Annotated in this window: 44 protein-coding genes and 1 pseudogene (1 of these 45 cut by a window edge); 25 read left to right on the top strand and 20 right to left on the bottom strand. The window is 47.8% G+C overall.

Annotated elements, in window-relative coordinates; genetic code table 11:
• Positions 1 to 277: 277 nt before the first annotated feature.
• The 4 genes from LZU85_RS21170 to LZU85_RS00530 all read left to right on the top strand — a co-directional run bounded on the left by LZU85_RS21170 (position 278) and on the right by LZU85_RS00530 (position 4930).
• A complete protein-coding gene (locus LZU85_RS21170) occupies positions 278 to 1006 on the top strand; it encodes a methyl-accepting chemotaxis protein (protein ID WP_255199139.1) in 729 nt (242 codons plus the stop codon).
• A 38-nt stretch (positions 1007 to 1044) separates the two neighbouring features.
• Complete coding sequence (locus LZU85_RS00520) at positions 1045 to 1344, top strand: STAS domain-containing protein (RefSeq protein WP_176297829.1); 300 nt, start codon at positions 1045 to 1047, stop codon at positions 1342 to 1344.
• 14 nt (positions 1345 to 1358) lie between these two features.
• On the top strand, positions 1359 to 3035 hold the full coding sequence (locus tag LZU85_RS00525; RefSeq protein ID WP_237286082.1) for an ATP-binding SpoIIE family protein phosphatase: 1677 nt from the start codon (positions 1359 to 1361) through the stop codon (positions 3033 to 3035).
• Positions 3036 to 3256: 221 nt separating this feature from the next.
• On the top strand, positions 3257 to 4930 hold the full coding sequence (locus tag LZU85_RS00530; RefSeq protein ID WP_237286083.1) for a DUF342 domain-containing protein: 1674 nt from the start codon (positions 3257 to 3259) through the stop codon (positions 4928 to 4930).
• Between the two features lie 148 nt (positions 4931 to 5078).
• Here LZU85_RS00530 and LZU85_RS00535 read toward each other — a convergent pair whose 3' ends face one another.
• Both LZU85_RS00535 and LZU85_RS00540 read right to left on the bottom strand, forming a co-directional pair.
• Entirely contained in the window at positions 5079 to 9125 is a 4047-nt protein-coding gene (locus LZU85_RS00535) for an NACHT domain-containing protein (RefSeq protein ID WP_237286084.1), read from the bottom strand.
• Between the two features lie 426 nt (positions 9126 to 9551).
• Entirely contained in the window at positions 9552 to 10697 is a 1146-nt protein-coding gene (locus LZU85_RS00540) for a hypothetical protein (RefSeq protein ID WP_237286085.1), read from the bottom strand.
• Between the two features lie 116 nt (positions 10698 to 10813).
• Here LZU85_RS00540 and LZU85_RS00545 point away from each other — a divergent pair, with 116 nt between their 5' ends.
• Positions 10814 to 11566, top strand: a complete 753-nt coding sequence (locus LZU85_RS00545; protein WP_237286086.1) for a hypothetical protein — start codon at positions 10814 to 10816, stop codon at positions 11564 to 11566.
• 540 nt (positions 11567 to 12106) lie between these two features.
• On the opposite strand, the gene LZU85_RS00550 is transcribed toward LZU85_RS00545, so the two are convergent.
• Both LZU85_RS00550 and LZU85_RS00555 read right to left on the bottom strand, forming a co-directional pair.
• On the bottom strand, positions 12107 to 12586 hold the full coding sequence (locus LZU85_RS00550; protein WP_237286087.1) for a YehS family protein: 480 nt from the start codon (positions 12584 to 12586) through the stop codon (positions 12107 to 12109).
• Positions 12587 to 12762: 176 nt separating this feature from the next.
• A pseudogene (locus tag LZU85_RS00555) lies at positions 12763 to 13227 on the bottom strand (M9 family metallopeptidase N-terminal domain-containing protein); the annotation flags it as partial.
• A gap of 278 nt (positions 13228 to 13505) precedes the next feature.
• Here LZU85_RS00555 and LZU85_RS00560 point away from each other — a divergent pair.
• Positions 13506 to 14120, top strand: a complete 615-nt coding sequence (locus LZU85_RS00560; protein WP_015728472.1) for a histidine phosphatase family protein — start codon at positions 13506 to 13508, stop codon at positions 14118 to 14120.
• A gap of 99 nt (positions 14121 to 14219) precedes the next feature.
• On the opposite strand, the gene LZU85_RS00565 is transcribed toward LZU85_RS00560, so the two are convergent.
• From LZU85_RS00565 to murQ, 3 genes are all read right to left on the bottom strand, one after another.
• Complete coding sequence (locus tag LZU85_RS00565) at positions 14220 to 15278, bottom strand: porin (protein WP_237286088.1); 1059 nt, start codon at positions 15276 to 15278, stop codon at positions 14220 to 14222.
• A 165-nt stretch (positions 15279 to 15443) separates the two neighbouring features.
• The gene (murP, locus tag LZU85_RS00570; protein ID WP_130252491.1) at positions 15444 to 16904 is read right to left on the bottom strand and encodes a PTS N-acetylmuramic acid transporter subunit IIBC; all 1461 of its coding nucleotides are present in this window, start codon (positions 16902 to 16904) and stop codon (positions 15444 to 15446) included.
• Positions 16905 to 16929: 25 nt separating this feature from the next.
• Positions 16930 to 17832 (bottom strand): N-acetylmuramic acid 6-phosphate etherase, encoded by a 903-nt coding sequence (gene murQ, locus LZU85_RS00575; RefSeq protein ID WP_045613375.1) that lies wholly within the window; start codon positions 17830 to 17832, stop codon positions 16930 to 16932.
• 246 nt (positions 17833 to 18078) lie between these two features.
• On the opposite strand from murQ, the gene LZU85_RS00580 reads away from it, so the two are divergent.
• The 6 genes from LZU85_RS00580 to LZU85_RS00605 all read left to right on the top strand — a co-directional run bounded on the left by LZU85_RS00580 (position 18079) and on the right by LZU85_RS00605 (position 23482).
• Positions 18079 to 18927: an SIS domain-containing protein gene (locus LZU85_RS00580; RefSeq protein WP_038963070.1), complete on the top strand. Its 849-nt coding sequence runs from the start codon at positions 18079 to 18081 to the stop codon at positions 18925 to 18927.
• Positions 18928 to 19099: 172 nt separating this feature from the next.
• Positions 19100 to 20314 carry an RsmB/NOP family class I SAM-dependent RNA methyltransferase gene (locus tag LZU85_RS00585; RefSeq protein ID WP_039467002.1) on the top strand — a complete coding sequence of 405 codons (1215 nt, stop codon included), beginning with the start codon at positions 19100 to 19102 and terminating at the stop codon, positions 20312 to 20314.
• Positions 20315 to 20564: 250 nt separating this feature from the next.
• Positions 20565 to 21131, top strand: coding sequence for a sugar O-acetyltransferase (locus tag LZU85_RS00590; RefSeq protein ID WP_058666364.1), 567 nt, complete (start codon positions 20565 to 20567; stop codon positions 21129 to 21131).
• Between the two features lie 166 nt (positions 21132 to 21297).
• A complete protein-coding gene (locus LZU85_RS00595; protein ID WP_011082031.1) occupies positions 21298 to 21588 on the top strand; it encodes a co-chaperone GroES in 291 nt (96 codons plus the stop codon).
• Between the two features lie 34 nt (positions 21589 to 21622).
• Positions 21623 to 23221: a chaperonin GroEL gene (gene groL, locus LZU85_RS00600; protein WP_011082030.1), complete on the top strand. Its 1599-nt coding sequence runs from the start codon at positions 21623 to 21625 to the stop codon at positions 23219 to 23221.
• 48 nt (positions 23222 to 23269) lie between these two features.
• Positions 23270 to 23482 carry a hypothetical protein gene (locus LZU85_RS00605; protein ID WP_237286089.1) on the top strand — a complete coding sequence of 71 codons (213 nt, stop codon included), beginning with the start codon at positions 23270 to 23272 and terminating at the stop codon, positions 23480 to 23482.
• A 61-nt stretch (positions 23483 to 23543) separates the two neighbouring features.
• On the opposite strand, the gene LZU85_RS00610 is transcribed toward LZU85_RS00605, so the two are convergent.
• From LZU85_RS00610 to LZU85_RS00640, 7 genes are all read right to left on the bottom strand, one after another.
• On the bottom strand, positions 23544 to 24104 hold the full coding sequence (locus tag LZU85_RS00610; protein ID WP_237286090.1) for a flavodoxin family protein: 561 nt from the start codon (positions 24102 to 24104) through the stop codon (positions 23544 to 23546).
• A gap of 165 nt (positions 24105 to 24269) precedes the next feature.
• The gene (locus tag LZU85_RS00615) at positions 24270 to 26384 is read right to left on the bottom strand and encodes a type I secretion system permease/ATPase (protein ID WP_237286091.1); all 2115 of its coding nucleotides are present in this window, start codon (positions 26382 to 26384) and stop codon (positions 24270 to 24272) included.
• Positions 26385 to 26396: 12 nt separating this feature from the next.
• Entirely contained in the window at positions 26397 to 28310 is a 1914-nt protein-coding gene (locus LZU85_RS00620; RefSeq protein WP_237286092.1) for a bifunctional diguanylate cyclase/phosphodiesterase, read from the bottom strand.
• Between the two features lie 5 nt (positions 28311 to 28315).
• Positions 28316 to 29005, bottom strand: a complete 690-nt coding sequence (locus LZU85_RS00625) for a transglutaminase-like cysteine peptidase (RefSeq protein WP_419795946.1) — start codon at positions 29003 to 29005, stop codon at positions 28316 to 28318.
• A 31-nt stretch (positions 29006 to 29036) separates the two neighbouring features.
• Positions 29037 to 30428, bottom strand: a complete 1392-nt coding sequence (locus tag LZU85_RS00630) for an HlyD family type I secretion periplasmic adaptor subunit (protein WP_237286094.1) — start codon at positions 30426 to 30428, stop codon at positions 29037 to 29039.
• Positions 30429 to 30529: 101 nt separating this feature from the next.
• On the bottom strand, positions 30530 to 31759 hold the full coding sequence (locus LZU85_RS00635; RefSeq protein ID WP_237286095.1) for a sigma-54-dependent transcriptional regulator: 1230 nt from the start codon (positions 31757 to 31759) through the stop codon (positions 30530 to 30532).
• Positions 31756 to 33570: a sensor histidine kinase gene (locus LZU85_RS00640; RefSeq protein WP_237286096.1), complete on the bottom strand. Its 1815-nt coding sequence runs from the start codon at positions 33568 to 33570 to the stop codon at positions 31756 to 31758. The genes LZU85_RS00635 and LZU85_RS00640 overlap by 4 nt, the downstream gene beginning before the upstream one ends.
• A gap of 211 nt (positions 33571 to 33781) precedes the next feature.
• Here LZU85_RS00640 and pdxH point away from each other — a divergent pair, with 211 nt between their 5' ends.
• The gene (gene pdxH, locus LZU85_RS00645; protein ID WP_237286097.1) at positions 33782 to 34417 is read left to right on the top strand and encodes a pyridoxamine 5'-phosphate oxidase; all 636 of its coding nucleotides are present in this window, start codon (positions 33782 to 33784) and stop codon (positions 34415 to 34417) included.
• A gap of 49 nt (positions 34418 to 34466) precedes the next feature.
• On the opposite strand, the gene LZU85_RS00650 is transcribed toward pdxH, so the two are convergent.
• Positions 34467 to 35207 (bottom strand): PAS domain-containing protein, encoded by a 741-nt coding sequence (locus LZU85_RS00650; protein WP_176297851.1) that lies wholly within the window; start codon positions 35205 to 35207, stop codon positions 34467 to 34469.
• Positions 35208 to 35747: 540 nt separating this feature from the next.
• Between LZU85_RS00650 and LZU85_RS00655 the strand changes: the two genes are divergently transcribed.
• The 5 genes from LZU85_RS00655 (at position 35748) to LZU85_RS00675 (ending at position 42739) form a co-directional block, all read left to right on the top strand.
• Positions 35748 to 36566 carry an AraC family transcriptional regulator gene (locus LZU85_RS00655; RefSeq protein WP_176297922.1) on the top strand — a complete coding sequence of 273 codons (819 nt, stop codon included), beginning with the start codon at positions 35748 to 35750 and terminating at the stop codon, positions 36564 to 36566.
• 183 nt (positions 36567 to 36749) lie between these two features.
• Positions 36750 to 39881: a bifunctional proline dehydrogenase/L-glutamate gamma-semialdehyde dehydrogenase PutA gene (gene putA / locus LZU85_RS00660; protein WP_237286098.1), complete on the top strand. Its 3132-nt coding sequence runs from the start codon at positions 36750 to 36752 to the stop codon at positions 39879 to 39881.
• Positions 39882 to 39892: 11 nt separating this feature from the next.
• On the top strand, positions 39893 to 40600 hold the full coding sequence (locus LZU85_RS00665; protein WP_237286099.1) for a 1-pyrroline-5-carboxylate dehydrogenase: 708 nt from the start codon (positions 39893 to 39895) through the stop codon (positions 40598 to 40600).
• A gap of 69 nt (positions 40601 to 40669) precedes the next feature.
• Positions 40670 to 42163, top strand: a complete 1494-nt coding sequence (putP, locus tag LZU85_RS00670; RefSeq protein ID WP_237286100.1) for a sodium/proline symporter PutP — start codon at positions 40670 to 40672, stop codon at positions 42161 to 42163.
• A 327-nt stretch (positions 42164 to 42490) separates the two neighbouring features.
• On the top strand, positions 42491 to 42739 hold the full coding sequence (locus LZU85_RS00675; protein WP_176297855.1) for a hypothetical protein: 249 nt from the start codon (positions 42491 to 42493) through the stop codon (positions 42737 to 42739).
• A 9-nt stretch (positions 42740 to 42748) separates the two neighbouring features.
• Here LZU85_RS00675 and LZU85_RS00680 read toward each other — a convergent pair whose 3' ends face one another.
• Positions 42749 to 42913, bottom strand: coding sequence for a hypothetical protein (locus LZU85_RS00680; protein ID WP_176297856.1), 165 nt, complete (start codon positions 42911 to 42913; stop codon positions 42749 to 42751).
• 365 nt (positions 42914 to 43278) lie between these two features.
• Between LZU85_RS00680 and LZU85_RS00685 the strand changes: the two genes are divergently transcribed.
• Entirely contained in the window at positions 43279 to 43773 is a 495-nt protein-coding gene (locus LZU85_RS00685; RefSeq protein WP_176297857.1) for an Lrp/AsnC family transcriptional regulator, read from the top strand.
• Between the two features lie 109 nt (positions 43774 to 43882).
• Here the strand turns inward: LZU85_RS00685 and LZU85_RS00690 are convergent, their stop codons facing one another.
• The 3 genes from LZU85_RS00690 to LZU85_RS00700 all read right to left on the bottom strand — a co-directional run bounded on the left by LZU85_RS00690 (position 43883) and on the right by LZU85_RS00700 (position 47708).
• A complete protein-coding gene (locus LZU85_RS00690) occupies positions 43883 to 44587 on the bottom strand; it encodes a DUF445 domain-containing protein (RefSeq protein ID WP_237286101.1) in 705 nt (234 codons plus the stop codon).
• A gap of 164 nt (positions 44588 to 44751) precedes the next feature.
• On the bottom strand, positions 44752 to 46218 hold the full coding sequence (locus LZU85_RS00695) for a sulfatase family protein (protein ID WP_237286102.1): 1467 nt from the start codon (positions 46216 to 46218) through the stop codon (positions 44752 to 44754).
• Positions 46215 to 47708 carry a sulfatase family protein gene (locus LZU85_RS00700; RefSeq protein WP_237286103.1) on the bottom strand — a complete coding sequence of 498 codons (1494 nt, stop codon included), beginning with the start codon at positions 47706 to 47708 and terminating at the stop codon, positions 46215 to 46217. The genes LZU85_RS00695 and LZU85_RS00700 overlap by 4 nt, the downstream gene beginning before the upstream one ends.
• Before the next feature lie 161 nt (positions 47709 to 47869).
• On the opposite strand from LZU85_RS00700, the gene LZU85_RS00705 reads away from it, so the two are divergent.
• Complete coding sequence (locus LZU85_RS00705; RefSeq protein ID WP_237286104.1) at positions 47870 to 49081, top strand: anaerobic sulfatase maturase; 1212 nt, start codon at positions 47870 to 47872, stop codon at positions 49079 to 49081.
• Between the two features lie 22 nt (positions 49082 to 49103).
• Here LZU85_RS00705 and LZU85_RS00710 read toward each other — a convergent pair whose 3' ends face one another.
• Complete coding sequence (locus LZU85_RS00710; RefSeq protein WP_237286105.1) at positions 49104 to 50564, bottom strand: sulfatase family protein; 1461 nt, start codon at positions 50562 to 50564, stop codon at positions 49104 to 49106.
• Between the two features lie 200 nt (positions 50565 to 50764).
• Here LZU85_RS00710 and LZU85_RS00715 point away from each other — a divergent pair, with 200 nt between their 5' ends.
• From LZU85_RS00715 to LZU85_RS00735, 5 genes are all read left to right on the top strand, one after another.
• On the top strand, positions 50765 to 52486 hold the full coding sequence (locus LZU85_RS00715; RefSeq protein WP_237286106.1) for a DUF2264 domain-containing protein: 1722 nt from the start codon (positions 50765 to 50767) through the stop codon (positions 52484 to 52486).
• A gap of 67 nt (positions 52487 to 52553) precedes the next feature.
• Positions 52554 to 54473 (top strand): ABC transporter substrate-binding protein, encoded by a 1920-nt coding sequence (locus LZU85_RS00720; protein WP_237286107.1) that lies wholly within the window; start codon positions 52554 to 52556, stop codon positions 54471 to 54473.
• A gap of 938 nt (positions 54474 to 55411) precedes the next feature.
• Positions 55412 to 56419, top strand: coding sequence for an ABC transporter permease (locus LZU85_RS00725; RefSeq protein WP_237286108.1), 1008 nt, complete (start codon positions 55412 to 55414; stop codon positions 56417 to 56419).
• A gap of 2 nt (positions 56420 to 56421) precedes the next feature.
• Positions 56422 to 57582, top strand: a complete 1161-nt coding sequence (locus LZU85_RS00730; protein ID WP_176297864.1) for an ABC transporter permease — start codon at positions 56422 to 56424, stop codon at positions 57580 to 57582.
• Between the two features lie 2 nt (positions 57583 to 57584).
• Positions 57585 to 57671, top strand: partial view of a dipeptide ABC transporter ATP-binding protein gene (locus LZU85_RS00735; protein ID WP_237286109.1) — the 5' portion only. It continues 1617 nt past the right edge of the window; the window shows 87 of its 1704 coding nt (coding positions 1-87); its start codon is at positions 57585 to 57587; its stop codon lies off the right edge, out of view.

Here is a 57671-nt window from a genome sequence, read left to right on the forward strand (position 1 = left end):
TTCTTCTCATACCGAGGATAGTTCCAGCAAAACCAATGTGGTTGAAAAAAATGCTCAGCAGGGCTGGACGCAAGTGGGGCATTTTTTACAAACCGCACTTCCGCGAGTAGAACAACCACTAGCGAAACAGAAAAGCGTGATTGAAGCCTCAGTCGAAACGTTGAACGACAGTTTTTTTGGTTTACAGCGCAGTTGTGAAGAACAGAGCCAGATCTCGGAAAAATTGGTGGACGATCTGCTCGCTAACCAAAACAGTGAAAATAGCATTGCACAAGTGATGCCGAGAACCGAAAAGATCATCAACCGTTATATCGATATTTTGATTAATGTGTCGGAGAAGAGTATTTCTGCGGTCCACAGCATCCACGACATGTCAGACAAACTGGACGCGGTGTTTAAGCTGCTCAATCAAGTGCGCGGACTCTCTGATCAAACCAACTTGTTAGCACTGAACGCAGCAATAGAAGCGGCGCGTGCGGGCGAGCAAGGACGAGGCTTTGCCGTGGTGGCACAAGAAGTGAGAGATTTATCTGTCAAAGCGGAATCGCTGAACAATCAGATCGAACGCGAAATCAATATTGCCTTGGCGACCGTCAAACAGGCAAACCATACGGTAGGGGAAATGGCTTCGATTGATATGACCGTGGCGATTGAATCCAAAGAAGAAGTGGATGAAATGCTGCGTGGGGTGCAAAAAGTCAACAATATGGTTGAATTGCAAGTGCAGCAAATTCATGAGTTGGGCGCGCAACTGGCGCAGAAAGTGGCTTCTGGGGTTCGTGCGTTGCAATTTGCCGACATTGTGGTTCAGCAGGGCGATTTTGCCACGCAAACGATACTTAATTTGTCGTCACTCCAGCAGTTGATCAAACAGTACGCTGCCAATCAGATCAGCAGTGAAGAACTGATTGCACAGATTGAGTTGTTAGAGCAGCAAGAGCGTGGCCGCGGCGAAGGCGCTGCCAACCAAGTCAGTATTGATGAAGGTGAAGTAGAGTTGTTCTAAAAAGAAAGCATGCAGATATGGGCTAGGGGAAGGCAAATATGTCAGTGATGAAAGAAGTCGATAACGCAAAAAACACGGTCACCTTAGCAATCGAAGGGGCCTTTGGATTTAACTTGGTGCAAGAGTTTAGAAACGCCTACAGCCCACATCTCAATAGTCAGTTTATTATCGACCTACGTAAAGTAGACTACATTGACAGCGCTGGCTTAGGTATGTTGCTCAACATGCAAAAACATCTCAACAGCGCCGATGGCCGAATTAAGATCATCAATACCTTGCCACAAGTGCGCAAAATTTTGTTGATCAGCCGTTTCGATAAAAAATTTCAGATTGAATAGAGAGCGGGTCGGGTATGAAGATTTATATCGTAGATGATTCTCCCAGCAATATCGAAGTGTGTAAGATGATGCTTGGCGATCTCGATGCCCGAATCAGCACCTTTAACAGTGGCCTGAATGTCATCTCAGCACTGCAAGAAGTCAATGAGCTGCCAGATGTGATTGTGCTGGATGTGATGATGCCGGAGTTGGATGGTTTTCAAACCGCGCAAATCATACGTGAAGCCTTTCCAAATCGGCATATTGCCATCATTTTTCTCACCGCTTTGGATGACCAAGAGTCGTTTGGTAAATGCTTGGCGTTCGGTGATGATTTTATCCCTAAGCCCGTTCAGAGAAATGTACTGTTAGCCAAAGTACGGGCACACGTACGTATTGCCAAAATGTACAACGAAATGGCGCAGCAGCGTTTAGAGTTGAGTCATTTTCATGAACAAGTTCGTTACGACTACACCATTGCCGAAAGCATCTTCGCCAATCTTAAACAGGAAATGGATAGCTGCTTGGAAAGTGTCTCCGGCGTGGACTATTTTTCCTCTCCTTCGACCGTGTTTAACGGTGATTTAATCATTGTCGCAAGGCGGCCTCATGGTGGCATTTATGCCATGATTGCTGATGCCACAGGACATGGTTTGCCAGCCGCTATTTCTGCCATACCTGCTACACGCGCATTTAACTCTATGGCCGCGAAAGGCATGGCGCTTGGTGAGATTGTTAGCGAGATCAACAGTGCTTTGGTGAAATTTTTGCCGATGGGGATGATGTTGGCGGCGAGCTTGTTTGAAATCAGTGGTAACGGCCGTAACATTCGCTGGTGGGGTGGCGGCCTACCCGATGCGTTTTTGATTAATCACGATGGTAGTGTTGCCGAGCGGTTGACGTCTACTCACATGCCTCTTGGCGTGTTAGAAGAGCGAGAGTTTGATGCGAGTGTAATCAGCTTTGAGTTGTTAGATGGGCAATCGATCATCACTTACACCGATGGGGTGACCGAGTCGCCCAACGAAGAGGGAGAGCAATTTGGTGAAATGCGCTTACTGCGCGTCATCGAAAACGATCCCTTCGATGCGATTAAGGCACTGCAAAAAGCCGTGGCGGCGTTCTCTTGTCGTCAGCGCCATGATGACTTATCGATATTGACCCTAAGGTGTCCAGTATTGTCAAGTTCACCCGAGTGCGCTCATGGCCCATGTGAAAGCGAACTGTTGTCGCAACTACCCATCACAAGTCGCTTATCCCTCAATAAACCTCAAATCGCTTCTCACCATCTGTTACCCGACTTGCGTGAAGTATTGAAAGGCATGGTCAGTGGTGGCCCGCATCTCGACCTCATCTGCTCAGTGTTGTCTGAGCTTTTGGCGAATGCCATAGACCATGGGTTACTTGAGCTAGATTCGAAGCTCAAAGAAGACGCTGATGGATTCTTTGTCTACTACCAAGCGCGAGAACAGAAACTCGAAGAACTCGCCGAAGACGCTAACCTGATGATCGAGTTTGGCTACCAGCCAGAAAGCGCTTTACTAGCTATAATAATAGAGCATAACGGAGTAGGGTTTGATTACAGTAATCCGGTGCAAAACGTTCAAGAGAGTCAACTGCACGGTCGAGGACGAATTCTGCTCAATGAACTTTGTAAATCAGTTTCTTACAGCAATGGTGGTAAGTGCGTTGTTGCAACCTACCAATTGTAAACGACAAAAGAGGTAACAAGGGCTGAGCTTTTCGCACAAATTTACAGTGTAAAAGTAATGCCAAAAAAGAGTCTAATCGTCACAAATTTGGCGTAAATTACAACGCGTTGCGCTTTAGTGATGTGAGCCTGATTATTCTCTTTTGCCGATGTTCACTCATTCGTTAATTAGTTAGACTGGTTCAAGAATTTGTATTTTAGTTGTAGTAAGCGACCGTCTATATGTGGAAACTTTGCCTTTCATGGAATGAAAAGAAGACTGAAATCACGGCCAAACTGCCTGAGGCAGACTTGGGAAGTGAGCTTGCCAGAAAAGAACTCGATGCTGAACTTGTCGAGATGGAAGCGAAAGAGCTGTTGCTCGATGACGCTGAAGTGGTTCGTTTCCTTAACTGTGCTCGTGAACGTAAGTCGGAAGCGTATGAAGGCATCGTGATCGCTAAGCGCCTCAACGCTCAGCTTGTAGTGGAATTGACGGACAGCGACATGCTTGCCAGCATGAAAGTCACTGGCGCGTATGGTGGACGAGGTTTACGCGGTAACGAAATTATCCATGCACTGGCGCAAGCAAGAGTCACCAAAGGCATCAACAAGTTGGCGCTGAAAAAAGTGCTGGTGGTGAGTAATCAACTCAAAGCTGGCGAAGAGTTTGTTCAGCCAGTGGCACAAGGCAAGCAACCCATCAAAGGTAAAGATGCTCAGTTTGTGCCTCTGGTTGAAGACATCAGCAAACGCGTGTTGAAACCAGAAAAAGGCAAATCTGCCAATGCCAAAATCGATATGCGTAACCTTGGGGCCACCATCACCGTTGATAAAGGCGATGAAGTTATGCGTCGTGAGCCCGCAACCAAAGGCACTCCAGGCTTTACCGTTCAAGGTAAAATTATTCCACCTCAAGCGGGGAAAGATGCGGCACTCAAACCGGGCAAAGGCACGGAAATCGCTTCCTATGATCCGAATCTTCTCATTGCTAGCCAATCGGGCATGCCGCTCATCAAAGATAAAACCATCGAAGTGGACAGTGCACTCTGTTTGAACAACGTTGGCGTGGGCACGGGGCACGTGAAGTTCAAAGGCAATGTGGTGATATCTGGCGATATTGAAGCTGGTATGATGGTTCGTGCCACCGGTTCGATTACCGTCGGTGGGTTTATCGAATCTGCCGACGTACAAGCGCAAGGCGATATTGAAGTCGGTAAGGGCATCATTGGCCATACCGTTAGTGATGGCGAGCCTCGCAGCTGTTCGGTGAAAACCAAAGGCAAAATAGTCGCCAATTATGCCCAGTTTAGTGAGCTGCAAGCAGGTGGGAATATCGAGCTGGCAGTGCACTCTTTCAACAACGATATTCGTTGTGGGCACGATTTGCTGGTGATCGACGCCAATGAAAGAAACGGCACCCTTAGTGGTGGCGTAGCCAAAGTCGGCGGCAAAGTCCGCTGTGTTCAACTGGGTGTGGAAGGAGATACCGCCACCAAAGTGGAAGCCTTTGCCCGTTTTGGTGCGTACAAAGACAAACTCGCTTCGCTTAAGGAGCAGTACAAGCTTGCCCAAGAAGAAACGATGGATGTCATCCGTCGTGAACTCGAGTTTAAGAAAACGCCGAAATCGCAGCGCGAAGAGGGCGTGGAAGAAGCCATCGCGCAAATGAAAGCGGAAAACAACGCTCAACTGGAAGCCGTTAAAGGCCAGCTAGAAACCCTCGATGCCGAGTTCAACGCCTTACTGGAGCTCAACACAGTAGAAGCGACGGAAAAAGTCTTCACCCGCGTGACGGTTCAATTTGGCGACGAACAAGTGATCACCAAGCGCACCCACGGTGGTAGCATCTTTAGCTTCAACCAATACGAAATCAAAGTCTCTTCCGCCCTTGAGCAAGAGGACGTCGCAGTGTAGCGATGTACGAGCGAGTTAGAGATAGATGCTCTAACTCGTTTTTGGACACAAACGTGATAGATTAATTGCTCAATAACTAGTTATATGGATTAGAAAAAGTATCAATAAACTAAAGAGCCAGAGGAAAAACCTACAAGCTACATCAGTTTTACTTAGGTTTAGAAACATCCAGAACAAAGACATCAATTAGCCCTTTTAGTTCTGCGGGCAATTGTTCTTCAATACTGCTTTTTAGTTCCTGAGCACTACTTATCTCATGCCTTTTTCGCCCTGCAACCTCCTCATCTACACCAAACCAAATAACAAGGTAAATACCTTGATGTTCAGCATCAGGGTGGATTGAGTAACGTTCGAATAGCTGAGCAGAGGCAGCCGAATATAACTCACTATGCCATTGTCCCTTTGCCTCTATAACGAGTAACCGCCTTTTACCTTCAATCATCTTAGTTGCAGTTATATCAATCCTATTTTGATTCTTGGTCTGATGTTCGGACGTAACTAAGATACTTTGAGGGTGGAGTACCAAGTTCAGTCGTTCGGCAATGATCTCGACAGAATTAACTTCATTTAAATGTATATCACATCCATTTTTATCTTTCGTATAAAAACGACTTGCCGTATTGAACTCGCCTCCGTAAATATCCTTTTGATAGTTTATCAACTCTTGAATAACACGTTGGCGTAGTCCTTCCACTGTAACAACTGCGTTATTGTCCAGTAAGTCCACGATCTTTTCTGGAGTAGGAGGCTCAAAGTCGTTCAGCGATTTTTTCCTCAGCTGCTCAGCTTTTATGCTTTTCAACTCTCTCTGAATATCACTAAATCTGTCATCTTGAATAAGGCGATCAAGGACCGGAATCGCTTCATCAGGAGTATCACTACCTATTGACCAAATAATTTCAGTGAGGAAACGATATGCAGTCTCTCCCACAGGGCTACCAGTCCCCCAAGAGTTAGGGAGGTGAACCTTCGGCCATTGATTAAAAAAAGAAAATAAAATAGATTCGATCTTAGTAGATGTTAGATTTGGCCAGTAAGAAGAACTATTTCTACTCATTCTACTTGAGCGCCCTTCAAACAAAAGCAGTGAGTTTCTATCACTTTTAAGCCAAGAAAAATATGGTTTCGCAACTTCTACGTCCAGAAAATAGAAAGCTCTAACGAACCAAAACTTGCGTTTTTGTTCGATATTTTCATCATCCGTCTGTACAGGAAATTTTGATAAATAATAAGAACAGCGAGTCAGAATGATGTCATTAAGTAACTTTCCGTCTCCAAACTGTGCTGCGAGATCAAACAGCGTATCAAGCGCGTAAAAACTTAACTCGTCGAAACGTTCAAGCCATTCAATCGGTAGTTTTGCCCGCAAGGGTTTGAATATCTCATCATACTTCAACATATCTACTCTAGGATGAGAACACTGAGAATTTGCCAACTGAGGTTCGACATAGGAACGAAGAAACTGTTCAATAGATTCATTATTAGGAAAAAGTAAGCGATCAACTTCCGCTTTTAGAGCATCGTGCTCGATTTTACTAACCGCATCGTAATGAACATTTAAGTTGGCCTTTAGAGCAAGGAGTACTTCTGGCTTAACACTGCCTAGGTTCCCGAATTCACGCATTATTTCAATGCAAGATGCGAAAAGGATCGTTTCAACATATAACACTTTGGAGGAGCATCGCAACTCAGCTAGCTTGTTCAAGCTAGGAACTTCTGGTTCTATGACCTTATGACAATTCCTAAGAGCGTTTTTCACAATTTCCTCGTCGCCAAATTTCAGAACAACATCTTCTGGCTTATTAAGCACGGTATGCGCGAAATGGAACAAAAATCTCCAATGACGACCACTCTCTACTAGTTCTCGATTTTCTTGGATATATTGAACATTTTCGGCATGGATATCATTTTTTCGTTTTTTATAGCGGCGAGATCTTCGATTACTTTTAGCTACCCATCGTTTATGCTCTTCATTCGTAAACTGCGAATCAGCCCTATTGCATTTGGCCCACTCTCGCATAAACATCGGCTTCTCCAACGCCTGATTTCGCATGTGATTTCGCAAATCATCAGGGCCTCTTTCCTCTGGTTTACGGTATCTATCATGTCTTGCAATAAAGCTTACCCATAGTTCAGGGTTATCTGTATCAAATGCTAGATCAGCTATAAACTTAAAATCTTCATTGAGTAAGCGGAGACCTGAGTGTGATTGAAGACCGAACTTCTGTCGCTTAGTCTCAAATATTTGGTCACGTTCAGTTAGTCCACTGAAAACATGAGTAATAATACCTTGCCGTAATTCATTATTTTTATATAGTGCTTGAACAGAACTACTGTCTTTGGGCCCAATACCTCTATGGAAGTTTAAATTTTCAACCCAGCTCCAAACACGCAATGGGTCATAAGGCGGTAATACCATATCAAAATAATGGTCAAGCATATAACCGATAATCTTACTTATACCGTTTCGACATTCGCATTTATATGATTCTAAACCACAAATACAGGTAAGAACCCTAGTTAATATATCTAACAGATTCTCAATATTTTCTTTGTCTAATTTTTGAATTAGAGGCTTTATAAAGTAACGCCCTTCAATTACTAGCTCCAATCGATATTTATTACTTGGATATAAATTTGCACAAGCCAAAAATAATTTTTCAAGAAACGCTAACTCAAACATATTTAAATCAAGGATCTCCATCCCTTTAGCGACCACCTCAAGTGATGCTGGACTGGCTTCAGATAAAAGCTTCGTTAAGTCTGATTCATACGCATAGGTGGTACAACCCAAAAGACATTTAATTGCATAAATGCGATTATACTTGTCTCCTTGAGAATCCAAGAGGATCTGACGCAACTCATCTATCAATAAGTGAACGATTGGAGATTCAATCAATAGTTCAAGAATTAAATTACGTAGTTGCCCATCGCCTTGGTTGTTAAGCAGTGCTTTGATATCTACGATAATATCTTCTGTGAAAAAGCCCGCAACACTAAACCTACGCCAAAAATCGCTTCTCCTAAAATATGGATCCGTTTCCTCGATTTCCTTCAGTTTAGTCAAAAGTAATTGCTTTGATGACGGGGCTAGCTGAGAGGGGTCTCCGTTTGCAAGAACTGTGTAAGGGTCGAGTTCAATTGCAGCATGCTGGACAGCTTTATTCCCCAAAGCAGCCATCCAGCCCAGTAGCCCACGAAGTTCATCTCTTACGGTAGAATTGGGCGCAATAATTGGTAGGCATTGGTGTAGCGTTAGAGCATCTGCTGGGTCTACTATTCGCTTTGTAAGGTGGGCGGCTGCACAATACTCAGCTACGATTTTGTGGACTGGACGGTGTTGGTCAGTACTATCCCCTAGCTTGAAAAGCCGAGTTGCAAGGACATTGAAAACTGATGGATCATTACCAGCAAGTGATGTAAGTAAAGGATATATGCGGTTTTCTTCGATTTCGCTGACGCTTACTCCTTCTGCTCCAGACAATAGCAGTTTGGCAAATACCTCTGACGAAATATCGACTTTTTGACTTGCGGAAAGTGATAGGCTGGTTCTTGAGGACGTTTGACTTACTTCTCTAGCTAAACGTTCCACTGCAAGTTTGAAGATAGATTGTTTATCTGCAAAGTTTCTTTCGCTTTCAAGATAAGCGTCAGCAAACATTTTCAGGAACTGAGGATTCGGCAGAAGGGCTTCCAGATCAAATCTACATACTTCTGAATAGAATCTAGCGAAGTCTTCTCCCGGTGCATGGTGCTCAAAGATCGCACGTTGCTCAGAATCACCTAACTCGCAAAGCCTAACCACCAATGGTTCAATTCCCAAAAAATTCTTAATTGCATTTGTGGCAGATATATCCCACTCACTAGATCTGCTAGAAATAACGACATGGGTGGGCTTCGCTATCGTTATCTTTGCCAGAAGTTTATGAATGCCACTTTGATCAATTTTGGCCAGTTCATCAAAAGCATCAATAACAAGTGGTGTATTCTCGTGTCTAGCGCCTAATTGTACGAACATGTTTGCGGTAACTGAAGATGTACCCAACTGTTGAGCCAAACTTCCAAGAAGTTCGGTTTTACCACCTCCAGGTTCGGCTAACACGACAACGTAATTTGAAATAGCTAAGAGCTCTACTTCTGAGAAAGTCTTGTTTTCATTTGAGAGTCTACGCTGTAAATATAGCTTCGAACACATAGGCAGCAGTCATTTTCCTGAGGTAAAAGGGTGTAGAATTACTCGAAAAATCTAACAGAGTTTTTAGGTAATGTCTTTAAGCAATATGCGTATAATCAGTCTGTTACAGGTAGTCAACATAAAGCAAGCTTGCTGAGTGTCGAGTTACTTTCCAACAATTTGCTGACACTTTACTCTCCAAAGCTCCCCATTAGGTGTACTGAGTTCTGTCTTATCCATTGAACACACATTAGTTTTTATATGGAAAGCTCAAATAAATAAAGCTCGTGTGAGTATTAGCACTAACAAACTATGGGGCAGAAACGCTTTAGGGTCGTGGCACTAAGTCGCTCTTGTCCCTGATTGAGCTGAAAATCAGAGTGATAACAAGCTCATCCTGAACAATTCAAAACAATACACTCCAGATCTACGATTAGAAGCTGAGTGTCAGCAGGTTAGCTCTCCAGACTGCCTGAATCGTTCGAAACGATCCTTTACCAAGTTACGGTATCCCGGATACTCACTGAAGTAGCGCACAATTTCCTCTGCGTCTCTCCCTGAGTGGCACAGTTCACGCTGTACATAGGTAAATATGTTGATGAACCTTACAAGACTGATTTCATCTACAAGAGAATCAGCTTCAGAAAATGGAACATACAAGATGGCGATATCACTTTTAAACTCATCTGCTGATAATAGCCCCCCTTCCTTAAGGCGCTTAAATCTTGCTTTTATAGCATTGGTATCAGGATCAACCATCCAAAGCTTCAGTTCCTTCTCGTTTAAGAAAGACTCCTGTCGATAACGACAGTAACTTTCATCTGTACACTGAGCAGCCAGAATATCTCTGTATAACTGTGTCCACGTTATACGATCCTTTTGGTACTTATCCTCGGCCCAGTTACTTTTTAAGCGTTTAAGGAACACCTCCATAGAAGGAACAACGAAAGTTTTACCCTGTTTTTCATCTAGTTTTGGCAGATAATTACTCAATGTAGGAGAAGGCTGATGCGATAGCTCCATCATTAAGTCAAACAAAGCAGCCCAGTACATCACAAGTTTGATTACATATTCAGTTACCTGTTCATTTGGCGGCTCTGGGAGTTGCAGACTATCTATACGCAGCCAGTCTCTTACAAATTTTTGAATTACCTCGTGGTTGTTTTTTTCATCGCTACCTTTGAGACACAAATACTCGATCTCGCAATGAGCCAGAAGGAAACTAAAAAACTCATCTAATTCAAACCAACCGTATTTATGATGAGCCTTCCTGAATGATGCGACCGCTACCTTCATCCCGAACCAAGCACCTAAGTGCCTAAGTTCATAACCCTCGACTTCACTCAAACAACTGTCGAGGTCAAATCCTTTTAGACGACATTCTGCCATCAGTTCCCGCATGAGTTTCTCTGAATCTCCGTTACGATAGTCCCTGAACATCTGCTGATCATGAGTAATGTTGGGATCTTTTTTCAGCATTCTCATTAGTTTGACGAATGCGTCGGAATCTGACGTTATATCTTTAGTTGATACCCGAAAGAATCCGAAAAGACCGTTAAATATAATTCCTCGGTCAGAAAGTGTGGTAAACATATTTCAGCGAAATGTCCCTTTTTACATGTCTGTACTGAGTGAGAATACCTCCTGAGCAAGAGAAAAACCTTGTTCCAGTTCTCTCTTAACAAAAACAGGAGCATGAGGAAGGTATAATGATGGACAACATCCTAAAAACTATACAAAGTGGTGCACAAGCACTTTCATTGCTAAGTAAGGTGCGCTGTGTAGAAAGCTATTCGATTTTATCTGGAGAAAAAGCGAAAAGCTTATATTCATGGCCTACAGAATTTGAAAAAGATAATATAGTTTCCAGTGTACTCGAACAAAATGGAAAAACTTTGGGGAACTACTGTAGAGTTAAATCCTATCCAGTCTCTTACACCCAGTATAAAAACTATCTACCTGTTTATGCACCGGAAATTATCAGTATTCGAGTTTCACGCTGTCTACTGGATGTATATAAACTTCTGTTCAAAATAAACACTATCACAAAAATTACGGCTGTTTGGGACAGTGTGAAGTATCCAATGCGAACATACCCTAAATCTATGTCTGACATGGATGGTTTAAAAGAGTTTGCCGGATACCGAGATGCGATGCTTGTTTTCGATTTCGGTAACGAAAAATACAGTACAAAGCTTCCAGCATTTGCATACCGAGCATTATTGGTAGCATCAGAGGTATTTAAAACCTTTTCTATTTCTTATGACGACAGAAGTCATTTCATTGGTAACGTCACAGATAAGGCGGGGAGAAGTAAAAGATACCTCGTACACAACGGTAATAAGGGATACCTGTTTGAAGCAATTAATGAAACCTCTGATTCAGTCGATAAACTGGTTGGCTGTGACAAATGGGTCGAAGTTCTGAAAAAAGACGGCTGGAAGTTTTACAACGATAAGTAATCTGGCACTGCAATGCAGCAGCCTTAATAGTTTGAGGTATTAGCATTCACTCCAAATCGAAATGGCAGTTGCAGTGACCCTTTGCAATAGGCAAGGCAATTAGATTACTAACACTAAATTGCTTCTGCCCCCAAGCTAGGCATCGTGAAACGCCTCTGGACAGAAATGAGTCATCGGTTTTGCTAAATTAGCAATTAACGGATTGTCATGGGTGTTGCAAGTCCACTATTTTGGTGGCCAAACCAGCTCATCCACTATGCTACAAGATGTCTGGAACATCTTGACCAGAATAGTGGCCCCTAACTGTCTTAAGGTTTTAGCTTGGGTTTATCTTGGTAGGGTCATAGGTGGCGGTGTGTGTCTTGATTCTAAAAGCCGACCAGAATTCAGCTTGGTTTGATAGGTATCTACTGAAGAAAGACAAAGAATAGACGTGATTGTGAAGCTTTAATATCGGTCATTTAGAATGATAAAAGCGAGTAGCCAAATAAAATGTTCTCGCTTTTTTAATCAATTACCACGTTCGATTCGAGATAAAAATTACCCAGTAAACTCATCAGAATCGGGACGATTGGTAAACTGCACACCATTTAAGAAGTCGCACAGCAGTTGGTCTTCACACTGTTTGTAGTTTTTATTGTTTGGCTTGCGGAAATACGCACCAATTTCGTATTTACTTAAACTAATACCAACTACTTCTAATACGTCCAACACATCTTCTGCTTTCATGTCTAGCGCAATACGCAGCTTCATGAGAATCATGTTGTTGGTCAACGTGACTTCTGGCTTAGGTTGCTCGCCATCTTTTTTTCCTCGCTTGAGGTTAATAAAGCCATTTAAGAATACCGCTAACTCTTGATCCTTCATCTTAACGCAAGATTTGTCGCTTTCATCTTTTAACCAGTTTTCCACTTTATCGTGAGCCACAGTGACTTCGGCTTGCCCGAAAGCTTTCATTATCTGTGCGTTTTTAAGGTTTAACGCGTGTTGGATACGACGTAAAATTTCGTTGTTAGTCACTAGGGATTCCTAAAATGAGTTCTAAGGGTGAATAAAAAACCATCAATGACATGCGATCTGTGGGGGTCTTTATTCAATAGCGTAGTTGACGGTGACTCTAACAGAGAACACGTTTCTTCGGTAGGTTAAAAAATGGAAATAAGACGGCCTATTCGAACGAGTTAGCTAAGTTGGTAAGCCCCCACTTGCTCTCGCCCTTGATCAAGAGCATGAGGGTTGGCTAAAAACGCGTTGATGGTATGGGCGAACTGCTGGCCCAAGAGAGCGGAAAAGGCCGCCACGTTTCCTGCGTTGTAACGAACGTAGTAGGCTGCGCGAACGTATTCGCCCAAGTTTTCAATGGCGCGCGCTTGCTCGGCTTCGCCTTGATACGCTTGTACCGCTTGGTGTAGTGCCACCTGAATGCGGCTTAAGCTCGCTTCGCTGTAGATGTTGTTCAACGTGTCAGCTGAGGCAGAAAACCAACTACTGTAACAGGCGTAATCTGCGCTGGAGATGGCAGCGGCAAGATCGGGCGACTGCTGCAATTGGGCAACATCGCATTGGGTTTGTGCAAAAGAAGCACCAGAGACCGATGCGAGTAAACAAGCCAGAGCCAAACGGCGACGAGGGAAAGGAAGAAGAGACATAACCACACTCATTGATTAGTAAAATGATTTGAGCGGTGTGTTATATGCCCTGCGCGTTATGAAATGAAACTTGTCTCATAAATTTTATGAGCTCAGTTCAGAAAATAGATTTATTACTCTAATTTATAGATCTGACGGCACGAATTTTACTCGTTGAAAACGTTAATAAAAAATTAAATAAATGGAACGAAGTAACGTATAAACAGAGTCAACTTTGACTCAAAAACACGCTTTTGCAGCGGGAAAAAGTTTGCGGTAACGTGTTTGACCAGTGAATAAGGAGTCAACGTTTGAGACAGTTTTTTATTTTACGACATGGGCAAACCCTGTTTAATGCCGAGCAAAAATTACAAGGGCACTGCAATTCACCATTAACGGAAAAAGGTCAGCGCCAAGCATTGAGTGTGGGTCGAGTATTGCAAGCCCATCTTGAGTCAGGCTCATATCACGTCTATTCCAGTTCGTTGGGCCGAGCGTTGCAAACGGCAGAGATCGTTTGTCAGCAGTTAGGCTTTGCAGTAGAAGAGATCATCGCCGACGACCGATTAAAAGAGTTCTCGTTAGGGGATTGGGAGCAAAAAACCTTGCCCGAGTTGCAAGCGACACGGCCGGATCTTCTCGATGAGGCGGATTGGTATCTGCAAGCACCCAACGGTGAACGTTATGAACAAGTACAACAACGTTTATCACAATGGTTGGAAACGCTGCCAGAAACGGGGCGCTTTGTGGTCGTGAGTCATGGTTTAACGGGTATTGTGCTTCGCGGTATGCTGCTTGATTTGGACTATGAACAAGTATGGCAGCAAGATCTTCCGCAAGATGCGTTTTTTAAGATCGTGAATGGCCAGGTGGAGCGTGTAGACTGCCCACTTGTCGATCTCGCGACGTTAGCGATGCCTGCTTAGTGTATGGCAAGGCTTCGATAACCACCAACCAGAGCCCACGGTTCTGGTTGGTGGTTTTTATGCGGTGATATTACATCAAACTTAAGCTATGTCAGTTGCTTACAGCTCGTAACGTAAGCCGAAGTGGTAGTAGCTTTCATCGGCATGCGCTCCCCCAAAGGAAGTTTCTTGGCCGCTGCTGTAGCCGCGCTCGCCGTTGCGATCCACATAGCTGGTGTAAATGGAGGAACGAGCGGTCAGCTTGTATTGCACTTCTAAGGTGGTATCGTTCAGTTCTAGCTCGTCGCCGCCGCTGTTTTGCAATGAGCGATAACCTGCACGCAGCGCCCATTTGTCGCTCAGGTTATACACCGCCGTCAGCTCCGTCACTTTATCGGTACTGGTTTGTGCGTAGAAGCCTTGCAGTTCATCTTCAGAATAGAGCGCCCCGAGCATCACATCACCCAAGTAATAACGTGTGCCGACACCCCAAAAAGTGTAATCGGTGTCGTTGCCTTCACGTGCGTCACCTTTGTTTTTCTGCATCGCCACCACGGGCGCTAGGCGGCCAAAGTCCCCCATGTCGATGGTGTAACGCAGCGCGGCGTTGTAGCCGTAATCGAGCTCGGAAGTGTTGTTGCCCAGAATGTAAGCGGCAGAAACATCAAGATTGCCGAACTGATTTTGGTATTGCAGTGTACCGTCTTGACGGAAAACCTGAGTGGCGGTTTTGTCCACTTTGTTGGCTTGGCGCGCCATCGAAACGTCGGAAGAAGCAAACACATCGCCAATGTCAGTGAACATGATCAAGCCCGACGAAACACGGCCACCCGTGATACGGCCATACTCTTTGGCATCAATCCCCGCCCACACATAACGCGCAGTCAGAGCCGGTTTGTCGTTCACTTGGTTGGCGTATTCTGCCGCGCCAACTTGATACTGCGCCATGCCGATCACCGACGCATGCTCGTTAATGGTTTGCGAACCGCTCAGGCCAATACGGCCATCAAACTCGCCCTTGCCATCGCCATGTGTATTGTTTTTGTTGGTGATGTTGAAGCCCAAACGAGAATAGAGATCGACCGTTGAGCCATCCTCTGCTTGATAAATTTCTGCCGCCAAAACGGTGTTAGAGATAAATGCCGCAGGAAGTAGCACAGAGAGAAGCGTTTTTTTCATTTTCATAACCTCAATGAGATGGGAAGTTTTCCGTTTTTCAGACACAGCAGCGCCCCTTCCGATGGTTCGAAATCCTAAAAGCGGTGTCTGTAGGGTTGGGTTAAGGAGTGCGCCCTTGAGTGCTCAAAGGCGCGGCCAGTTCATTCCTATAGGGGGAAGAATGAATCAGCTTAAATCGACGTCTTTGCTGCCAAAGAAGTAGGTGGCGAGGAAGCCGACCACGTAGGAGATGATCAGGCCAACCACGAAGACCGCCATGCCAGCGAAGATGCCGCTGTGCGATGTCATCAGTGGGATCGCCACGATACCAGAAGGGCCAAACACGGTATTCAAACCGACAGGTAAGCCAAGGTAGGAAACCAAGCCGATGAAGAAGCCGCCCGCCGCGCCCCCAATACAGGCCGTCACAAACGGTTTGACGCGTGGCAGGGTGACGCCGTAAATCAATGGCTCACCGATGCCGAGAATGCCCGGGATGATCGCCCCTTTCACTTGCGTGCGCAGCACCGCGTCTTTCTTCGCTTTGAAATAAAGTGCCAGTGAAGCCCCCACTTGGCCGCCGCCCGCCATCGCCAAAATGGGGAACAGTGAGTTAAAACCTTGCGCTTCCATCAGCGCAAAATAAACAGGCACAAAGCCTTGGTGGATACCAAACACTACCGAAATCAAAAACAGACCAGCAAGAATCGCCGCGCCCAGCGGGTTGTCGTTGAGGTTTAAGAACAGCCAAGACATGCCTTTGAACAGCTCGCCACCGATAGGCATGATCACCACAAACGTGACCACACCCATGATCAGCAGCGTGACCACTGAGGTAAGAATCATGTCGAGATCATCGGGCATGTATTCACGCACTTTGCGTTCCACTTGCGCACCAATGATCGCCGCCAGCAGAACGCCGATAATGTTGCCTCGCGGGTCAATGGTGTAGCCAAAGAACTCACTCATGCCCGAGTAGATGCCAGAGGTGGCATCTGGGTTGTAGCCCAGCACAAAGAGTGACGCGAGAATGGCGCCGTTCACACCAGAGCCACCAAAGGCTTGCTGCGCGTTATAGCCGATCAAGATGCTAAGGAAGGCAAACAACCCCTTGCCAAACACTTTCATGTAGGCGATCAGATCGAGCATAAACTGGCTTGGGGTTTGCTCCAGCACGAACATTTGCTCAAGCAGCGTAGCAAAACCAAGCAGCAAACCCGCGGCAATGAAACCGGGGATCAGCGGGGTGAAAATGGTGGCAAACTTGCTCAAAAAGCGTTGCACCGCGCTGGTCTGTTTGCTCTTCATTTGCTTTTTCTGCTCAGCGGCAACGCTGGAGAGATCGTTCGCGTCGCTGGCAATAGCCTGTTCTTGCACATCGCCATTAATGACGCTTTCAATCAGCTTGTTCATCAGCTCGGCCGCTTGCTGCGCTTTGCCGGGGCCAAGGATGATCTGAAATTGCTCATCGCTTTCCACCACGCCCATGACGCCGGGGATCCGCTTAATCACAGCCTGATCTGCCACGCCATTGTTGGCCAGCGTTAAGCGAAGTCGGGTCATGCAGTTGCCACATTTGCTGACATTACTGCTGCCGCCCACCGCAGCCAGCAGCTGCGAGATCATTGTTTGGGTTATCTTTGCCATAACGGTCTCCTTGAAACCTTAATGGTTACTTGTCGTTCAGCGCAGCGCGGATAAAACCGTTGTGCTGTTGTAATTTGTTTTTGGCTTGCTCGGCATCTAGGCCAGAAAGAATCATTAAAATCGCGGTCTTGCAGTGGCGATCGCATGCTTTGAGCGCTTCTTCTGCTTCTTCTGCGCACACGCCAGTGGCCTCTACAACGATGTTGGTTTGGCGTTGGATCAGCTTGGCGTTGGTTGCTTCCACATCCACCATCAAATTGCCAAACACTTTGCCACTGCGGATCATCGCGCCGGAGGTCAGCATATTGAGCACCAGTTTTTGCGCCGTGCCTGCTTTCATGCGAGAAGAGCCTGTGACCACTTCTGGGCCCACCACCGGCAAAATGGCGATTTGCGCCGCATCGGCCATTGGGCAAACCGGATTACAGGCGATCGACACCGTTGTTGCACCCATTAAGGTGGCGTATTCCAAACCGCCCAACACATAAGGTGTGCGTCCGCTTGCGGCAATGCCGACCACCACATCGTTGGCTGTCAGGTTGAGTGATTTGAGATCGTTTTGCGCCAGCTCTCGGTTGTCTTCGGCATTTTCCACCGCTTTTAGAATGGCAGTGTGGCCACCGGCAATCAGGCCAACCACGAGCTCTGCCGGAGTGCCGTAAGTTGGTGGGCACTCACTGGCATCAAGAATACCTAAGCGGCCCGAGGTACCTGCGCCCATGTAAATCAAACGGCCACCGTGGGCAAACGCATGTGTGATGGCATCCACCGCTTGGGCGATGTGCGGCAAAACCGCTTCCACCGCCAGTGCGACTTTCTGATCTTCTTGATTGATGACTCTGAGCATCTCGACGGTGGACAGGGTATCAATCTCTGCACTGGCTGGGTTGCGGCTTTCTGTAACCAAACGGCTTAAATCAATTTTCATGGTGGACATTTCTCGATAATAGGTTTTGAACTGAGGGCGATTCTATGGAATAAAATATTCTATTTTGGTGATAAAAATCACACTTAAGGTTATTCTTTAGGCAGATAAACTCTGGAATAATGGGACTAATTCAAAGGTAATAATGACCGTTATTTAAAGAAAAGTCGCTTTTAATTAGTGGTTTGCTGTTTTCGGTTTTTATTTCTCGTTTGGAATAATTTATTTAAACTTTTTTGAGGTTTTACTGTGTCCGTTATCAATAAAATCGTCGCAAGACGAACTCATTTGTCGCAAAGTGGCCGAGTGATTGGCGATTGGATTGTAGAAAATGCAGAAAAAGCGGCGCAATTAACCAGCCAAGAGTTGGCAGAGCAGGCACAAGTGAGCCAATCGAGCATCGTCAAGTTTACTCAGCGACTTGGCTTTAAAGGTTACAGTGCGTTTAAGCTTGCCCTGACGGAAGAAATTGGTCGCAAACAAGCGATGCAGGCTACGCCGTTGCACAGCGATATTCTGGCCGATGATCCGCTGGCGGTGATTGCACAAAAGCTGATTAAAGCCAAAACCGACGCGATGTTTCAAACCACCAATGCGCTTTCGTATGAAGCGTGCCATCAAGCGGTGCAGTGGTTGAGTGAGGCAAGGCGCGTGCAGATCGTCGGCATTGGAGGCTCTGCGCTAACGGCAAAAGACCTCAGTTATAAGCTGCTTAAATTGGGCATCACCACCTTGGCCGAGCAAGACAGCCATGTGCAGATCGCGGTGGCGCGCACTTTGAGCGAACAAGATGTGCAAATTGCCATCTCGTTTTCAGGAGAGCGCAAAGAGATTTTGGTGGCGGCCGAAGCGGCCAAAGAGCAGGGGGCGAAAGTGATTGCGCTCAGCTCCCCGAAAAAAAGCCGACTACGCCAAATTGCCGATATGACCTTCGACACCATTGCCGATGAAACCGAACATCGCAGCTCGGCGATTGCTTCACGCAGCGCACAAAACGTCATCACCGATTTGCTGTTTATCATTCTGGTGCAACTGCGTGATGAGAGCGCAAGGCAGATGATCAGTGACATCTCCTCTGATATTCGACAGATTTTGTAGCTCAGCGCGATTCATTGCGCTCACCCCGAGCAAGTGGTGAATTGCTTAACAATTTTGTGAACCATCGTGTCTTGCGAAATCAGCAAGTTAGCTGCGATGGTGTGCGCCTCGCTTGCTAGACCCGACAATAACTCCTATCATGTCGCGGTTTTTCTCTTCTTTGGATGCTTTTATGCTCAAATCGTCTCTTTCGCCTTCCTCTTCCAATCTGGTTCTTAGCATTCTTGATTTGGTGTTGAACGAAGGTTCGCCTCTGGATAGAGCCTATTCTCGCCACTTCTCTGAGTTGAATTTGATCAGCGCAGAGCAAGCACGTATTACGATGGTGACTGGCGATGTGCTGCGCCGCCTCAACCTATACTGCTTTTTGGCCGATATCGATGCGTCGAACATCAGCCGCGAGAGCATGCGTTTGATTCACATTTGGCATAAATTCCACGGCTTAGCGCTGCCAAAAACCAATTACGCAGAAGCGATTGAAGACGATCTTTTCCAAGCAAAAATGGAAGAAGCCAAAGCGCAACCCGCCCTTTGGGATGGTTGTCCAGAGTGGCTTGATGTGTTGGGTGAGCGTGAGTTAGGCGAACAATGGCCAGCAGAGCGTAGCGCGCTGGCGAAACCGGCTAAGCGTTACTTACGCGTTAACTTACTCAAGTGTGACCGTGATGATCTCGCCAAACGTTTGAACAAAGAAGGTGTGAGCACCGTGCCGGTGGACGGTGTGGAAAGTGCGCTGGAAGTGACGTCAAACTCAGCCCTATTTAAGACGCAATCTTTTGCTGATGGTTGGTTTGAGCAGCAAGATGCTGGCTCACAAAAAGTCGCGGCGGCATTGGAGGTAAAACCGGGCATGCGCGTGATCGATGCGTGTGCGGGCGCAGGGGGCAAAACTTTACACTTGGCCGCGATGATGGCAGGTAAAGGCCGTTTGCTGGCGATGGATGTAGAAGAGTGGAAGCTCAACAACCTTAAAGAGCGTGCGCGCCGTGCTGGTGCACATAACGTTGAAACCCGTTTGATCACCAGCAGCAAGACCATCAAGCGTTTGAAGCTGTCGGCGGATCGCGTGTTGCTCGATGTGCCGTGTTCAGGCCTTGGCGTTCTCAAACGTAACCCAGATGCCAAATGGCGTGACACCGAAGAGCGTTTGCCAGTATTGATGGAGCTGCAAGCCCACATTTTGGCTAGCTATAGCCGTATGGTGAAAGTGGGTGGCATGTTGGTTTACGCGACGTGCTCCATCATGCCATGTGAAAACCGTGGTCAGGTGGATGCCTTCTTAGCGGCGAACCCACATTTCCGTTTGATCGATGATGAGAACATCACCCCAGCCAATTCCGGCTTTGATGGTTTCTACTTAGCGCGTTTAGAGCGCATCGCAGAATAACCTAGCGATTGACCCGTGATAAAAAAGCCAGAATCGATATTCTGGCTTTTTTTATTGGAACGAGCGAAGCGCCTGTGGCGAAGATTGATCAGCTGAATGAATGCTAACAGCCTGCTTACGTCGCCATTGCGCAAAGCGTGACTGGGCACCCGACTCTTCTCTTTAGGGCGAGATTCTCCTCATTTCAGGAGGGGAAATGTGCGATAGTGCGCAGCAGAAAATGCCCGTTGTGAACGTTGGAAGATGCGAAATGAACAGAACTGAAAAGCAAAAAATGTTGGCTGGAGAGCCTTACAATGCGTGGGATGAAGAGCTGTATGGGCTGCGAATTGAGTGTCGTAAAACCTTGCAGCGATTGAACAATGCGATCCCTGATAGCACCGAATGGCGAGAAGCCATCGACCAGTTGATCCCCCAATCGCAAGGTGCCTATCTCGAACCGCCGTTTCGTTGTGACTACGGCGCAAACATCACTTTAGGCAAAAACTTCTACGCCAACTTTAACTGTGTGGTGCTGGATGTTGCTCCTGTGGTGATTGGCGATAATGTGCTGTTTGCCCCCAACGTGCAAATATACACGGCGGGTCATCCGCTGGACGTAAAAAGCCGCGTGGAAGAGGGCATTGAGTTTGGCACACCGATTACCATTGGCAACAATGTGTGGCTCGGTGGCGGCGTGATTGTGTGCCCTGGCGTGACGATTGGTGATAACAGCGTCATCGGCGCAGGCTCGGTGGTCACCAAAGATGTGCCTGCCAATGTGGTTGCGGCGGGCAATCCGTGTCGTGTGATTCGGACGTTGGACGCCACGATTTGATAAACAACTTTTGTTGGTTGATAAAAAATTTTTATCAAAACTCTCCCTTGAACTCTCTCTAACTGACCCTATTTTTTTCTGCGAGAGCGCTGGATAGCCTCTCGCCAGAATTTTATCTATCAACCTGTCTTTTATCTTTTTGAGAATTAAGTAGGAGGCAATCTCAATGAACATTCGTCCTTTAAATGACAAGCTGATTGTTGAACGACAAGAAGTGGAAAACAAATCTGAAGGGGGAATCGTTTTAACCTCTCAATCGGTTAAAAAATCCAATCGCGGCAAAGTGATCGCCGCTGGCCTAGGTAAACGTCTTGAAAATGGTGAACGCGCATCGATGGAAGTAAAAGTCGGTGATGTGGTGATTTTTAATGACGGCTATGGCGTGAAAACAGAAAAAATGGATGGGAAAGAGTACTTGATCCTGTCTGAATCTGATGTGTTAGCCATCGTTGAGTAATGCATTTTAGTTATGGTGAAAAGAGGAGAGTATCATGGCTGCAAAAGATGTTTTATTTGCAAATGACGCACGTCAAAAGATGCTGAAAGGGGTCAACCTACTGGCTGATGCAGTGAAAGTGACACTGGGTCCCAAAGGTCGCAATGTCGTGCTGGATAAGTCATATGGCGCGCCAAGCATCACTAAAGATGGTGTTTCTGTCGCCAAAGCCATTGAATTAAAAGACAAGTTCGAAAACATGGGCGCACAAATGGTGAAACAAGTGGCGTCCAAAGCCAATGACGAAGCCGGGGATGGCACCACCACCGCAACCGTGTTGGCTCAAGCCTTGATCAACGAAGGGTTGAAAGCCGTTGCGGCTGGTATGAACCCAATGGATCTCAAACGCGGGATCGACAAAGCGGTTGATTCGGCGGTCGAGAAATTACGTGCGATGGCTCAACCATGCAGCGACAAAGAATCGATCACACAAGTAGGTTCTATCTCTGCCAACAGCGATCGTGCGATCGGTGACATCATTGCCGAAGCGATGGAAAAAGTGGGTCGCAACGGTGTGATTACCGTGGAAGAGGGCCAAGGTCTTAGCAACGAACTCTCTGTCGTCGAGGGGATGCAATTTGACCGTGGCTATTTGTCGCCCTACTTCATCACCAACCAAGATTCTGGTGCGGTCGAGCTCGATAACCCTTATATCTTGTTGGTGGATAAGAAAGTCAGCAGTATTCGCGAGTTGCTTCCAGTGTTGGAGTCGGTAGCGAAAGCCTCCCGTTCACTGCTGATCATCGCAGAAGATATTGATGGTGAAGCGTTGGCAACGCTGGTGGTAAACAACCTACGTGGCATTGTGCGTGCTGCGGCGGTGAAAGCCCCTGGCTTTGGTGATAACCGCAAAGCGATGTTGGAAGACATTGCCGTGCTCACTGCTGGTACTGTGATTTCGGAAGAGATCGGCCTAGAGCTTGAAAAAGCGACAATTGAACAGTTGGGTAGTGCGAAGAAAGTTACCATTACCAAGGACACCACAACGATTGTTGGTGGTGCGGCGCAAGAAAGTGCTATCCGCGATCGTGTGGCGACCATTGAAAAGCAGATCGAAAATACCACGTCAAGCTACGACAAAGAGAAACTTCAGCAGCGCATTGCTAAGCTTTCTGGTGGTGTGGCCGTGATTAAGATCGGCGCGGCAACCGAAGTGGAAATGAAAGAGAAGAAAGACCGTGTGGATGACGCTTTGCATGCGACTCGTGCAGCGGTTGAAGAAGGTATTGTCGCAGGTGGTGGCGTGGCATTGACTAAGATTGCCAGCGAGCTTGCGGATCTGAAAGGTGATAATGACGACCAAAATGTGGGGATTCGTGTGGCGCTACGTGCCATGGAAGAACCACTGCGTCAGATTGCTATCAACGCAGGTGATGAAGGTTCGGTGGTTGCCAACGCCGTTAAAGCGGGTGACGCTCACTATGGCTACAACGCCGCGACTGGCGAGTATGGCAACATGATCGAAATGGGTATTTTGGATCCAGCGAAAGTCACGCGCTCTGCGTTGCAATACGCTGCGTCTGTCGCCGGCTTGATGATCACCACCGAAGCGATGATCACCGATCACGTCGCAGACACATCGTCTGAAATCTAGTGAGACTTTGGCGGGCAAACGCCCGCCAAATAGGATGAGGTTGATGTTATGACACGTTTGCCATCATTGTCGTTTTCAGTGCGTGAGACGGGAAAAGCTTGCTCAAATACCGATTGGCCAAGTGTGATCTGTTTTCCCCGCGTCACTAAAGGTCATCCGGAGTTTTCTATTAAGAAGGGGCTAACAAAACCGGCCAGAGTGGTGGTGTTCACCATTGATGTCTCTCAACTGATGCGAGCTGGTGAACGCGTTATCCATTAACGCCTCTCTTGGTTCTCTGTGTTTCCCCTCTCTTTTTTGGCCGCAAACCACGCGGCCTTTTTTACTCTCGCAAACGCGTTACCCACTGTGCAACGCGTTCGCCAAGGTATTGAGCGGTGGCCAAATCGCTCGGGTGCGCTTGGCCTTCCATACCTTGTGCCACGATGCCACTTTGTTGCCCAAGTCGGTTTAACCCTTGTGGACTAAAGCCGCCAGCCACATCTAAGTTGACCCACAACATACCGTGTTGAGCGGCGAAAGTGGTTAGGTATTGAAGGGTGCTGGATTGATCACCGTTGTAACCCCCACCGCTGGTAAACCCTGCTGCCAGTTTATTGGCCCAGCGTTGATCGGCCCAGAATTCGCTACTGGCATCGGCAAAGGCTTTAAATTGGGCGGAAACGCCCCCCATGTAGGTTGGCGAGCCAAAGATAATCGCGTCGCAGCTAAGGAGCGTTTCAAACAGTTCTGGGTGTTCAAAACGACCTTCAATAATGGAAGTACCCTCAATGCGGTGTTCGATGACCTGCACATCTTGCGCGTGAATGCCGTCGATGATGGCTTGGGCGAGTTGGTGGGTGATGTCGGTTTTGCTGAAATAAACAACGGCGATTTTCTTCAAAATATGCTCCTTAGTTGCGGATATTCATGGCTTGCTATGTTCAAGTGGCGCAAGGTTAATTCCTCAAGTTAACTTGAGGTCAAGAGGCGGGAGCGAATTTTTGCAGATAAAAAAACGCCCTGAACAGGTTCTGGTCAGGGCGTTGGTGGTGAGACGAAGTATTGGTTAGCTGACTGCGCGAACTTTGCCTTGTTTGAGATCACTCAGCACTTGCGCTTTTGGACCATCGGCAATCACGCTGCCTTTTTCCATCACAATTACGCGGTCGACCACGTCTAGCATCGAGGTTTTATGGGTGATCAAAATCAGTGTTTCACTCGGCTTGAGCTGAGAAAGCTGATATTTGATCTGCATTTCAGAGCGGTTATCCATTGCGCTGGTGGGCTCATCCATCAGCAACACCGGTGGTCTGCCGAGGAAGGCTCGAGCGATGGATACCGCTTGACGCTGGCCACCTGAGAGCATGGCGCCCCCTTCACCAACTTGGCGCTCTAGGCCAGCAGGATCGGCTTGGGTGAACGTGGTGACCCCAGCGCGGTTTGCGGCATCAAGCACATCACGGTCATCCACAAGAGGTCGGCCTAAGGTGATGTTTTCGCGAATGGTGCCAAAAAACAGATTGCTGTCCTGCGGTACACAGCCGATGTTGCGGCGGATATCGACATGGTGGAGCTGTTGAATGTCGGTATCGTCAATGCGTACGTGCCCGGCAGTGGGTTGATAAAGACCCATGATCAGGCGCTCTAATGTGGTTTTGCCTGAGCCAATTCGGCCAATGATCGCCACTTTTTCACCTGGGTTGATGGTGATGCTCAAATCACGAATGGAGGCGACGGGGGCATCTGGGTAGTGGAAGGTGACGCGATCCAGCTCCACTTTGCCTTGCACCATAGGGCGGTGAATGTAGCGTTTGCCTTCTTCCTGCTCGTCGGGCATTTCCATCACTTGGTTAATGATGGTCATGGAGGATTTGGCTTGATTATAACGAGTCGAAAGCAGTGAAAGCTGAACCAGTGGACCAATCGCTTTGCCACTGAGCATCGTGGCCGCAATCAAGCCACCCATGGTAAGGTCGCCGTTCGAAATCAAATAAACGCCTAAAATAATCATCGCCACGTTGGCACTTTGCTGCACAAAACCAGCGGCATTTTGGATGCTGTCGGTGAGTCGGCGAGTCTTGATGTTCCAGTTCGCCATGTGTGCGACGGCTTCTTCCCAGCGGTATTGGAACTGGCCTTGTGCGCTAAACAGTTTCACGGTTTCTAAACCCGCTAAGCTCTCAATCAGGTTGGCGTATTTCTGCGATGCCAAGCGTGAACCTTCTTCAATTGAGCGGCGCAGCGGACCTTGGATCAGCGCAGAGTGAATCATCAAAATCACCACGCCTGCGATCGGCACATACACTAAATCGCCAGCCATCAGCCAGATAAGCAGGAGGAAGAGTAAGGCAAACGGCAAATCAATCAGCGCGCTGACGGTGGCCGACGTAAAGAATTCGCGAATGGATTCAAACTCTTGCAAGTGACGCGCAAATGCTCCGACGGACGTTGGTTTGGATTCCATTCGAATGCCCATCACTTTGCTAAACAACTTCGATGAGATGAGAATGTCGGATTTTTTCCCCGCCACATCGATGAAGTAATTGCGCAGCATTTTGAGGATGAAGTCGAATAGGAAGACGACAAAGATCCCGCTCGCCAACACCCATAGCGTTTCAAACGCGAGGTTCGGCACCACTTTGTCATAGACAATACGAGTAAACATCGGCGCGGCGATGGCAAATAAGTTGATCAGGATAGAGGCGATCAGCACATCACGATAGATGTGTTTGGACTGCCATAACGTTGACCAAAACCAGTGTCCTTCACGTGTTTTGAGGATTTCTGGTGAACGTTCATCGTATCGAAACTGCTTTTTGACGAGGAAGTAACGCCCAGTGTACTGAGCTTTCAACTCTTCGAGCGGGATAAGTACCGGCACCATACCACTTTCGAGCGTAGTGATTTCTGCTTCACCAGCCTCTTTATTGACGCTGTTAAGAACGCAGGAATCACCTCCTTTCAATAGTAAAATCGCTGGGAGCACTAACGTGGAGATATCGTCTAACTCGGCACGATTCTCTTTAGCTACCAGTCCGGCACGCTCTGCGGAACGAGGCAGGAGAAACGGTGTCAGTTTGCCATCCGCCAGCGGAAGCCCATTAATCAGCGCTTCCGGTGAGTTCGCTAAGCCATAATAACGACTGACGTAAATCAGCGAGTTTAACAATGGATCTTTCATGAGATAACCTTACTACTCTTTATCTACGATGAAGCCCTGGAATACTTCAACAAAATGCTCTGCTAGGAAATCCAACTGAGTTTGCGTTTCCACGCGTGAGGCAATGGTGGTGATGCCTAAATTGTGTGCCGCACGCGAAATCGACGTCAGTGTGAACTTCTGTTTTTCGTCGTCCAAATTATGGGTAAACAAGTAATCCAGTTTTACGTAATTTGGACGATACTCGTTGATGTAATCCAATGAATGGAAGTTACGGCCATAGTTGTCGACACCAAATTCGGCTCCTGCATTGCGGATAGCATGACACAGCAACGCCGTATGGTGAGGCTGCTGAATAAAGCTCTCTTCTGCAATTTCAAAATGGAGTAAATTAGCCACCTCACGATTTTTCTCTAAGGTGTTGGTGAGCCAACGAATAAAGCTAGGTTGAGAGAGGCTGCTCTGAGCAATGTTGATCGCAAGTGGCTCGGCGATGATGCCGCCTTGCAGTTTATCAATCATTGCAGAGATAACGTATTGGTCGAAAATGTGCGTTGCTTCTAGCTGCTCTAGCGCATAAAGGTACTGATTTGCTCGGTAAATTTGGCCATCTTTCTCAATGCTAGAGAAAACCTCGCGATGGAAGGTGTGTCCACTGCCTGTGTTGGCGGATTGGAAACGGAACTGAATCCATTGATGGTGAATCGCTTCTTCCACCAACGCTTTCCATTGCTGTTTACCCATCATGCTGCCTTGGCTATCACTGCCGACAAAGCCGTATTTTTTCTCTGGAGAGGTTTTTGCTTTGGAAAGGGCGTTGTCCACCATAGAAAGCATTTCTGAGCGCGTTTTACCTTCTTTAATGTAAGCAAGACCGAGTGAGACTTTGGCATCGGCAGTACCGGTTGGATCGGTATTGATCATATGTACGCAGTTGACAATGCTGTCGGCGACAATTTTGAGTTCACTTTCATCCATATGTGGGAAGATCAAACCAAACTCATCACTGGAAATACGCGCAAGCGTCACGCCGGGAATGGATATCGTACTCTCGAGTTGCTTCGCCAGTTCTGCCACCATACGGTCAGCCGATTGGTAATCTTTGCTGTCGTACACTTCACCGATGTACTCTGCATTGAGCACCGCCACACCACCCGGTGAGCTTTCAGCAAGCCACTGATCCAATTGGCTAATGTAGTATGAACGGTTGCCCAGTTTGGATACTGGGTCAATGTAGGCTTGTTCACGTAGGCGTTGGGCTTCTTTCGCTTGTTCTTTAAAAGAGACTTCAATCTGTGCGGACATGCGGTTGATGCCGTCAACCACAGCAATCAGATCTTTGGTATGAGGGCGGTCAAGCGGGTTGCCAAACTTGTTGTTGGCGATGTCGTTCATCTTCTGAATAATTGCGGTCAGCGGCTTCAACGAACGTTTTAAGATATACGCGATAGAAATCAAACCAATTAGAAAGACACCAGCAAACGCTGTGAGTAGACGAATTAAGGCCTTCCAAAGCTGTTCATAGGCCGCGCCTGGGTGACTGACAATTTCGACCTCGGCCAGTTGTAACCAACCACTGGTCACGATGCGCTGATCATGAATGCGCTGGAATAGGTCAAGTTGACTAAACCAGGTGGGTACAGAAGACGGTTTAATCGGATAAGTACGGATGATTTCTTCACCAGATTCGAGGAAAATCAATCGAACAACAGAATATGAACTTCCATCGAACAAAGCGTTGATCACGGACTCAACCGCAACACGGTCTTTATCCTTCAGATAAGGCGCAAGAGCCAACCCCACCGTATTGATGGTGTTATTCATTTCTGAGCGTTGCTGCTGTTCTAAACTGTTCCGAGTCGTATTGAACTCGATGACGAAAACCGATGCCATCAGTATTACGAAGACAGTTATCATACCAACAACGAGTTGTTTATATAGTGTCATGCTCATTACTCATCATAATTGATAAGGGGTTTATTCAATTTGAGTGTTTTTTCTCTAGAACGGAGATCGTTCCAAAGGCTAAGTCGGGATGAATCGCCTGCTAATTGACCGCTGGTATTGGCAGATTTCATCAACCAAAGATTTTTACCGTTAAAGCTGTAAATCGGCAGTAAGTCTAGACGTTTTGATGCCTGCATAATCTTTGGATTGATGTTATCCAAAATCAGAGGCTCAGAACTGGGTGTTTTATAGTATGCCAAAACCATATGGAACTGATTGAGTTCTATTGCTTTAACGTATACCAAACGGAGTTTATTATCTGAGACACCCAGTTCGATCAAAGAAAAATACTTGGCAATTGTGAAGTCCTCACAGTCGCCCGCATTACTGCCTAAAAATTCTAACGGCGTGGCCCAATAATCTTTCTGCCCCCATAAATCGATATCGTTGACAAAATAGAGTTGGTTAAAAAAATCATTAATTCCTTCCAGTTTTTCTTGTTCATCTAATAATTTAAATAAATCAATGTATTCGCGCCAAGTGTTGACACGCTGGCCAGCGCGTTCACCATAGGTCTTGGTGACGGCATCAATCCATTTTTGCTCTGTGGTATTGAGTGCTTGCGAGTAAAATCCAGTCATGCTTAGCCCCACCAGCAGTACCCAGTGAGCTATAGACTTTAAGCGACGTATCATCCGGAGACACGGGGGATACGCGCTATGGCGTTTACTCTTTAAGTGCATTGCTTTGCGCGCTAAGTATTGGCTTGAGTAAATAATCAAGAACGGTTCGTTTACCGGTAATGATGTCTACCGATGCGGTCATGCCGGGAATAATCGGTAGCTCCGCATCTTGACCAAAATTGGTTTTTTCGGTTCGAACGCGAACAATGTAAAAACTGTTTCCCTCTTCATCTTGGGTGGTATCGGCGCTGATGTGCTCCAGTTCGCCATCCAAGCCGCCATATTTGGTGAAGTCATACGCGGTGAACTTGACCACAGCAGGCAGATTTGGACGTAAAAAAGCAATGTCTTGCGGGGCGATTTTTGCTTCCACTAATAAAGAGTCTTCCGTTGGTACTATTTCAACGATATCCATACCCGGCTGGATGACGCCACCGACGGTGTTAATGTTGAGGGTTTTGATTTTGCCTGTGACTGGAGAGACGACAACCGTTCTCTTAACGCGATCACGTAAACCCACGGTGGATTCCACTAACGCAGAGAGTTGATCTTGTGCTTTGTTGAGCTGATCTTGCTGCTCCGAACGGAATTTGAGTGCCGCATCAATTCGGCTAAGCATCGCTTCTCGAATGGATGACTGAAGCACAGGAATTTTCAGTTCAGTCGAGGTGAGCTCACGTCGTGTGTCGTTCACTTGGCGCTGCAACTTGAGCAGTTCGATTTTTGGTACGATGCCTTCATCAGCCAGTGGTTGCGTGATTTCCAGCTCTTTTTTGGCAAATTGATGGCCCTGCCTTAAGTTTTGTACGCGAGCTTGGATTTCGACATAGTCTTGCTGTTTTTGCTTTACTTGTTGAGTAAGTACCGAAATCTGGTTACGGAGATTGTTGAGATCTTGACGATACTGCGCACGTTGGCGTGCCAGCAGTTCCGGTTGGCTTTGTTCAAGTTCGGTCGGGAAGTTTAATTGGCTGTAGCGGATCACTACGCTTTTCTCCCATTCGTCATTGCTGAACTCTTCGTCGATTTCCACGCTATCGATGGAAGTGGTGAGCTGGATCACTGCCGCCATTAAGTTGGCGACCTGTTGTTCACGTTCACGATAATCTGAGCGAAAACGCGTATCATCAATCAGCAATAACTGTTGGCCTTTTTGCACCAACTGGCCCTCTTTGACCAAAATTTCTTTCACCAATCCGCCTTCGAGGTTTTGCACGATTTGGATTTGAGAAGAAGGAATCACTTTTCCCTGGCCTACGGTCACTTTGTCGATTTCAGCCCAAGCGGCCCAACCGATGGCAACGGCAAAAAACAGAACAATCACCCACAACATCAAGCGGGCATTGGTCGGGGTATTGAGAAGCAAAGCGGCGGTTTTGTCATCTACAAAATCGAGCTCTTCACGACTGAGCTTATTGTAGTTTTCACTGCTCATGCACTGTCCTTGTTTGAATATGGTTCGTTGTTATCATTTTGATTCTAAGCTCAGTTTAGGTAAATGTTAAAACGATGTAATGGTTGTTGGCGTCGAACATGTTACTGATCTTTAAACTGAGATTTATCTAGCTGATGCTTTTTGAGTTTATCATACAGGGTTTTACGTGATACCTGTAACTCTTGTTGTACCTCTTTTAAGCGTCCGCCATGCCGTTTTAGCGCATCAAACAGCAAGGTATATTCAAAGTAATCCAGTCGTTGTGTCATGGTTTGCGCCTGAGCTTGCTGCAGTTCATTGACATCTGCCGACAGGAATTGTGGTGATTTGAGTGCGCGCAACTCGGCAAACTGGCGCAGCTGGCGAATGTTCTCTGGCCAGGTTTGTTGCTGCACGGTTTCCAGCTCTTCGGCGGTAATGCGCGGTGGCTGAACTTGGTAGCGGCTACAGGCATTGCGCACGAAGTGTTTGTACAGGGCTGGGATGTCGTTTTTGCGTCGATCGAGTGTGGGCAATACGACTTTCTGCACTTCACCCTGTAGCGCATGCGGCAAAGCAACTGTTGCACATACCAGTTTGCCGCTACCGAGTGGCGTTTCCAATAATGTTTGCCACTGCTTCGGTTTGAGCACTTCGGCATCATGGATAAACAGAGTGTCGTTGGCATGCTGTGCGAGCAACTCAGCCAATCTATTCACCATCTCTTCTGGTGAAAGATCGCTAAAGTAGAAACCGGAAATAGGAACCAGTTCACCTTCGTTGCGGTTATGAATATCATAGAAAAACTGAGCACATAGCCGTTTGCCTGTGCCTTTGTCACCAAGCAAAATTAACGGTCGATCGGTTTGAGCGCTAATCAAGGCACGACGAATCTGCACCATCGCTTGAGAGTGGCCAATCAGTTTTGAGCCGGCATGGGTCTGCATATCGAGCTCTTTTTTCAGCCAGATGTTTTCTTGTAGCAAGGCGAGTTTGTCTTCGGCATTGCGAATGGCTTTCATCAAGCTATCGGTGGTAAATGGTTTTTCGAGGAAATCGTACGCACCTTCTTTCATCGCTGTTACCGCTGTTTTGACATCACCATAGCCGGTCAGCACGATGACCTGAAAATGAGGATTGCGAGAACGCAGCTCTTTAAGAAAAACTAAGCCATTCATCACCGGCATATGGATGTCAGTAACCACAATGGCGGCATGTTGTGTATCAATTTGCTTGAGCGCTTCGACTGCGTTGGGATAGCAAATAACGTCGATCCCTTCGATCATCAGCGCTTGGCTGACGGAGTCTCGGATATGGGGTTCGTCATCGATAAAGTAAATACGGTTTTTCATAATCTATCTTGTGTAGCGAGAGCACTTGGTGAGAGCGTGGGCAAGGAGAGCGTAAAACGCATTCCTGATGGTGATAGGTTTTCTGCCGTAAGCTGCCCTTGGTAACTTTCTATGATGCGTTTGGAAATGGTTAAACCAAGCCCAAGACCTTCTGGCTTGGTGGTAAAAAACGGGTCGAAAAGATGTGCCAGCTTGGTTGCCTCAATCCCTGGGCCGTTGTCGCTGACAATCAACTGGCAAGCATCATGCTCAATGGCACATTCAATCATGATTTGGCCATCGGCTTGTCCTTCCAAGGCTTGTATCGCGTTGTGGATGAGGTTGATCAGCACTTGCTCAAGCTCGATATGGTGAATATTGGCGGCGAGCGAAGGTGAAATGGTCGCGATTTTTAACGTCACGCCCGATTTGATCAGTTTATTACTGAGGATACGCGTTGCGTTGTGCACGGCGTCATGCAAATTCGCGTAATAGTGACGTTCATCCGGGGTCGATTTACGGGTGAATATTTTCAGGCGCGCAATCACTTCACTGATGGTTTCATTGAGTTGCAGCATTTGTTGCAAGTTGTGCTCAACCAGCTGATGTTTTTCCATCGACATCAGCTTCAAGCTGTTTTCGGTGTAGGTGCGCAGCGCCGCCAGCGGTTGATTGATTTCATGATTAATGCTGGCAGAAAGCTCGCCAAGCAGTGCCAACTTCACCGCTTGGGTCAGTTCTTGTTGGGTTTGTTTGAGCTCTTGCTGCGTCTTTTCATATTGAATAATGGTTTGTTGCAGGCGTTGGTTGCTCTCGCTGAGCACTTCAGTACGCTGTTTGACTTTGGATTCTAACTGCTTGTTAAGCAGTGCCAACTGACGTTTGTTGTTGAGTGTTTGCTGCCAAGCAAAGGCGATCAAACTGAGTAAGCTAAATATCAGCGCAAAAATCACATCGGCCTGAAGTACCGCGATTAAACGTTGTTGATGTGGTGCGAGCGTGACCACACGGAAACCTCGGGCATTACTTGCCGCAAGATAGACTTGGTGAAGCGGCATCATCAGTTCGTTGACCGAACTCTCGCTCAGCGTGGGTAATTGGATGGAAGGGTGAGATTTAGGGGCGCTTACGCCATATTGTTGGTTTCGTACCATCGCCTCAACTTGCTCTGGGTCGATGGGCGCTAACGCCGTATAACGCCACGCAGCATTGTTGCTTAAGAAGACCACATTGTTTTGATCGAGCACCATAATGTCGGCTCTTTCAGGCGCAATGCTGTTTTCCAGTTCTTCTAAACTCACTTTGACCGTGATGACACCGGCGATGTGCTCGCCAATCCAAATCGGAGCGGAGTAAAAATAGCCGCGTTTATTGGAGCGAATGCCGAGTGCGACGTAACGAGCGATTTGACCGTTCATTGCGTCGATAAAATAGGGGCGGAAAGAGAAATTTTCCCCAACAAAGGTATCGTCTTGCTGATAGTTACTTGAGCCCAACACAACCCCATTTTGATCATGTAAATAGATAGTGTCTGCTAAGGTTTGTTTTGACCATTCCTCAAGCAGTACGTTTAAACGTTGGCGCTCCTCTGGGTGGCTTAAGTATGTGAGCAGACGTGGGTCATGGCTGAGTAGGTTGGGAATTTGTTCAAATTTGGCCAGTTCTAACCCCAGTTGTTGGTTAGCTCGCTCGGCATAGTTTTGTAAAATGGCGCGCCACTTTTTCTCTTGATAGTGGGAGGCTGATAAATGTGTCATGGTGAGGCCAATACTGCCGAAGACAAGCAAAAAAAGAAAAAAACGGTAGCCAGACCAACGGGTATTCAACGACACACAATGCCTTTATATAAATTTGGAATGAGACGTTACTTTACCAGTGGTATAAAAAAGATAAACCTAACCGCGACTACAACGCGAAATTGATCTGAGTTTTGCTGGCTAAAGGTGATTTTGAGTGTGCACACGGTATGGCTTTATGGTTTCTAGGCTTGAGTTTGCGGACATTCGGGCGCACAATCGGCAAAAATTCTGTGAAGGAGTGAAGATGGAACTTGCTGATATTCGTCGTGAATACACCAAAGGTGGTTTGCGTCGTAAAGACTTAAAAAGCGATCCAATTGATCAATTTAACTTTTGGCTAGAGCAAGCGATCAAGGCGAATTTGAGTGATCCAACCGCGATGACGGTTGCCACAGTAGATAAAGATGGCATGCCTTTCCAACGTATCGTTTTGCTGAAAAACGTCGATCAAAATGGCTTTGTGTTTTACACCAATCTGGGCAGCCGTAAAGCGCAGCACTTAGAGCACAACAGCAAAATCAGCCTTCACTTTCCTTGGCACCCGCTTGAGCGCCAAGTGCACATCACTGGCGTGGCAGAAAAACTGACCGCAATGGAAAACATGAAGTATTTTACTTCCCGTCCGAAAGAGAGCCAACTTGCAGCAATGGCCAGCCGTCAGAGCAGCCGAATTTCCGCTCGTGGCGTACTTGAAGGTAAGTTTCTTGAGCTAAAACAGAAGTTTGCCAATGGTGAAATTCCCGTGCCGAGCTTCTGGGGTGGATTCCGCGTCAAACCACAAAGCATTGAATTTTGGCAAGGTGGCGAGCATCGCCTGCACGACCGTTTCCTTTACAGTCAAGAACAAGGCGAGTGGCACATTGATCGCCTTGCGCCTTAAGCGCTATTTGCACGTTAAGCTTGCACGGTTAGCGCCATTCTGATGGCGATCATTCACTTAAATGATCGCCATTGAGCACCACAGAAAGCTGAGTTTTCAGCAAGCTTTCTGGGATCAAAGATCCAAATCCTGCTTCTAACGCCTTATCAATCAACTCATTTTTGCTGTTTGCCGCGAACTTGGTGCGCAGCCTTGCCACGTGACCTTCGACGGTTTTAATCGAAATCCCCATGATGTTGGCGATGTATTGCGGTTTGCGTCCATAAAGCAGCAGAAACAGCGTTTCTTGCTCGCGGGCGGTGAGATCTTGCATCGAGAGAGTGGCGTCATCAAAACGGAAGGAAGGCTGATTCCCATCGGTGATCCCCGTTGCGCGGCATATCCAGTAGCCTACCTCTAATACCGCGGTGTCGGTGAGCTCTTGACCATAAAAAATCGTCCCTTGCACTTCACCGCTGTCGTTGTACCAAGGAGACTTGGTAAAAATATGTGCGCGCCAGCGGCCATCTGGGTAAGGATGAATATCGAGAATTTTCAGCGTTCGTTCACTTTCCATCACATATTGATCTTGTCGCTGAAACTCGGCTGCGCATTCTACCGTTGGGCTCGGCATATCGAAATCGGTGAGACCAATACAATCTTCAGGGCGACGATGTCCAACCAGCCAAGCATAATCTTGGTTAGCGTAACGAAAGACTGAGTGGCGATCTTTACAGCCCCAACAGCCCGGAAGTTGGTTAAAAAGGGAAAACTCGACATTGCTCAAATCATTAGACACCGTGTAACTCACCTATATCGCTCAGTGGTAACCTGAAAATATGCATGTAATTTGTATGCAATTCTTTGTTTTTGGCTAAATTATTACTCGAAATTGGTTTTTTCTACCAAGTTTATTTGTTTTGATAGTAGGTAAAACGGAGCGATAGAAAAAAGGCCAGCCTGAAGAGGGCTGGCAATACAAGATATTCATCTTGTCGACGTGTAGAAGAGGTTCTAAATCACATAGCGAGGGTCTGCTACGTCAATTTAGAGGCATCATAGGACACCTAGAGTAGGCAACGTATACTTGCTGCGGACTCATATAAGCACTCTATGAGAAATCCATGTGCTGTAAAAGGAGGGAAAACCCTCTATTTATTAAGGATATTGCTCCGTTTGCCCATGATTTCATTCGTAGTACATAGGCCGTAGGATGGCATTACATGATCATCGTTCCGGAACAATGATCAACGGCGATGTGCAAAAGATCTTTATGCTGCTTCTCAGTTTGACTTGCATGCGAGTTGAGGTGAGGTATCATTCTCTAGTCCTTGGTATACAACGCATCACTATGACCGAAACCGATAAGCCTCAGCCCGAGATCATTGCTAGTTTGAAGCTGCCCAAGCCGGCAGAGTTGGTCACTTTGCCTTCTTATATGGATTGCCATGATCATCATTACACGCAAATCGTGATTGGTTTGAAGGGGCAAGCCGAGTTTGAGGTGCGAGGGCAAGGAAACTTGGTCGGACCGGGGCAAGGGTGCGTCGTTACGGCGTGTTCAGACCATGCTTTTGGCGGCGTGATTGGTCAATCGGATATTCTGGTGTTGAACATGCCGATACCGAGTGACGATGATCCGCTGCTGCTACAAAAAATCAATCAAATTGAAAAATCTCACCTTTATTTTCAATTGGATGCGCAAATTCAAAAGCTGATCCAGATGTTGGTACACGAGATGCAATCCAATCCGGAAGATCTGCTGTTGAGTCGCGCGTGCAACGATACGGTGATGGCGCTGCTTCAGCGTCATATATCGGCATTTGAAACGCCAAGAAAAGAGTCGCGTTTTGATCTCGAAGCGATTGATCGCTATATCGAAAAGCACTTAAGCCATAAGATCAGCGTGGCGCAGCTTGCTGGCAGTGTCTTTCTTGGTGAAAGTCATTTTCATAGCTTGTTTAAAGAGCAAATGGGCATTACACCGCACCAATATGTGCTCGGTAAGCGCATCGACATGGCCAAAGACCTGATTGAAAAAGGCACCTTGAGCTTGGGGCAAATTGCCGAGCTGACCGGTTTTTCTGGCCAAAGTACCTTTACCCACTCCTTTGCTCGTTTGCAGGGTATCTCTCCTTCTCAGTACAAAAAGCAATTTGGCGTTAAATAAGTTGCTTTTTGCGATACAATATTTTGCTTAAATTCGTGTGATCATGTAGTTGTTTTGTTAAAAAAGCGAGTTTTTAGCAAAAAGCTCGGAGTTTTTGACAAGTATTCTTCTCGGCCTCAAAATACACTGCCTGCCATTGTGTAGCCCCGAAGCGGTTTTCGGGGATGAGATTGAGGAAAACGCATGTTTACAGCAACAGATGTGTTGAAGCCGGAGTTTGTCGCGCAGCCGCTCGACAAGCTATGGGCATTGATCTCCCCATTGTATATGGTGGATGAATCTCAATGGCTTGGGCAGCTCTTGCCACTGGCTACCCCTTCAGCGGAAGAAAAACAAACGATCGCGACTCGAACGACTCAACTAATTGAAGCGATTCGTGCCGACAAGAAGTCGATCCAACTGATCGATGCTCTGTTGTTGGAGTACAGCCTAGACACACACGAAGGTATCTTGCTGATGTGTTTGGCTGAAGCGCTGATGCGTATTCCGGATGCGGCCACGGCTGACGCTCTGATCAAAGATAAGATGAGCGTGGCAGATTGGAAATCGCATCTTAAAAACTCAGAATCTGTGTTTGTTAACGCCTCGACTTGGGGCTTGATGTTAACAGGCAAAGTCATTGGGCTTGCAGACGAAGAGACGCAAAGCGCCAGCCAAGCGCTTAATCGCTTGGTAAACAAACTTTCTGAGCCGGTGATCCGCAAAGCCATGTATCAGGCGATGAAGATCATGGGTCATCAATTCGTACGTGGTCGCACCATCGAAGAGGCGCAGAAAAATGGCCGCCCGATGCGCGATAAAGGTTTCACTTACTCTTTTGACATGCTGGGTGAAGCGGCGCTGACCACCGCGGATGCCAATAAATACTTCAAAGATTATTTGATGGCGATTGAGGCGGTGGGCCGTGAAACGTATGGTAATGACACCAGCCCCGCGCCGTCGGTATCGATCAAGCTCTCTGCCTTGCATCCTCGCTATGAAGTGGCCAATGAACACCGCGTGATGAGCGAGCTGTTTGATACGTTAGCACAGCTGCTGAAACGCGCTGTCGAGCTAGACGTTGCGATTACCATTGATGCGGAAGAAGCCGACCGCCTAGAGCTCTCTCTCAAACTGTTTGAAAAACTCTACCGCAGTGAAACGGTCAAAGGTTGGGGTAAGTTTGGTCTGGTGGTGCAAGCGTATTCCAAACGTGCTCTGCCGGTGTTGGTGTGGCTCAATGCACTTGCTAAAGAGCAAGGCGATTTGATCCCGCTGCGTTTGGTGAAAGGCGCGTATTGGGACAGCGAAGTGAAGTGGTCTCAGCAGCGTGGTTACGATAACTACCCGGTTTACACTCGCAAAGAAGCCACCGATGTGGCGTACTTAGCGTGTGCTCGCTTCCTATTAAGCGATGACGTGCGCGGCAACATCTTCCCGCAATTTGCTAGCCATAATGCGCAAACCGTTTCCTCGATTGCCACCATGGCGACTCACAGTGACTACGAGTTCCAACGTCTGCATGGCATGGGCGATTCTCTCTATAACCATGTTATGGAGCAGTATCGTCAGCCAGTACGAATTTACGCGCCAGTGGGCAGCCACAAAGATTTGCTGCCATACCTAGTGCGTCGTCTGCTGGAAAACGGTGCCAACAGCTCGTTTGTCCACCGTTTGGTTGATGCGCGCTGCCCAGTGGCAGAGCTTACCAAACACCCAGTAGAAGCACTGACCTCATTTGAAACCCTGAACAATACCAAGATCCCATTGCCAGCGGCGATTTTCCCTGAGCGTAAAAACTCCTATGGCGTTAACGTGGATATCGAAAGTGAAGCCAAGCCGTTTGAAGCACAGGTTGAGTCCTTCTTGAGCAAGCAGTGGTTAGCTGGCCCGATCATCAACGGCGCATCGCTGGCCGAAAGCATGATCAAGGACGGTCAAGCGGAAAGTGTCACAGCGCCGTATGATCGTCGTATCCAAGTGGGGCAAATTGCGTTTGCTAACCTTGATCATGTTTCCCAAGCGATCGACATCGCACAAGCGGCTTTTGCCGATTGGAATCGCACACCGTTGGTGGAGAAAGCGCGTTGCCTAGACAACCTCGCTGACTTGATGGAAGCCAACTTGGCTGAGCTGGTGGCGCTTTGTCACCAAGAAGCGGGCAAGACACTGCATGACAGTATTGATGAAGTGCGTGAAGCGGTCGATTTCTGTCGTTACTACGCCAAACAAGCGCAAAATCTGCAACCCTTTGAGTTAGAAGGCCTTGATGGCGTGAAACGCATTGCCAGCCGTGAAGGTTTGGGGGTGTTTGTCTGTATTAGTCCGTGGAACTTCCCGCTGGCGATTTTCCTTGGGCAAGTGACCGCAGCGCTCGTGGCGGGCAACACGGTCGTAGCGAAACCGGCGGAACAAACCAGTTTGATCGCGGTGCGTGCGGTAGAACTCATGCTACAAGCGGGTTTCCCGGCGGGCGTTGTTCAACTGATCCCTGGTCGTGGTGCGGACATTGGCTCGGCGCTCACCTCTCACCCAGCCATTGCGGGTGTGGCGTTTACGGGCTCCACCGCCACGGCGCAACGCATCAACGTGACTTTGGCACAACGTGAAGCCAAACCGGTGCCGTTTATCGCCGAAACCGGTGGTCAAAACGCGATGATCGTGGATAGTACTGCGCTGCCAGAGCAGGTGGTGCGTGATGTGATCCGCTCTGCCTTTGCTTCTGCAGGTCAACGCTGTTCAGCACTGCGTGTGCTGTTTGTTCAGCAAGACATTGCCGACCGAGTGATTGGCTTGATCCAAGGGGCAATGAATGAACTGAGTGTTGGTGTGCCACATCTACACAAAACCGATGTGGGGCCAGTGATTGACGCGCGCGCGAAAGAAAAGCTGCTGCAGCATATCGAGCAGATGAACCAAACTCAGAAGCCGATTGCGCAACTGACACTGACGGACGATTGTCAGCATGGTGATTTTGTCGCACCAACGGCGTTTGAAATCTCAGGCATCGATGTACTTAAAGAAGAGCAATTTGGCCCGATCCTGCACATTGTGCGTTTCAAAGCGTCTGAACTGACTCGCGTGGTGGAACAAATCAACCAAACGGGCTTTGGTTTGACCATGGGTATTCACAGTCGTAACGAAACCACCTACCGCTGGATTGAAAAACACGCACGAGTGGGGAACTGCTACATCAACCGCGACCAAGTGGGTGCGGTGGTTGGCGTGCAGCCATTCGGTGGTCAGGGTTTATCGGGGACTGGGCCAAAAGCAGGTGGTCCACACTACTTGTACCGCTTTACCCAAGTGCAATTTAACCAGACTGAGAACGCATAAGGAGCAACATCATGGTTCATCAAGTGACGAGTTTTTCGGATGCTTTCTCAGCATGGGAACAGTGGAATCTAACCAATTTTGATTACAAATGTGAGCACTTGCTTGCATTTAAAGCCGCTCTGGATGGGAAGCATGCGCTGGTTGCCAAGGTGGTGTCTTACCACTTGCAACAAGCCTCTTCGCTATTGGCTGACGCCCACCTTTTGGTTGGGCCTACCGGAGAAACCAACGAGTTGTACACCGCGGGCCGTGGGGTGGCGCTGGTGATCGTTGAAAACGAGCAAAGCGATTCAGAGCAAGCTCTGTACAACGCTTTTGCTTTAGTGACCTGCGCGCTGATCGCTGGTAACAGCGTCATCGTTTGCAGTGATAACTCAGAGTTCAACGGCTTGCTCAGCAGCGCCCTTGAACAGACGCATTTCCCTTCCAACCTAGTGCAAATGGTCGCCTACGATGCGGTTTTACAGCTCATCGACCGTGATGTACGCAGTGTCGGTTACGTGGGTAATGCGCAGGTTGAGCATGATCTCAATCTACAATTGGCCAAACGTAACGGTGCTATCGTTGGTTTGGTTTCTGCAACGGATCAAACAGGCGCTCTGCTTGCTCATGATCCGCATCTCTCGCTGCGCTTTATTACCGAGCGTACGCGAACCATAAATATTACCGCAGTGGGTGGTAACGCAACTCTACTCGAGTTGGGGAACGATACTCACTAACCTTTCCATGCTCCCCCACGCCGTTTGGGGGAGCCAAGGAAGGATTATTATTCTAATGAGGACTATCTAATGATAGAGAGTAGCTTCGCTATTACGGGCACTTTTATTGCCTATTTACTTCTTATGGTGGCTATTGGGCTTTATGCCTACAAAAAGACATCCAGCTCAAGTGACTATTTCTTGGGTGGTCGTAGCTTAGGTCCATGGCCAGCGGCGCTGTCTGCTGGGGCATCGGACATGAGTGGTTGGTTGTTGCTGGGCCTACCTGGTTACGCTTACGCCGCGGGTATCGAGTCGTTCTGGCTTGCTGGTGGTTTGTTGGTGGGTACTTGGGCAAACTGGCTAGTCAGTGCCAAGCGTCTTCGTACTTACAGTATTCAAACAGATGCGCTTACTTTGCCTGAATTCTTGTCACGTCGTTTCGATGACAAATCAAAACTGATTCAGACAATTTCTGCTTTCTTCATTCTGTTGTTCTTCCTTTTCTATACCAGCTCAGGCTTGGTTGCAGGGGGCAAACTGTTTGAAACTGTGTTTGGTCTTGATTACAGCACCGCGGTGATCATCGGTACCCTGTGTGTGGTTTCGTACACCTTGTTTGGTGGTTTCCTCGCGGTATCGTGGACAGATTTAGTGCAAGGCCTGTTGATGGCGGCGGCGTTGATGATTGTTCCTATTGCTGTAATGGAAGGGGGCTTTGGCCAACTGACGACCGACATGCACAACATTAACCCAGAGCTACTGACGCTGTGGAACGATGCCAAAGGTGAGCCACTCAGTGCGATCGCGATTATTTCACTGGTTGCTTGGGGTCTTGGTTATTTTGGTCAGCCACATATTTTGGCGCGTTTTAAAGCCTCTCGTACTAACCGTGAGTTGGGTACGGCTCGTCGCATTGCAGTGAGTTGGACTGCGCTATCGATGGCGGGTGCGATTCTGGTTGGTTTGGTTGGCCTTGTATGGGTTAACGGCCATCCGGGTACTGAGCTTGGTGATGGTGAAAAAATCTTCATGTTGCTAGTGAACAGTGTGTTCCACCCTGTTATTGCCGGTATCTTACTAGCGGCGATTCTAGCTGCGGTCATGAGTACTGCGGACTCTCAACTGTTGGTTTCGTCTTCAGCATTAGCGGAAGATTTTTACAAGCAAGTGATCAAGCAAGACGCAAGCTCGCAAGAAATCGTGATGGTGGGTCGTATTGGTGTGGTGGTGATTTCCATCATTGCGCTTGTCCTTGCCATGACACCAGATAGCTCGGTATTGGGCCTTGTTTCTTACGCATGGGCTGGTTTTGGTGCTGCCTTCGGTCCTGCCGTTGTGCTAAGCCTTTACTGGAAAGGGATGAACCGCAACGGCGCACTGGCGGGTATCCTGATTGGTGGCATTACTATCGTGGTTTGGAAACAGCTGACTGGCGGTTGGTTCGACGTGTACGAAATCGTACCGGGGATCATCTTCTCAACCATCGCGATTATTGCGGTCAGCAAGCTAACCGGTGGTGCAGATAAGGCTGTTCTAGAGCAGCACCAAGAGTTTGAGAAAAAGTTGGTTGAGTTGGATTAATCTCATGGTTGATTGAAGCCAAAGGTTGAAACTTCCTTTCGATTTACATTGTAAATAGTGAACCCCCATCTGCTTAGGCTGATGGGGGTTTGTCTTTTTACTAATAAGTAAAATTTTTTCCTTGCTCTAACATAAAAGCAAAAAAGTCCTTTATGCTAGCCTCCAATCCGCAGGGCGTTGATCGATAGCGATCGCAATTTATTGATGTGTAGAAGCAATTTTTTGAATCTAAAGCACAAAAATGAAAAGGCGCTTTTTGTGTGGGGAATTTATTTGGTCAAAATGTGTCAATTGTCATTAGCAGCATCGTACATCAGGGGAAGGGTCATGCCACAAATCTATTGCTCAGCGTGTAAAAAAACAACCGCACACAAAGTCGTTATGCGTCGTTGTCAGGTAGAGCAGAGTGATACGTTTGCAAGTCGGCTACAAAGTTTTACCCAACTGATGACCAAGTTTGTTTCTGGTGACCACTATTATCAAATGGAACCACAGCATTTCTGCCGCTACTGTAATACGCATAATACAGCAACGGTGAAATCCCTTTCTCCGAGAATGGTTCAGCCAATCAGCTAGGCAGGCCGATTACGCCAGTTCGCTATCGACCTCACTGGCATCGTCGTTGACTTCAACAGGCCAGCCATACGCTTGGTACTCTTTTTCTAATGCTTTTGCTACGTCGGTGGATACGTGCAGTGTGGTCCATTCGCCAATCGCGAAAGGTTGGTATTTAATCATGACGGTTTGCATGCTTTCTCCTGTGTTCAATCGAAGTGAGTTGTCGGCAGAAACTGACGAGCAAAGTAGATTGACAGCAGCTTGAGTTGTTATAAATATCGCTGCGCAAAAACGATATGGGAATATCATTCTGTATAGTGCATTATGATTCATATCGCTCCCCTGCATTATCTCCGTTTGGAACAAAGACTCTTTTCTTTCTGGCTCATTAAATTCATCATGAAGTTCAATAAGTGCCAGTAAAATAAGAAAAAAATCTTATTTAATAAGGAAAAATATGTTTGCTGAATGAGTGACTACATCTCATTAAACTCTCAGCTATTGATGGCATACTGGGTTAACCAGTACACTGACAAAAAACAAGAAAGGGATGAAAGATGTCAGCTTACCCGTTGGATCGTATCGATCTGCAAATCTTACGCATCTTGCACTTAAAAGGCCGTTTACCTGTGGTGGAACTGGCTAAGCAGGTCAACTTGACCACCTCACCGTGTTCTGAGCGAGTCAAACGTTTAGAGAAAGAAGGGTACATCAAGGGGTATCACGCTGAACTCAATGCCGAAAAGTTGGGCTTGGATGTCCAGGTGTTTATTCATATTCGTCTTGATCAAACCAGCTTTTCCATCTTTGAAAAGTTTGCCAAAGCTGTCGCCGATATGCCGGAGATTGAGGAGTGTTACTCATTGTCGGGCGATTTTGACACCATGATCAAAGTGCGTGTCAAAAGCATGAAGGCGTATCAAGAGTTTATGTCGAGCAAGCTAGGGACTCTGCCGGGGGTGATTCAAACGCGCAGCGAAGTGGTGATTGAGGAGCACAAAACGGGCTTTGGTGTGAACCCAGAGTTGTTGTCGACCTTGTACCAAAAGTAACGCGACAGATCAGCGGTGCGGGACATACCCCAGCGAGGGGGCAAGTCAGCGCCAAAATAGAAGAGGGAAGCACTGGGCTTCCCTCTGTTGTTTCTGCAGCGGTCAGTGGCTAAGCAACGACGGAAGTGATGACACCAATCAGGCCGCCAAACACGCCACCCCAAACCACAAGCCAGCCTAAATGCTGTTTGATCATCTTCTGCACCATCTCTTTCACCAATTTAGGCGTTAATTCGTTGAGACGCTGATCAATAATGTTTTCGATGTTTTGTTGGATCTCTTCCATCATCGCGGGCGCTTCGAGTTCTTCTTTCAATGCCTGCTTGATGGTGTCGCTGTAGCTGAGATCCACCATGGCTTGCTGCATCTTCTCGACAAACGGTTGTTTGAGGGGAATCAAGGCTTCTGTGCCGCCAAACATCGCCAGCATGCCACCAAATTGCGATTGGGCGATAACATCAACCAGCGAGTCGAACGTTGGGTTGAAATCGACTTTGGCAATGATGGGCTCGAGATTGAAGCTCTTGCCACCGGCCATCTCTTTACTGAGAAACTTATCGATGTTCTCGCTGGTAAAAAACTGCTCCATCATTAAGTTTTTGATCGCCGCTTTAAACTCCTCAAAGCGCGCAGGAATCACACCCGAGCCGTATAACCCCGGCACTTTTTCAAACAGCATATGAATCGCTAGCCAGTTGGTAATGGCGCCAGAGAAGGCAAATAAGCCAGCATAAAGAAGGTAGTCGTTTTTCAGCGCGAAACCTGCTGCCAAAGCCGCTAAGGCAATCACGTTGGTCAATAAGCTTTTGTTCATTTTTGGTGTTCGTTTTTATCGTTGGTTATTCAGATGGCGGAATTCTAATCCTAATTGGTGCGTGGGGCTACAGGGAGTGGCAGTTGTGCTAAAACGAGCAGTTCAAAACGTGATAGCGAAAGAGCCCGATGTTTTCATCGGGCTCTTTGGTTTAGTGCGGTTATTTAACGTGTACGCGGGGCCGTGATATGACGCTCCAGCGCCGCGGCGAACTCGGTGACTTTCTCTGGATAGAGTTCGGCAAGGTTATTTAACTGCCCCAAATCATCGTGCAAATCGTACAACTGAGGGCGAGAGAGGTTGCCTTTTTCATTGCCAGTGTACTGGCAGATGAAGTCGTCATCATGTGGCGGGATATAGGCATAACGTTGGTCTCGGAAGACTTTCTTATATTGCATGCCTTCCAGCACCATTTCGCGGCGTCCTTGGTGTTCTTTGCCCAGTAAGGTCTCGAGTAGCGGTTGGCTATCGGGTGCTTCCTGCTCTTGCAACTCAATGCCGGTTAGCTGCGCAAAGCAGTGGTAGAGGTCCACTTGGTTGAACAGGGCGTCCGTTTCTCCATCGACAATGCCATTGGGCCAACGCACGATAAACGGCACCCGAGTCCCGCCTTCAAACAGGCTGTATTTGCCACCACGCAACGGCCCTGCCATGCGGTGCTCGCCATTGAGTTCTACCGCTTGGTCTTTGTAACCGTCGTTGAGCACGGGTCCGTTGTCACTGGAGAAAATCACCAACGTGTTCTCTTTGAGTCCGAGCTGCTCTAGTTTGTCGAGCACTTGGCCAATGCACCAATCCATTTCGACAATCACATCGCCACGCACACCGTGAGGGGTAACGCCACGAAAGCGTGGGTTAGGTATGCGAGGCACATGCGGCTGATGCAGTGCGTAGTAAAGGAAAAAGGGCTGATGTTGGTGTTGTTCGATAAACGCCATGGCTTTTTGCGCGAACTCTTCCCCCATGGTTTCATCGTTCCAAATGGCGGACTGCCCACCACGCATATGACCGATACGGCTGACCCCATTGATGATGGTGCCATCGTGGCCGTGATCGTACATCACATCCAATAGTTCAGGGTTATGGCGGCCATTGGGGACATCGGCAAAGGCGTGCTCCCAATCGTATGTCACTTCAATCGGATCGGTAGGGTCTAAGTTTTCCACCTGACGATTGTGGATGTAAACGCAAGGTACGCGGTCATTGGTGGCGGCCATGATGAATGAATCATCAAAACCGACATCATTTGGCGTGCCTTGAATTTCTTGATTGAAATCGAGATCGCCATTGCCGAGTCCTAAGTGCCATTTGCCGACGATCCCTGTGCGATAGCCAGCCTTTTGGAACATCTTAGGCATAGTGGCATCAGAAATGGTGATGATCTGCGGTGCATCACCGGGCAGCACGGCTGCCTTCGGATTGCGCCATGGGTAGGAGCCCGTGAGCAAGCTATAACGAGAAGGAGTACAAGTCGCAGCAGTGGCGTAGCCTTGATGAAACTTCAGCCCTTCTTGGGCCAACTTATCGAGGTTGGGGGTTGGGATGTCATTGGCGCCGTAGCAACTCAAGTCGCCAAAGCCAAGGTCATCGGCGTAGAGAATGATAACGTTTGGGGGCGTGTGGTCTGTCATGAAAATTCCTTATTGATGCCAACCTGGGCAAACAAATCATAGGGGAGAATGTGAGCAAGCACTTGCTCCTCTGCCCACGGATCATCCACTCGAACCAGTTCTTGAGCCATGGCGTGCAGTAAGCGACGCACGACAGGATCATTCGGATCAAAGTGGCGGTTGTTGGTTTGATAGGGGTCTGTTTGATTGTCGAAAAATTGGCTCTCGCTGAGTTGACCAAAGGCGTCAATGTGCAGCGCCAACGAGTAACGCTCGGTTTTTATCCCTCGTGAGACGGCAAAGTAATCGCGGATCTTGCCATCCGCGCAGGGTGGGCTATCGATGTTTTTTAAATAGAGGGCGCAAGTTGGGCCTACCGCGATAGAGGGGGAGCGAAACACCTCTGCTAGGTTGCGACCGTGAATGTCATCGGGGCACAAATCGCTTAGACCCATCAATCCCAATACGGTGGGCATGATGTCTGCGCTGCTCAAAAACGCAGGGTGTTGCTGCGCTTGGTTTTGCATTGCGTCTTTCAGTAAAAAGGGCACACAGAGGGATTCGTTATAAATGCTGTTTTTGGCGTCGGTCACGCCATGACTACACAAGGTTTCACCGTGATCACTGGTAAAGACCACAAGGGTGTTCTCCCATTCGCCCTGCGCTTTTAATGTGTCGACCAAGCGACCAAACTCTTGGTCGACGCCCGTCACGTTGGCGAAATAGAACGGGGCACTGTGCGCTTTTTCCATGTGATGGTCGGCGTTGTCTCGCGTGAGTAACGACGTTAAAGGCTGATCGCAGTAACGCTGCCAATCCGCTTCACGGCAGTCATGCAAACTCGAGTATGGGCTGTGTGGCGGGTTCATCGACACAAACAAAGCAAAGGGCTGATCTGGGCGTTGCTGTTGATGACGCGTGAGAAACTCAATCGCTTTGTCGGTTTCATGTTCTGCCGACCACTTGCGCGGTTCATGGCGCTGCCCATTGGTGTCGTAGTAGTGCGGATTGCAATGTTGATCGAACGTGCCATAGCCATACCACTCATCAATGCCGTGGCGACGGTTTGGCTCGGTGTAGGAGTCCCACGCGGGGCGTTTACTATCCACATACTGCCCAGGATTGGCAGGGTCGTTTTCCGTTGGCCAATCAAGGTGCCACTTTCCAATGTAACCTAGGTAGTATCCGGCATCGCTGAGCACATCGGTAAAGCAGCGTGCCTTTTCAGGCAGTTGGGAGGCAACACGATCGGAATGGCAGTTGAGCGGCACTCCGCTTTTTGACGGAAACTGGCCGGTGAATAAGCTGCCGCGATGAGGGCTGCAAACTGGGCAGTTACTGACGGCATTGCTGAGCAAGGTGGCTTGCTCGGCAAAGTGGTCTAGGTAGGGTGTCAACACGGGGTCGCCCTTGCCTGGCAGCAGCGATTGATAGTGTGGGTCTTGCCATATGCCAAGGGACATCAGCCGAAACTGATCAGGAAAAACATAGAGTAAGTTCGGTTTTTTCATGGTGGTTTAGGGGCCATATTATGCACTTTCTATATGGGCATTTATTATATTGAAATGATGTTTCAAAAACCTGTCATTGATCACAGTGATAATAAAATAAAAAGATGTTTTAAAAAAAATAAGTAAAATTAACAAAGTTACTTACTTGTTGAGATAGGCGAATGCAACCAGCACACATCCCCGTTACCAAGCCACGAGCAAAACGCCCGTTCCATGTTCTTGCCAAACCGATTGGTCCGGTTTGCAATCTCGATTGCGATTACTGCTTTTACCTAGACAAAACCGAGTATTACCCGCAAACCAAGCGCTTTGACATGAGTGATGACGCTTTGGAAGCGCACATCAAAAGTTACATTGAAAGTCAGCCTGTGGGGTGTGGTGAAGTGACTTTTGGTTGGCAAGGCGGTGAGCCGACGCTCAGAGGCGTCGAATTCTACCAACGCGCGGTGGCGTTGCAGCGCAAACACGCGCGGGCAGGCATGCAGATCGTCAATACCTTACAAACCAATGGGATACTGCTGGATGATCAGTGGGGGGATTTTCTTCGTCGCCACCACTTTTTGGTGGGCATTAGCCTTGATGGGGATAAAGAGCTGCATGACCACTATCGAAAAACACGCAGTGGCAAAGGTTCTTATGATCAGGTGGTGCGCGGCTTGCGGGTGTTGCAAAAGCATCAAGTCGAATTCAATGTGCTGACGGTAGTGCAAAACCACAATGGTGCGTATGGCAAAAGGGTCTACCAGCATTTAAAAGCATTGGGCGCACGTTTTATTCAGTTCATTCCTATTGTCGAGCCGGTCAAAGGTAAGGGGGTCTCTTCGCGCAGCGTTTCCCCCGAGCAATTTGGTCAATTTATGATTGATGTGTTTGAAACTTGGCGTCAGCACGACATGGGGGAAGTGTTTGTCAGTCATTTTGATAACGCTTTGGGCATGCAACTGGGGATGCCTTCATCCATTTGTGTGCATGCACCGCAATGTGGCGATAATCTGGTGATTGAACACAACGGCGATGCGTATAGTTGCGATCACTTCGTCTACCCTGAATTTAAGCTGGGCAACGTGCGTGAGCGAGATTATCCCGACTTGATTGAAACCCCCATTCAGCAGCAGTTTTCTCTGCGCAAACCCATGGGAAGCCAACTGCATTGCCAAGGGTGCAGCCAGCGTTATTTGTGTCATGGTGCTTGCCCAGCCCAACGTATCGATGACAATGGCGAACTGTCGTTAACGGCGAAACACTACCTCTGCGCGGGGTATTTTGCCTTTTTCTCGCATATCCAGCCTTACCTTCGCGCAATGGGAGAGTGCCTGCGTCGCCAATTGCCCGCTTCCGCTTACCGTCAGTTTTTACGCCAGAGTGAACAATGATGCCACTCTGGCCTGGCGGTGACTAAATCACCGCCTTCATGCGATAAAACCAGGTGCACAACGGATCGTGGTAGCGTTGCATTTCCGCATACATGGCCTCAATCATCGATTGTTTGATCTCGCCATAGTTTGGATCATCAATCAGATTGTGCATCTCCTGCGGATCGTGGCGCAGATGATACAACTCACTGCGGCCGCTGGCATTAAACACCAGTTTGTACTCTTTGGTGCGCCACATGCGCTGTGGGTAGGGAGTGAAGTGGCCATTTTGCTGAGCAAGAATGCCCTCACGAGCGGGCACGCTTTGCCCTGCTTGCTGGCGTAAGATCGGCAGCAGTGATTGGCCATCGAAACTCTCCGGCACCTTAGCGCTGGCGATGTCGGCATAAGTGGCGGTGAGATCGTGCAGGTAAACCAAATCATCATAGTGAGCGCCCATCTGGCTTGCATTGGGGTCTTTGATGATCAGCGGCACGCGATAGGTTTGATCAAACATAAACTCGCCTTTTTCGATCATCCGATGTGCACCCATCGCGTCACCATGATCGGCGGAGATGGACAAAAACAGCCCATCGTAGAGATCGTGTTGTTTAAGGAAGTCGAGCAATTGGCCAATGGCATCGTCAATCAGCGTAATGTACCCCCAATATTTGCAGACAATGTCTCGCCAGATTTCTTCATCTAGGCTCCATACTCCCCACATTTTGGCAATGTTTTGGTAGTGCTCCGGCTTGCCAATCAAAGGATGGTAGAAGCTTTCATCAAAGGTCACTTGTTCAGGTTGGTACATTGAAAAGTAGGGTTCTGGGATGATGCAAGGCGTGTGCGGACCCCAGAAATTCATCCATAAGGTGAAGGACTGATTTTGCTGCAGACACTTTTCAATGTGGCAGATGGCTTCATCCACCAAAAAATACGGAATCGACGCTTCAACGGGGGCATGGAGCAAACCATAGAACTCTTGGATTTTCAGATTGGGGTTGTTGCCGAAGGTGCAGTCGCTGACTTTGGGAAGGGCAAATCCTTTCTCATGTAGCCATTCTTGGTAACGGTTGCCGTTGAGTGGCACGCTATCAAAGGCCAGATTTTGGTAAACACCACTACCAGGGTAGGCATAGCCATCAAAATTGTGGCCAACGAAACCGTATTCTTGCGGCAGTTTTTGATGGCCGATGTGCCATTTACCAATGTAAATGTGCTGGTGGTTGGGCAACTCGCTGATCAGGTTAGCGTCCTCAAGCGGCACGTCACATTTGTCGCCCTCTTTATCCGAGTTACACATCACGCCGTGGTGAGAAGGCATCTTGCCAGTGAATAGAGAGGTTCTTGACGGAGTGCAGACAGAAGAGGCGCAAAACGCTTGTTCAAAGCGTGCCCCCGCCGCGGCAATGCTGTCCATATTGGGGGTTTGGACCACAGGATGACCATAACAACCAAGCATATCCGCTCGGGTCTGGTCCATGAGCAATAGAGCAAAATTCACACGCAACTCCCATTAAATGAAATGATGGTTCAATTATATTGCCGAATCTTATCGATTTTTGTGAACTATGTATGCATTGAATATAAAAAATGAAACAGAGTTTTGATCTTCATATCATAAATATAAAAAAGCGTTTCAATAATTAGTGGTGATGAGTTCTAATTGCCACATTGATGAAATTATTGATAAGTGAGTAGCCCGTGGCCATCAGCCTCAATCAATTGGTGAAGCAGGATGTGACATTTAGCTGTCGAGCAGAAACGCTGCAACTGTTGAATGAAATTGTGCAGCGTCAACTTCCGGTATTAACCGAGCAGAGTGGTGATCGCCCGACGCACAACAGTGCCGCGCATTACCCCACCGAAGTGGCGAAGCTAGAGCACCTTTGTCGGTTACTATGGGGCGCGGCTCCTGCAACGCATGAGCTCAACCAAGCGCATCACACCTTACGTCAGATGGTGGTGGCGGGTTGCGATCCAGATTCAGAACACTATTGGCAGCAGCCGAAAAACTACGATCAACGTGTGGTGGAAATGGCCTCCATTGCCGTTGCGCTGGTGGATGCAAAGGAATGCTATTGGCTGCCTCTTTCTTCACAAGAAAAGCAGCACTTGGTGAATTGGCTGCGTGCGGTGACGGATTTACAACTCCCTCCGAACAACTGGCGTTGGTTTCGTATTCTTATCCTCAGTGCCTTGCAGCAATTGGGCGAGCAGATTAACGAGCAAGTGCTGGCCGATGATCTCGCCTTTGTCGATGCGCTCTATCTCGATGATGGTTGGTATCAAGATGGCGAAGGCGGTGCGCTCGATTATTACAATCCGTTTGCTTTTCAACTTTATGCATTGGTGTATGTGCGTTGGCAGCAAGGCGAAGGTGATTTGTGCCAACGTTTGTTGGCGCGTGCGGTGGCGTTTTCCCATGGCTACCAGTATTGGTTTGGTGATGACGGACAGCCGCTATGCTATGGCCGCTCGCTCAACTACCGTTTTGCAGGCGCCGCTTTTTGGGCAGAGCTTGCCCGACACGATCACCCAGACATGGATATCGTGACCGCCAAAAACTACTGGATGCAAACCATGCGCTGGTGGGCAAAGCAACCGATTTGCGATCAGCAAGCGCAATTGTTGCCCGGTTTTGCTTACCCGAATCTCTTAAGCAGTGAGTTTTACACCAGTTATGCATCACCGATGCTGGCGCTCAAAGCCTTTAATGCCCTCAATCTTGCGGAAGAGCATCCGTTTTGGCGTGCAGCCGAACAGCCTTTGGCTAGTGAGCTGCCAGCGACTTGGATTAGCGAACACCATCAAATGGTACGACGCCAAGGCAGTTATCTGCTGACCAACGCAGCTCCAGCCAATGAGCTGCGCCACTGTGAAGACAAATACAGCAAGTTCGCTTATAGCTCGTTGCATGGCTTGTGTGTCGAATCAACCCGCTGGCTCGATCAAGGTTGGGCGGGTGACAACATCGTCGCATTTGCCCATCCGCAGACGGGGCAATGGTTTAGCCGTCACCGCAACACTGACTGTTATCGAGATGGTGATGCCTTGGTCTCGCTGTGGCAACCATTTGAAGGTTGTGTGGTGAAAACGCGTCAGCAGTGGTCTGAACGAGGTGAAATCCGCCGCCATGAGATCACCACCGACATCGAACTGAATTTTGTCATGACGGGGCACGCGGTGGATTGCTGGTCGGCGTGGTTTAGCCATCAGGTGATTCAACCAGCGAAGGTGAGCTCAGAGCGATTGTTCAGTGAACTGATTTTATTACAAGGTGAAGGACAAACGCGCGTTTACCCATGTGCGCCGAACACCAATTTGCTTTATCCCCACGCCAGTGTTCCTGCCATCACAGGGCGTATCGAACCCGGTACGCACCAGTATGTGATTGCGGTGAATGCAGGCAAATGGCCTCGCTGAGCTGGATGGTTTATGCGAAGCAGAAAAATTTTACCCATAATTTGTAAATCACATCAGGGAGTGACTGATGAACTATAAGAATAGCTTACCTCTACTTGGCAAAGTCGCAATCGCTGTGGCTGCGTCTATTTCTTTCTCAACTTGGGCTGATACCTACAATGAAGCCCCACAGTTAAAAGAGCTCGTTGCGGCTGGAAAATTACCGCCAGTGATCGAACGTTTACCGGAAAATCCGCTAGTGGTTGAACCGTTTGAATCGGTGGGGCAATACGGCGGCACGTTGAACTTGGTCGGTAAAGTGGTCGATAACGGTCACCGCGCGCGTACCATCGCTTACGACAACCTGTTTAATTTCGATGTTTACTACTCAAAAGTGGTGCCAAACCTAGCCACTGGATTTACTTCCAATGAGGCAAATACCGAATACACCATTACTTTGCGCAAAGGGGTGAAGTGGTCTGACGGCACGCCATTTACCGCAGAGGACATTGCGTTTTACATCAATGACATTGTGGGTGACCCAGAGCACGCAGGTAACCGTCCACTGGCTCTACCGACTCACGATGCCGCGAAAGCGGAAGTGCTAGACAAGTACACTGTGAAAATCACCTTGGCCAAACCAAATGGTTTGTTTATTCGCAGCTTGGCCACCGTAGATAGTGAAAGCTTCACCGCCTATCCAAAACATTACTGTGAACAGTTCATTCCAAAGTTCAATCCGAAAGCGGCAGAAATGGCCAAAGCCGAAGGCTTTGATTCTTGGCGTCAGTACGCGTCGACCAAATGCAATGCCCACTACTTCATCGAGCATTACAACAACGTTGATCGCCCTGTGTTGACAGCATGGAAAGTGAAAGTGGCACCGGGTCCAAACGCGAGTTTTGCCGAGTTTGAGCGTAACCCGTATTACTGGCAAGTCGATACCGAAGGTAACCAATTGCCTTACCTAGACAGCGTTCGCTGGCGTTACAGTGAAGACCAAGAAGAGATGGTGCTGCGTGCCGCTGCCGGTGAAGCGGACTTCCAACATCGTCACATTGGTCAGCCAAGTTACCGCCCAATGCTGATCGACAACGAGAAGAAGAGTGGTTACACCTATGAGTTCCGACCAAACACACGAAGCACGGAACTGGCGATTGCGCTAAACCAAACGGTCAAAGATCCGGTGAAACGTGAACTGTTCCAAAGCAAAGATTTCCGTGTTGCGCTTTCTCATGCGATTGATCGTGAAGAGATCAGTGAAGCCGTCTTCTCGGGTGCGGTTGGGCCACATCAAGCGGCACCGATTGAAATCTCGCCATTTTTCGATGAAGAGATGGCGACGCAGTACACGGAGTTTGATCTCGCAAAAGCCAATAAGTTGTTGGACTCGCTGGGTCTGACGCAACGTGACAAAGAAGGCTACCGTTTAATGAAAAATGGTGAACGTCTGCGTGTTGAAGCGGTATCGAAAACCAACGATAAAGGCGTGTTGGCCGATTCACTGGAACTGGTGAAGAAGCAGTGGAAAGCGGTGGGTGTGTTCTTAGATATTCGCGTTCTGGAAATCAACCATGTCACCAACATTCGTTTGACCAACGATTTCGACATGATCCCAATTGTCGGTGATGGCGGTGTGGGCATCATTGATGAAGCGCGTCACTACATGCCGTTTAGCCCAGAATCGACTTGGGGTTTAGGCTACTACTTGTGGGCTTCAGAGCCGGGCAATGAATTTGCTGTAGAGCCACCTGCGCATGTGAAGAAGCAGTTGGAGCTGTGGAACAAGATTCAAAATACCTCTTCGCAAGAAGCGCAGTTTAAGTATATGGACGAGATCCTCGACATCGCGAAAGAGCACTTCTACGTGATTGGTACAGTAGAAGCGCTGCCGGTAGGCGTGGTGGTGAACAACAAGCTGCAGAACGTGCCAGAAAACATGCCTCAGTCTTGGACTTTCCCAACCCCTGGGCCAATGCGCATGAGTCAGCTTTGGAAACAGCAGTAATCCACGGCGAGTTTCTATAACGCAATATTGTCAGGCCCAGCGCTCAATGCTGGGCCTTATTTTATTTCTCTAAATAAGGCATCAATGGGAAATATAAGGCTAAACTTGCAAGATAGTTCGCGTTAATTTTATTTAACCACCTGAATTTTAATTGTTTCTAGCCAAGAGTAACAACGGCTTCTAGGTAACTTGGTGAGGGCGAACTCGTCATCGGATTCGTTATTTCCCTTCGTTGTGATGGTTTTTAAGTCATTTCGTCACTGGGCCGAGATGGAGCTGAATATTTGTCGAATGATTGCGCACATCACGATGCGAAATAGGACGATAAAACAAGCAGATATTTACGACACCTTCAGGGCCGCGCAACGCCTTCTAGGCCTCTTTACTGGTCAAATTATCCACGCTCGATTGACTCACTTCCTCCTGCTGGAGAGCGTTGCCGAGGCTCGCTCTTTTCATCGACTTTGGCACTAAGGCCTTTTTCGAAAAGGTCTGAGCGTATGTTCGATTTGTGACAAATTAGAGTAATTTGACTAACACGTTACCGCATCGTTCCCCCCATTTGATTTTTTTCACCCATTGGTGGCGGTCTTCTTCAGTTTTTTCCAGCGATACGCTAAGCAATTTGCGGGCAAATGGCGTGGCAACTTTAATTATCTGTAAGGTGAATGGTTAATTAAAAGTAAATTTGCAATGCAAATAATTTGGCTTCGATCACGCTTCAACGCTTTGGTGATGATCTTGTTATCATAAAACTGAAAAAGCGTTTTAAAAATAACTAACGATGCGTTCTAATAAAAATGAATATAGGGTTGAGTTATTAAATTGGTTGCACTTAAGCAGTTTTGGTAACCAATTTTCTTCACTTAACAATGAAGGTTTCGACCTTCATCAACCATTGTAAATATTCCGAATAGGATTGGGATTAAGGAACAACAATGAGCAGTTTTTTTCTGTTTATAGGTAAGCGTTTGATGTCGATACTGGTGACATTATTTGCCGTATCTATCGTTATTTTTGCGGTGATCGATTTGCCGCCGGGGGATTTTGCTTCGTCCAAAATCGCGGAGTTACAGTCAATGGGCCAAACCGTCGACCCACAAATGATTTATACCCTGCGTGAAATGTATGGTTTGGATAAACCACTGCTTGAACGTTATTTCGACTGGGTTGGTGGCTTACTGACGGGGGATTTAGGCATCTCTCTCACCAACAACCAACCTGTGTGGGAAACCATTGAACCACGCATTTGGCCAACGGTCGCTCTTGCTGCAGCGGTGTTCCTCTTCCAGTTCTTGATTGCCATTCCTATCGGTATGTATTCCGCGCTACGCCAATACTCTTGGGGTGATTATGTGGCGACGGTTTTTGGTTTTATCGGCATGGCGACGCCCAACTTTGTGATTGCGATTCTGGCGCTGCTGATCGGTTACTACAGCTTTGATACGGTGGTCTCAGGGCTCTACTCCGAAGAGTTTCTTGACCAGCCGATGTCGTGGGCCAAGTTCCTCGATGCGGCATCTCGCAGCTGGATTTATATCTTGGTAGTGGGCACGGCGGGCCTTGCAGGCATCATCCGTATCATGCGCGCCAACTTGCTTGATGAGCTGAAAAAGCCTTATGTGAAAACCGCGCGAGCGAAAGGGCAAACCGAAGCCAAATTGATCATGAAGTACCCAGTGCGCATCGCCATTTTGCCGATTGTTTCCACCATTGGTTGGATGCTGCCAGCCCTGCTGGGTGCGGACATCATCGTCAGCCAAGTCATGAACATCCCCACTTTAGGTCCACTGATGCTTTCCGCATTGCGGGCTCAAGATATGTATGTCGCGGGGGATGTCCTGCTCATCATGTCCATTCTCACCATTATTGGTACCTTGATTTCAGACCTATTGCTCTACTGGGTTGATCCCCGTGTGCGTGTTGGTGTAGCGAAGGAGTTTTAGTCATGACGACACAAGCAATTCATCTATTTAATCGACTGTTTGGTCGCAAAAAAGCCACGCTTGATTTAGCCACCGCGACCCAATGGCAGCTCATCGGACTCAAAATGCGTCAGCATAAACTGGCGTGGTACAGCATGTGGTTCCTCGTGTGGGTTTACTTTATTGCCATTTTCGCTGAGTTTTTTGCTCCGTTTGATCCCAGTGATAACTGGCGCCGTTACACCTATGCGCCACCACAAGCGGTGAGCTTGATTGAATCCACGGAGGATGGATGGCGTTGGGCGCCACACCTTGAGTTTTATAACAGCAAAACCGATCCACGCACGTTAAAACGTCACTACACCCTAAATGAGAACAAAAAAGTGTATTTCTCCTTTTTCGGTGAGACTGAGCGTTACTACTTGCTGGGCTTTATCCCAATGAATCGCAAGTTTGTGGTGCCACATGATCCGAAGCAGCCATTTTTTGTGCTCGGCTCTGACCGAATGGGGCGCGATATGTTGTCTCGCCTGATTTATGGGGCGCGCATTTCTCTCTCGGTCGGTTTGATGGGGGTATTCACCACCTTTGTGCTCGGCATTGTCATTGGCGGTGTCTCTGGTTATTTCGGAGGGGCGATCGATAACTTCATTCAGCGCAGTATCGAGTTTATGAAGTCCATTCCAACCCTGCCTTTGTGGATGGCCCTTTCGGCCTCATTGCCAGCGGAATGGAGTTCTCTCACCAAGTATTTCTTGATCACCATTATTTTAGGTTTGGTCTCTTGGCCGGACATGGCGCGAGTGGTGCGCAGCCGCTTTATGTCATTGCGCAGCGAAGAGTACGTCGCGGCTGCGTGGCTCGATGGCAACACGCCGTTTGAAATCATCCGCCGTTACATGGTGCCGAACTTCCTGAGCCACATTATTGCGGTGGTGACGCTGGCGATTCCCGCGATGATTCTGGGTGAAACCGCACTGAGCTTCCTTGGTCTTGGTTTACAGGCGCCGATGGTGAGTTGGGGCGTACTGCTGCAAGAAGCGCAAAACATTCGCGCATTGGCGGAAGCGGCTTGGCTGTTGATTCCTGCCGCGGCGGTGATTGTGGTGATTTTGGCAATGAACTTTGTGGGCGATGGTTTACGCGATGCTTGTGACCCATACCACGATCAGGGAGCGAAATAATAATGAAACAACGTATTCTTCAAGTAAAAGATCTCAACGTAAGCTTCCCGACCAGTACGGAACATTTTCATGCGGTTAAAGGGGTCAGT

The sequence above is a fragment of the Vibrio floridensis genome, from assembly GCF_021852965.1.
In the GTDB taxonomy this organism is placed as follows: domain Bacteria; phylum Pseudomonadota; class Gammaproteobacteria; order Enterobacterales; family Vibrionaceae; genus Vibrio; species Vibrio floridensis.

What these genes read in the sequence shown, in the direction of transcription:
- LZU85_RS00705 (WP_237286104.1), top strand. Translation starts at nt 47,870, where the DNA reads ATGCAACCAGCACACATCCCCGTTACCAAGCCACGAGCAAAACGCCCG.
- LZU85_RS00665 (WP_237286099.1), top strand. Translation starts at nt 39,893, where the DNA reads ATGGTTCATCAAGTGACGAGTTTTTCGGATGCTTTCTCAGCATGGGAA.
- LZU85_RS00725 (WP_237286108.1), top strand. Translation starts at nt 55,412, where the DNA reads ATGAGCAGTTTTTTTCTGTTTATAGGTAAGCGTTTGATGTCGATACTG.
- LZU85_RS00605 (WP_237286089.1), top strand. Translation starts at nt 23,270, where the DNA reads ATGACACGTTTGCCATCATTGTCGTTTTCAGTGCGTGAGACGGGAAAA.
- murP (WP_130252491.1), bottom strand. Translation starts at nt 16,904, where the DNA reads ATGGCAAAGATAACCCAAACAATGATCTCGCAGCTGCTGGCTGCGGTG.
- LZU85_RS00615 (WP_237286091.1), bottom strand. Translation starts at nt 26,384, where the DNA reads ATGAAAGATCCATTGTTAAACTCGCTGATTTACGTCAGTCGTTATTAT.
- LZU85_RS21170 (WP_255199139.1), top strand. Translation starts at nt 278, where the DNA reads ATGCCGAGAACCGAAAAGATCATCAACCGTTATATCGATATTTTGATT.
- LZU85_RS00730 (WP_176297864.1), top strand. Translation starts at nt 56,422, where the DNA reads ATGACGACACAAGCAATTCATCTATTTAATCGACTGTTTGGTCGCAAA.
- LZU85_RS00545 (WP_237286086.1), top strand. Translation starts at nt 10,814, where the DNA reads ATGATGGACAACATCCTAAAAACTATACAAAGTGGTGCACAAGCACTT.
- LZU85_RS00635 (WP_237286095.1), bottom strand. Translation starts at nt 31,759, where the DNA reads ATGAAAAACCGTATTTACTTTATCGATGACGAACCCCATATCCGAGAC.
- LZU85_RS00530 (WP_237286083.1), top strand. Translation starts at nt 3,257, where the DNA reads ATGTGGAAACTTTGCCTTTCATGGAATGAAAAGAAGACTGAAATCACG.
- LZU85_RS00695 (WP_237286102.1), bottom strand. Translation starts at nt 46,218, where the DNA reads ATGACAGACCACACGCCCCCAAACGTTATCATTCTCTACGCCGATGAC.
- LZU85_RS00720 (WP_237286107.1), top strand. Translation starts at nt 52,554, where the DNA reads ATGAACTATAAGAATAGCTTACCTCTACTTGGCAAAGTCGCAATCGCT.
- LZU85_RS00675 (WP_176297855.1), top strand. Translation starts at nt 42,491, where the DNA reads ATGCCACAAATCTATTGCTCAGCGTGTAAAAAAACAACCGCACACAAA.
- LZU85_RS00595 (WP_011082031.1), top strand. Translation starts at nt 21,298, where the DNA reads ATGAACATTCGTCCTTTAAATGACAAGCTGATTGTTGAACGACAAGAA.
- LZU85_RS00630 (WP_237286094.1), bottom strand. Translation starts at nt 30,428, where the DNA reads ATGAGCAGTGAAAACTACAATAAGCTCAGTCGTGAAGAGCTCGATTTT.
- pdxH (WP_237286097.1), top strand. Translation starts at nt 33,782, where the DNA reads ATGGAACTTGCTGATATTCGTCGTGAATACACCAAAGGTGGTTTGCGT.
- LZU85_RS00685 (WP_176297857.1), top strand. Translation starts at nt 43,279, where the DNA reads ATGTCAGCTTACCCGTTGGATCGTATCGATCTGCAAATCTTACGCATC.
- LZU85_RS00520 (WP_176297829.1), top strand. Translation starts at nt 1,045, where the DNA reads ATGTCAGTGATGAAAGAAGTCGATAACGCAAAAAACACGGTCACCTTA.
- murQ (WP_045613375.1), bottom strand. Translation starts at nt 17,832, where the DNA reads ATGAAAATTGATTTAAGCCGTTTGGTTACAGAAAGCCGCAACCCAGCC.
- putA (WP_237286098.1), top strand. Translation starts at nt 36,750, where the DNA reads ATGTTTACAGCAACAGATGTGTTGAAGCCGGAGTTTGTCGCGCAGCCG.
- LZU85_RS00535 (WP_237286084.1), bottom strand. Translation starts at nt 9,125, where the DNA reads ATGTGTTCGAAGCTATATTTACAGCGTAGACTCTCAAATGAAAACAAG.
- LZU85_RS00655 (WP_176297922.1), top strand. Translation starts at nt 35,748, where the DNA reads ATGACCGAAACCGATAAGCCTCAGCCCGAGATCATTGCTAGTTTGAAG.
- putP (WP_237286100.1), top strand. Translation starts at nt 40,670, where the DNA reads ATGATAGAGAGTAGCTTCGCTATTACGGGCACTTTTATTGCCTATTTA.
- LZU85_RS00680 (WP_176297856.1), bottom strand. Translation starts at nt 42,913, where the DNA reads ATGCAAACCGTCATGATTAAATACCAACCTTTCGCGATTGGCGAATGG.
- LZU85_RS00590 (WP_058666364.1), top strand. Translation starts at nt 20,565, where the DNA reads ATGAACAGAACTGAAAAGCAAAAAATGTTGGCTGGAGAGCCTTACAAT.
- LZU85_RS00585 (WP_039467002.1), top strand. Translation starts at nt 19,100, where the DNA reads ATGCTCAAATCGTCTCTTTCGCCTTCCTCTTCCAATCTGGTTCTTAGC.
- LZU85_RS00525 (WP_237286082.1), top strand. Translation starts at nt 1,359, where the DNA reads ATGAAGATTTATATCGTAGATGATTCTCCCAGCAATATCGAAGTGTGT.
- LZU85_RS00540 (WP_237286085.1), bottom strand. Translation starts at nt 10,697, where the DNA reads ATGTTTACCACACTTTCTGACCGAGGAATTATATTTAACGGTCTTTTC.
- groL (WP_011082030.1), top strand. Translation starts at nt 21,623, where the DNA reads ATGGCTGCAAAAGATGTTTTATTTGCAAATGACGCACGTCAAAAGATG.
- LZU85_RS00565 (WP_237286088.1), bottom strand. Translation starts at nt 15,278, where the DNA reads ATGAAAAAAACGCTTCTCTCTGTGCTACTTCCTGCGGCATTTATCTCT.
- LZU85_RS00620 (WP_237286092.1), bottom strand. Translation starts at nt 28,310, where the DNA reads ATGACACTATATAAACAACTCGTTGTTGGTATGATAACTGTCTTCGTA.
- LZU85_RS00700 (WP_237286103.1), bottom strand. Translation starts at nt 47,708, where the DNA reads ATGAAAAAACCGAACTTACTCTATGTTTTTCCTGATCAGTTTCGGCTG.
- LZU85_RS00690 (WP_237286101.1), bottom strand. Translation starts at nt 44,587, where the DNA reads ATGAACAAAAGCTTATTGACCAACGTGATTGCCTTAGCGGCTTTGGCA.
- LZU85_RS00625 (WP_419795946.1), bottom strand. Translation starts at nt 29,005, where the DNA reads ATGATACGTCGCTTAAAGTCTATAGCTCACTGGGTACTGCTGGTGGGG.